The sequence below is a fragment of the Xylophilus sp. genome (assembly GCA_009914555.1).
In the GTDB taxonomy this organism is placed as follows: Bacteria; Pseudomonadota; Gammaproteobacteria; order Burkholderiales; family Burkholderiaceae_C; genus WNDY01.
This window is the reverse complement of record WNDY01000017.1, coordinates 1-57,146: the sequence shown is the minus strand read 5'-3', so window position 1 is coordinate 57,146 and position 57,146 is coordinate 1. Positions and strand designations below refer to the sequence as shown.

The 57,146-nt window shown below is 69.3% G+C and carries 46 protein-coding genes, 2 tRNA genes and 3 pseudogenes (1 of these 51 running past the window's edge); 27 read left to right on the top strand and 24 right to left on the bottom strand.

The annotated features are described in order from the left end of the window. Positions 1 to 449 carry the 3' portion of a C40 family peptidase gene (locus GAK38_RS10140; RefSeq protein WP_325343735.1) on the top strand. The gene continues 145 nt to the left of window position 1, outside the view, so 449 of the gene's 594 nt are visible here — the last part of the coding sequence; its start codon lies beyond the left edge, outside the window; it ends in the stop codon at positions 447 to 449. A gap of 84 nt (positions 450 to 533) precedes the next feature. Here GAK38_RS10140 and GAK38_RS10135 read toward each other — a convergent pair whose 3' ends face one another. After that, on the bottom strand, positions 534 to 1,106 hold the full coding sequence (locus tag GAK38_RS10135; protein ID WP_325343733.1) for a type 1 glutamine amidotransferase domain-containing protein: 573 nt from the start codon (positions 1,104 to 1,106) through the stop codon (positions 534 to 536). Positions 1,107 to 1,282: 176 nt separating this feature from the next. On the opposite strand from GAK38_RS10135, the gene GAK38_RS10130 reads away from it, so the two are divergent. Next, positions 1,283 to 3,826: a DEAD/DEAH box helicase gene (locus tag GAK38_RS10130; protein ID WP_325343730.1), complete on the top strand. Its 2,544-nt coding sequence runs from the start codon at positions 1,283 to 1,285 to the stop codon at positions 3,824 to 3,826. Between the two features lie 83 nt (positions 3,827 to 3,909). On the opposite strand, the pseudogene GAK38_RS10125 reads toward GAK38_RS10130, so the two are convergent. Continuing rightward, positions 3,910 to 4,974 (bottom strand): annotated as a pseudogene (locus GAK38_RS10125) (S66 family peptidase). 81 nt (positions 4,975 to 5,055) lie between these two features. Here GAK38_RS10125 and GAK38_RS10120 point away from each other — a divergent pair. Beyond that, entirely contained in the window at positions 5,056 to 5,550 is a 495-nt protein-coding gene (locus GAK38_RS10120) for an EVE domain-containing protein (RefSeq protein WP_325343728.1), read from the top strand. Between the two features lie 37 nt (positions 5,551 to 5,587). Further along, complete coding sequence (locus GAK38_RS10115) at positions 5,588 to 6,337, top strand: hypothetical protein (protein ID WP_443089188.1); 750 nt, start codon at positions 5,588 to 5,590, stop codon at positions 6,335 to 6,337. On the opposite strand, the pseudogene GAK38_RS10110 reads toward GAK38_RS10115, so the two are convergent. Beyond that, positions 6,310 to 7,249 (bottom strand): annotated as a pseudogene (locus GAK38_RS10110) (class I SAM-dependent methyltransferase). The gene GAK38_RS10115 and the pseudogene GAK38_RS10110 sit on opposite strands and share 28 nt — an antisense overlap. Positions 7,250 to 7,283: 34 nt before the next feature. Between GAK38_RS10110 and cutA the strand changes: the two are divergent. Further along, positions 7,284 to 7,601, top strand: coding sequence for a divalent-cation tolerance protein CutA (cutA, locus tag GAK38_RS10105; protein WP_325343726.1), 318 nt, complete (start codon positions 7,284 to 7,286; stop codon positions 7,599 to 7,601). Between the two features lie 56 nt (positions 7,602 to 7,657). Here cutA and lpdA read toward each other — a convergent pair whose 3' ends face one another. From lpdA to aceE, 4 genes are all read right to left on the bottom strand, one after another. Further along, the gene (lpdA, locus tag GAK38_RS10100) at positions 7,658 to 9,496 is read right to left on the bottom strand and encodes a dihydrolipoyl dehydrogenase (protein ID WP_325343724.1); all 1,839 of its coding nucleotides are present in this window, start codon (positions 9,494 to 9,496) and stop codon (positions 7,658 to 7,660) included. Further along, positions 9,493 to 10,083: an MFS transporter gene (locus GAK38_RS10095; protein WP_325343722.1), complete on the bottom strand. Its 591-nt coding sequence runs from the start codon at positions 10,081 to 10,083 to the stop codon at positions 9,493 to 9,495. The genes lpdA and GAK38_RS10095 overlap by 4 nt, the downstream gene beginning before the upstream one ends. Before the next feature lie 154 nt (positions 10,084 to 10,237). Next, on the bottom strand, positions 10,238 to 11,935 hold the full coding sequence (gene aceF, locus GAK38_RS10090; protein ID WP_325343720.1) for a dihydrolipoyllysine-residue acetyltransferase: 1,698 nt from the start codon (positions 11,933 to 11,935) through the stop codon (positions 10,238 to 10,240). 22 nt (positions 11,936 to 11,957) lie between these two features. Next, entirely contained in the window at positions 11,958 to 14,687 is a 2,730-nt protein-coding gene (aceE, locus tag GAK38_RS10085) for a pyruvate dehydrogenase (acetyl-transferring), homodimeric type (protein ID WP_325343718.1), read from the bottom strand. Between the two features lie 209 nt (positions 14,688 to 14,896). Here aceE and GAK38_RS10080 point away from each other — a divergent pair, with 209 nt between their 5' ends. The 7 genes from GAK38_RS10080 to GAK38_RS10050 all read left to right on the top strand — a co-directional run bounded on the left by GAK38_RS10080 (position 14,897) and on the right by GAK38_RS10050 (position 22,465). After that, positions 14,897 to 17,473 carry a PAS domain S-box protein gene (locus GAK38_RS10080; protein WP_325343716.1) on the top strand — a complete coding sequence of 859 codons (2,577 nt, stop codon included), beginning with the start codon at positions 14,897 to 14,899 and terminating at the stop codon, positions 17,471 to 17,473. Next, positions 17,470 to 18,096: a response regulator transcription factor gene (locus tag GAK38_RS10075; RefSeq protein ID WP_325343715.1), complete on the top strand. Its 627-nt coding sequence runs from the start codon at positions 17,470 to 17,472 to the stop codon at positions 18,094 to 18,096. Before GAK38_RS10080 ends, GAK38_RS10075 begins: the two co-directional genes overlap by 4 nt. 81 nt (positions 18,097 to 18,177) lie before the next feature. After that, a complete protein-coding gene (gene folD / locus GAK38_RS10070; protein ID WP_325343713.1) occupies positions 18,178 to 19,023 on the top strand; it encodes a bifunctional methylenetetrahydrofolate dehydrogenase/methenyltetrahydrofolate cyclohydrolase FolD in 846 nt (281 codons plus the stop codon). Between the two features lie 31 nt (positions 19,024 to 19,054). Then, positions 19,055 to 19,131 (top strand) — tRNA-Pro (locus GAK38_RS10065). 275 nt (positions 19,132 to 19,406) lie between these two features. Continuing rightward, complete coding sequence (locus GAK38_RS10060) at positions 19,407 to 20,033, top strand: DUF6806 family protein (protein WP_325343711.1); 627 nt, start codon at positions 19,407 to 19,409, stop codon at positions 20,031 to 20,033. Between the two features lie 288 nt (positions 20,034 to 20,321). After that, a complete protein-coding gene (locus GAK38_RS10055; protein ID WP_325343710.1) occupies positions 20,322 to 21,398 on the top strand; it encodes an AI-2E family transporter in 1,077 nt (358 codons plus the stop codon). After that, a complete protein-coding gene (locus GAK38_RS10050) occupies positions 21,398 to 22,465 on the top strand; it encodes a DUF72 domain-containing protein (protein ID WP_325343709.1) in 1,068 nt (355 codons plus the stop codon). The genes GAK38_RS10055 and GAK38_RS10050 overlap by 1 nt, the downstream gene beginning before the upstream one ends. Positions 22,466 to 22,594: 129 nt before the next feature. Here GAK38_RS10050 and GAK38_RS10045 read toward each other — a convergent pair whose 3' ends face one another. Next, positions 22,595 to 24,067, bottom strand: coding sequence for an MDR family MFS transporter (locus GAK38_RS10045; protein ID WP_325343707.1), 1,473 nt, complete (start codon positions 24,065 to 24,067; stop codon positions 22,595 to 22,597). Positions 24,068 to 24,186: 119 nt separating this feature from the next. Between GAK38_RS10045 and GAK38_RS10040 the strand changes: the two genes are divergently transcribed. After that, on the top strand, positions 24,187 to 24,708 hold the full coding sequence (locus GAK38_RS10040) for a PadR family transcriptional regulator (RefSeq protein WP_325343705.1): 522 nt from the start codon (positions 24,187 to 24,189) through the stop codon (positions 24,706 to 24,708). 81 nt (positions 24,709 to 24,789) lie between these two features. Further along, the gene (locus GAK38_RS10035; RefSeq protein WP_325343703.1) at positions 24,790 to 25,620 is read left to right on the top strand and encodes a siderophore-interacting protein; all 831 of its coding nucleotides are present in this window, start codon (positions 24,790 to 24,792) and stop codon (positions 25,618 to 25,620) included. Positions 25,621 to 25,687: 67 nt separating this feature from the next. Here the strand turns inward: GAK38_RS10035 and GAK38_RS10030 are convergent, their stop codons facing one another. Continuing rightward, a complete protein-coding gene (locus tag GAK38_RS10030) occupies positions 25,688 to 25,894 on the bottom strand; it encodes a hypothetical protein (protein ID WP_325343701.1) in 207 nt (68 codons plus the stop codon). Positions 25,895 to 26,059: 165 nt separating this feature from the next. Between GAK38_RS10030 and GAK38_RS10025 the strand changes: the two genes are divergently transcribed. After that, positions 26,060 to 28,090 (top strand): M3 family metallopeptidase, encoded by a 2,031-nt coding sequence (locus GAK38_RS10025; RefSeq protein ID WP_325343699.1) that lies wholly within the window; start codon positions 26,060 to 26,062, stop codon positions 28,088 to 28,090. A 17-nt stretch (positions 28,091 to 28,107) separates the two neighbouring features. Further along, positions 28,108 to 28,224 (top strand): annotated as a pseudogene (locus tag GAK38_RS23920) (hypothetical protein); the annotation flags it as partial. Between the two features lie 540 nt (positions 28,225 to 28,764). Here the strand turns inward: GAK38_RS23920 and dusA are convergent. From dusA to uvrB, 11 genes are all read right to left on the bottom strand, one after another. Then, complete coding sequence (gene dusA, locus GAK38_RS10020; RefSeq protein WP_325343759.1) at positions 28,765 to 29,802, bottom strand: tRNA dihydrouridine(20/20a) synthase DusA; 1,038 nt, start codon at positions 29,800 to 29,802, stop codon at positions 28,765 to 28,767. Positions 29,803 to 29,890: 88 nt separating this feature from the next. Continuing rightward, a tRNA-Val gene (locus GAK38_RS10015) sits at positions 29,891 to 29,965 on the bottom strand. A gap of 33 nt (positions 29,966 to 29,998) precedes the next feature. Continuing rightward, positions 29,999 to 30,715 (bottom strand): DNA polymerase III subunit epsilon, encoded by a 717-nt coding sequence (dnaQ, locus tag GAK38_RS10010; RefSeq protein WP_325343757.1) that lies wholly within the window; start codon positions 30,713 to 30,715, stop codon positions 29,999 to 30,001. Then, the gene (fdx, locus tag GAK38_RS10005) at positions 30,712 to 31,050 is read right to left on the bottom strand and encodes an ISC system 2Fe-2S type ferredoxin (RefSeq protein ID WP_325343697.1); all 339 of its coding nucleotides are present in this window, start codon (positions 31,048 to 31,050) and stop codon (positions 30,712 to 30,714) included. Before fdx ends, dnaQ begins: the two co-directional genes overlap by 4 nt. A 28-nt stretch (positions 31,051 to 31,078) precedes the next feature. After that, positions 31,079 to 32,941 (bottom strand): Fe-S protein assembly chaperone HscA, encoded by a 1,863-nt coding sequence (gene hscA, locus GAK38_RS10000; protein WP_325343695.1) that lies wholly within the window; start codon positions 32,939 to 32,941, stop codon positions 31,079 to 31,081. Between the two features lie 56 nt (positions 32,942 to 32,997). Continuing rightward, positions 32,998 to 33,516, bottom strand: coding sequence for a Fe-S protein assembly co-chaperone HscB (gene hscB / locus GAK38_RS09995; protein WP_325343693.1), 519 nt, complete (start codon positions 33,514 to 33,516; stop codon positions 32,998 to 33,000). Between the two features lie 99 nt (positions 33,517 to 33,615). Continuing rightward, positions 33,616 to 33,939 (bottom strand): iron-sulfur cluster assembly protein IscA, encoded by a 324-nt coding sequence (gene iscA, locus GAK38_RS09990; RefSeq protein ID WP_325343691.1) that lies wholly within the window; start codon positions 33,937 to 33,939, stop codon positions 33,616 to 33,618. 29 nt (positions 33,940 to 33,968) lie between these two features. Continuing rightward, positions 33,969 to 34,379: a Fe-S cluster assembly scaffold IscU gene (gene iscU, locus GAK38_RS09985; protein WP_325343689.1), complete on the bottom strand. Its 411-nt coding sequence runs from the start codon at positions 34,377 to 34,379 to the stop codon at positions 33,969 to 33,971. A gap of 35 nt (positions 34,380 to 34,414) precedes the next feature. After that, positions 34,415 to 35,635 (bottom strand): IscS subfamily cysteine desulfurase, encoded by a 1,221-nt coding sequence (locus GAK38_RS09980; RefSeq protein WP_325343687.1) that lies wholly within the window; start codon positions 35,633 to 35,635, stop codon positions 34,415 to 34,417. Between the two features lie 71 nt (positions 35,636 to 35,706). Next, positions 35,707 to 36,243: a Fe-S cluster assembly transcriptional regulator IscR gene (gene iscR / locus GAK38_RS09975; RefSeq protein WP_325343685.1), complete on the bottom strand. Its 537-nt coding sequence runs from the start codon at positions 36,241 to 36,243 to the stop codon at positions 35,707 to 35,709. A 218-nt stretch (positions 36,244 to 36,461) separates the two neighbouring features. Continuing rightward, positions 36,462 to 38,558: an excinuclease ABC subunit UvrB gene (gene uvrB / locus GAK38_RS09970; protein ID WP_325343684.1), complete on the bottom strand. Its 2,097-nt coding sequence runs from the start codon at positions 38,556 to 38,558 to the stop codon at positions 36,462 to 36,464. An 89-nt stretch (positions 38,559 to 38,647) separates the two neighbouring features. Between uvrB and GAK38_RS09965 the strand changes: the two genes are divergently transcribed. The 3 genes from GAK38_RS09965 to rsxB all read left to right on the top strand — a co-directional run bounded on the left by GAK38_RS09965 (position 38,648) and on the right by rsxB (position 41,978). After that, positions 38,648 to 39,847: an amino acid aminotransferase gene (locus GAK38_RS09965; RefSeq protein ID WP_325343681.1), complete on the top strand. Its 1,200-nt coding sequence runs from the start codon at positions 38,648 to 38,650 to the stop codon at positions 39,845 to 39,847. A 142-nt stretch (positions 39,848 to 39,989) separates the two neighbouring features. Continuing rightward, on the top strand, positions 39,990 to 41,309 hold the full coding sequence (locus GAK38_RS09960) for a polyhydroxyalkanoate depolymerase (RefSeq protein WP_325343680.1): 1,320 nt from the start codon (positions 39,990 to 39,992) through the stop codon (positions 41,307 to 41,309). Next, entirely contained in the window at positions 41,310 to 41,978 is a 669-nt protein-coding gene (rsxB, locus tag GAK38_RS09955) for an electron transport complex subunit RsxB (protein WP_325343679.1), read from the top strand. It begins immediately after the preceding gene. Positions 41,979 to 42,042: 64 nt separating this feature from the next. On the opposite strand, the gene GAK38_RS09950 is transcribed toward rsxB, so the two are convergent. Further along, positions 42,043 to 43,560: a methyl-accepting chemotaxis protein gene (locus tag GAK38_RS09950; protein WP_325343677.1), complete on the bottom strand. Its 1,518-nt coding sequence runs from the start codon at positions 43,558 to 43,560 to the stop codon at positions 42,043 to 42,045. A 149-nt stretch (positions 43,561 to 43,709) separates the two neighbouring features. On the opposite strand from GAK38_RS09950, the gene dapC reads away from it, so the two are divergent. The 8 genes from dapC (at position 43,710) to GAK38_RS09910 (ending at position 53,694) form a co-directional block, all read left to right on the top strand. Further along, a complete protein-coding gene (gene dapC / locus GAK38_RS09945) occupies positions 43,710 to 44,921 on the top strand; it encodes a succinyldiaminopimelate transaminase (RefSeq protein WP_325343675.1) in 1,212 nt (403 codons plus the stop codon). Between the two features lie 38 nt (positions 44,922 to 44,959). Further along, entirely contained in the window at positions 44,960 to 45,793 is an 834-nt protein-coding gene (gene dapD / locus GAK38_RS09940; protein WP_325343673.1) for a 2,3,4,5-tetrahydropyridine-2,6-dicarboxylate N-succinyltransferase, read from the top strand. A gap of 58 nt (positions 45,794 to 45,851) precedes the next feature. Beyond that, positions 45,852 to 47,015 carry a PilT/PilU family type 4a pilus ATPase gene (locus tag GAK38_RS09935; RefSeq protein ID WP_325343756.1) on the top strand — a complete coding sequence of 388 codons (1,164 nt, stop codon included), beginning with the start codon at positions 45,852 to 45,854 and terminating at the stop codon, positions 47,013 to 47,015. Between the two features lie 10 nt (positions 47,016 to 47,025). Beyond that, complete coding sequence (gene dapE, locus GAK38_RS09930; protein WP_325343671.1) at positions 47,026 to 48,195, top strand: succinyl-diaminopimelate desuccinylase; 1,170 nt, start codon at positions 47,026 to 47,028, stop codon at positions 48,193 to 48,195. After that, entirely contained in the window at positions 48,192 to 49,073 is an 882-nt protein-coding gene (gene prmB, locus GAK38_RS09925; RefSeq protein WP_325343670.1) for a 50S ribosomal protein L3 N(5)-glutamine methyltransferase, read from the top strand. Before dapE ends, prmB begins: the two co-directional genes overlap by 4 nt. Before the next feature lie 193 nt (positions 49,074 to 49,266). Then, complete coding sequence (locus tag GAK38_RS09920) at positions 49,267 to 50,391, top strand: AIR synthase related protein (protein WP_325343669.1); 1,125 nt, start codon at positions 49,267 to 49,269, stop codon at positions 50,389 to 50,391. A 70-nt stretch (positions 50,392 to 50,461) separates the two neighbouring features. After that, positions 50,462 to 51,721, top strand: a complete 1,260-nt coding sequence (locus GAK38_RS09915) for a cystathionine gamma-synthase family protein (RefSeq protein WP_325343668.1) — start codon at positions 50,462 to 50,464, stop codon at positions 51,719 to 51,721. Then, on the top strand, positions 51,718 to 53,694 hold the full coding sequence (locus GAK38_RS09910) for an ABC-F family ATP-binding cassette domain-containing protein (protein WP_325343666.1): 1,977 nt from the start codon (positions 51,718 to 51,720) through the stop codon (positions 53,692 to 53,694). Before GAK38_RS09915 ends, GAK38_RS09910 begins: the two co-directional genes overlap by 4 nt. Before the next feature lie 136 nt (positions 53,695 to 53,830). On the opposite strand, the gene GAK38_RS09905 is transcribed toward GAK38_RS09910, so the two are convergent. From GAK38_RS09905 to GAK38_RS09895, 3 genes are all read right to left on the bottom strand, one after another. Beyond that, complete coding sequence (locus GAK38_RS09905; protein ID WP_325343665.1) at positions 53,831 to 54,298, bottom strand: SixA phosphatase family protein; 468 nt, start codon at positions 54,296 to 54,298, stop codon at positions 53,831 to 53,833. Continuing rightward, positions 54,289 to 56,472 (bottom strand): polyphosphate kinase 1, encoded by a 2,184-nt coding sequence (gene ppk1, locus GAK38_RS09900; protein WP_325343663.1) that lies wholly within the window; start codon positions 56,470 to 56,472, stop codon positions 54,289 to 54,291. Before ppk1 ends, GAK38_RS09905 begins: the two co-directional genes overlap by 10 nt. A gap of 263 nt (positions 56,473 to 56,735) precedes the next feature. Continuing rightward, positions 56,736 to 57,146: IS3 family transposase (locus GAK38_RS09895; RefSeq protein ID WP_325343662.1), on the bottom strand; the 411-nt coding region annotated here is incomplete at its 5' end.

The window sequence follows — 57,146 nt, the reverse complement described above, 5'->3', positions numbered from 1 at the left end:
GCATCTTCCGGCGCATCGACACGGTGCGCCAATCCGTGAGCGACAAGGCGTCCGACCTTGTCGTCCATGCCATGGGCTTCCTGGGTGTGCCCTACCGCCGCGGCGGCAACACCGCCGACACCGGTTTCGATTGCAGCGGCTTCGTGCGCGCGATCTATGAGGAAACCGTCGGCAAGCTTCTGCCCCGGCGCGCCGCCGAGCAGGCCGCCTCCACCGACAAGATCGACCGCGCCGACCTGAAGCCGGGCGACCTGGTGTTCTTCAACACGATGCGCCGCGCGTTCAGCCACGTGGGCATCTACGTGGGCGACAACAAGTTCATCCACGCACCCAAGCCGGGCGCCGAGGTGCGGGTGGAAGACCTGCGCACCGCCTACTGGCAGCGCCGCTTCGACGGCGCGCGCCGCGTGCAGGCCGAGGACGTCGACCAGACCGCGTCCGTGCGCTGAAGCCTTCCCGCGCTTCCGCCATGCAAAAGCGCAGCACCCGCTGCGCTTTCGTGCTTCTTGTCGGAGCCGCGCAGCAGCCATGGCCTAGCCGGCGAATGCGGCGATGGCCGCGCGGTTGAAGGCAGGGATGTCATCGGGCTTGCGGCTGCTGGTCCAGTTGCGGTCGCTGACCACTTCCTGGTCGACCCAGTTCGCGCCGGCATTGCGCAGGTCGTCCTGAAGGCTGGGCCAGCTGGTCAGCGTCCGCCCCGCCACCAGACCGGCCGACACCAGCAGCCAGCCGCCGTGGCAGATTACCGCGATCGGCTTGCCGGCGCCGTCGATGGCTTTGGCAAAGGCCTGAGCCTTGGCATCGGTGCGCAGCGCATCGGCATTGACCACGCCGCCCGGCAGCAGCAGTGCGTCGAAATCGGCCGCCCGTACATCGTCCAGCGTCTGCGCTACGTCGAAGCGGTCGGCCTTGTCCACGTGGTTGAACCCCTGCACCTGGCCAGCCTTCGGAGCGACGATCACGGTGCGGGCGCCGGCTTCTTCCAGTGCCGCCTTCGGCCCTGTCAGTTCGACCTGTTCGAAGCCGTCGGTGACGAGAATGGCGACGGTCTTGCCATCGAGGCGCTGGGCCGTTTCCTGGAGCTGCTGCGGATCGGTCTGGGCCATGGGCTGAAAACTCGGTTCGGCGGGTGTGGATACGATGGGCGCAATGTGACCCAGCCTGCTTCCGGCGAATGTCTGCCTGTGTTTACGCCGCGCGTAGGACGGGATGCCATGATCAGATACACCCCCTTGTTCCACTTCAGAGTGCTTGATATATAACCGCTCTGACCCCATACCCCGTGGCTCATTCCGAACGACCCCCTGCTGTCTTCCAACCGCGGCTGCGCCTGCGTACGCTCGGCCGCGGCGACGGCCTGCTCGGCATGCGGCCGCATGGCGCGCTCGGGCCGCGCGGCGGCAGCGTCACGGTCGCCGAGGTCGACTGGACCTACCGGCTGGCGGACGGCTCCTTGCGGCAGATGCCGGCGCCGCAGTCGGTGCTCGGCGGCCGCACCGCGGCCGGCATGCCGCGCGACCGCCGGGCCGAAGCCGATGCCTCCGATGCGCTCCAGGCGACCGGCCTGCGCCCGCTGCCTGCAGACCGCCTGCAATGGCGCGCCCCCGGCCTGGCGCCCTCCCTCGGCCCGCTCTGGACCCTGCCGCAGGAATCGCAGTTCGGCGACTTCTGGGCCGAGCGGGTGCCGCTGCTGCAGGCGCAGGGCTGGTCCATCGTGGTCGAACCCGGCTTCGCCCACGAAAGCGCGCCGGTCGAACGCTGGCGCCTGCTGCTCGCGCCCGACGGCGGCGAGGCGGCCGGCCGCGAGGTCCTGGCCCTGGCGCCGCGCCAGCGGCCGGTGCAGAAGCTGCGCCTGCCCGAGCGCGAAGGCGCCTGGCTGCTGAGCCTGGGCGTGGAGATCGACGGCGAACTGCTCGACCTCGCACCGATGCTGGCCGACCTGCTGCAGCGCGAGCCGCGCTGGCTCGACGCTGCGCGGATCGCCGCCATCGACGACGCGTCCACCATCGGCCTGCGCGCGCCCGGCGGCCGGCACATCGAGGCGCCGGCCGCGCCGCTCAAGGCCATCGTCGGCGCCATGGTCGACCTGCTGATGGACCCGGCCCGCCGCCAGCGGCGCGAGGGCGAGCCGCTGCGGCTCGGCGGCTGGGAGGCCCGTCGGCTGGCCGCGCTGCGCGACGGGCTCGACCAGGCCCGGCGCGCGGCGGGCATGGGCCGGCAGGCCGGCTGGCTGCTGGAGGGCGACGCGGGCCTCGCACTGCTGAAGGACCGGCTCGCTACCGCCGGCGTTCCTCCGCCGGTCGAGGCGCCTGCCGGCCTGGCGGTGCCGCTGCGCGACTACCAGCGCGACGGTCTGGCCTGGCTGCAGTACCTGCGCGCCCAGGGCCTCGCGGGCATCCTGGCCGACGACATGGGCCTGGGCAAGACGGCGCAGGCGCTGGCCCACGTGCTGGCCGAGAAGGAGGCCGACCGGCTCGACCGCCCGGCGCTCGTCGTGGTGCCGACCTCGCTGGTCTTCAACTGGCAGGCCGAGGCCGCGCGCATGGCACCGGGGCTGCGGGTGCTGGCCTTCACCGGCGCGGAGCGCGCCGCGGCGCTGCCGGACATCACCCGGCACGACCTGGTGCTGACCACCTATGCCCTGGTCTGGCGCGACATCCGCCGGCTGACCGCGGCGCCCGGCTTCCACCTGCTGATCCTCGACGAGGCGCAGATGGCCAGGAACGCCGCCACGCAGGGCGCCCGCGCGCTGCGCCGCATCCCGGCACGGCACCGGCTGTGCCTGACCGGCACGCCGCTGGAGAACCATCTGGGCGAGCTCTGGGCGCAGTTCGACTTTCTGCTGCCGGGCTATCTCGGCGATGCCGCCACCTTCGCCCGGCGCTTCCGCAAGCCGATCGAGGAGAACGGCGAGACGCTGCGCGCGCAGCTGCTGGCCGACCGGGTGCGGCCCTTCATCCTGCGCCGCCGCCGTGAGGACGTGGTGCGCGAACTGCCCGGGCGCACCGAAGCCCTGCAGCGCCTGCCGCTCGACGGCGCCCAGCGCGAGCTCTACGAGGCGGTGCGCGCCGCGGCCGACCAGCAGGTGCGCCGGCTGCTGGCCCGGCAGGGGCTGAAGGAGGCGATCATCAGCGTGCTCGACGCCCTGCTCAAGCTGCGCCAGGTCTGCTGCGATCCGCGGTTGGTGCGCGGCGCGCCGCCGTCGGCCGCCGCTGCCGCGACCGTCGGAGGAAGTGCCAAGCTGCGCTGGCTGGCCGACCATGTGCCGACGATGGTCGAGGAAGGCCGCCGCCTGCTGGTCTTTTCGCAGTTCACCGGCCTGCTCGACCTGGTGGCCCGCCAGCTGCAGCGGCAGGGCCTGGACTTCCTGCTGCTGACCGGCGCCACTGCCACCGCCGCGCGCGGCGATGTCGTCCGGCGCTTCCAGGCCGGCGAGGCGCCGATCCTGCTGGCCAGCCTCAAGGCCGGCGGCACCGGCCTGAACCTGACCGCGGCCGACACCGTGGTCCACCTCGACCCGTGGTGGAACCCGGCCGTGCAGGAACAGGCCACGGCCCGCGCCCACCGCATCGGCCAGACGCGGCCGGTGACGGTCTACCGGCTGGTGATCGAAGGCAGCATCGAGGAGCGCATGCTCGAACTGCAGGCCCGCAAGGATGCGCTGGCCCGTGGCGTGCTGGGCGTGGACGCGGCCGGCGCGGCCAAGTTTACCGAGGCCGACCTCGACGCGCTGCTGGCTCCGCTGGCCGAGCCGCAGCGTAACCCCCGCGCGATTCCCGCCGACGACGATCCGCGCTGGGGCAGCACCGGGCGGCGGCGTGGGTGAGCCATCGCGCCATAACGGCTACCGCCGATGCGATCGCCATATTTGGCATGACTGTCCAGACAAGCTTCTGCTCCGCTCGTTACTCAACGAGTGGCACTGTCGATAATGTGCAGTTCAACATGGTCGCAATCGATTCGGGCTTCCACGCCATAAGGCAGAGTGAAGATCGGATCTGTATGTCCAAAATCCAGATTGGCAAGGACAGGAAGGTGTTCGAGGCCTCATTCATCCAGTACTCGCAATATTGCCGTGTCATACGCGGCATGTTGCGCGACCGACAGATGGTGACCTCCAGGGCGGCCGAACAAAATCCCGCTGAGAACCTGGAGAATCCCCTGCGCCGCAAAATTCCGAAGCCAACGGGCGACGACTGCAGGTGAAGGCGCTTCTTCAGAGGTCTCGTAGAACAGGATCGCTCCTCGCCAATAGTCCAGCGGAGGCCACCACGGCGTTGCCTTCAGCATCTCGAGAGAATCGGCGCAGCCGCCAATGAGATGACCTTGGTGGATGCCTTGCCCACGCAAGACCCTGGGGCCGGTCGTCGGCTGCAGGCAACGTCGGCGCAGTTGGTTCGCCGGGTCGCGCCACTCCAGCCTTTCTACTGTCCACCCTTCCTTGCTGGCCTCCACTCGACCCATAGGTCCGGAAGAAAATAATGCCCGGTGAATCGAGGACACCATATGGTCATGCAGGCCGCAATTTTCTGCAAAACCCGACATGACGGTCGGTCCATAGAAGGAGGTCAGACCGGCCTTCAGGCAACCGATACTGATGGCAGTGGTATCGGAGTATCCGAGAAATATCTTGGGATGATCGGCAATGATATTCAGGTCAATATGCAGGATCAGTCGTATGGCATCATCGCCGCCAATAGTCGCGATGATGCCCTTTATAGCCGGGTCGGCAAAAGCAGCCATCAGATCATTCGCCCGCGCAGCGGGATTACGGTCGAGCCACGCTGCATCATGCAGGGCATGAGGCATTTCAACAATATCAAGATCGAAACGATCCACCAGCTGTTGCCTGCCAGCAAGGTAACGTTGCGGAAAAATCGCGGGGCCGCCCCAGCACGGTGTGACGATTGCCACTTTGTCGCCCGGCTGAAGCAGCGGTGGCTTGACGGTAGGGTATTGCCAATAGCGGTTCATTGGCGCTGATTCTGCCATTGCGCATCTTGGGCCAATGTGCAGCAATCGGCAGGTGTCAACCCACGCATCCACAATCGCGCCATGACGACGAACCGCCCTGCCCGCCACTGGCTCATGAAGTCCGAGCCCGACGAATGCTCGATCGACGATGCGCTCGCCGCGCCCGGCGCCACCGTGCCCTGGACCGGCGTGCGCAACTACCAGGCGCGCAACTTCATGCGCGACGCAATGCAGGTGGGCGACGGCGTGCTGTTCTATCACTCCAGTTGTCCTGAACCCGGTATCGCCGGCATCGCCCGGATCGCCTCGGGTACCCGGCCGGACCCGACGCAGTTCGAGGCGGCCTCGCCCTACTTCGACGGCGCATCGAAGCCCGAGACGCCCCGCTGGCTGCTGCTCGACGTGCAGGCGCTGCGCAAGACGCGGCTGCTCGGCCTGCCGGAGCTGCGGGCCAATCCGGAACTGGCGGGGCTGCGGATTCTCCAGCGGGGCAACCGGCTGTCCATCACGCCGGTGGAGCCGGCCGAATGGGCGCGCATCCTGAACTTGCTGGGCGCAGCCGGCGACCTTCGCTGACAGTCCGCGCGCGCCCACCCGCCTAGGATCGCCGGCCATGCGATCCCTGCTCGACTTCAGCTCCTTCCATGCCCTGCTCACCACCCTGATCGGCATGCTGCTGGCCACGCTGCTGATGGTCGGCATCCGGCTCGTGTTCATGCAGACGCTGCAGCGCAGGCGCGAGTGCGAGAACCGGCAGATCAACGAGCGGCTCGAGACGCTGATCGCCGCCTACAAGACGCTGGGCGGCTCGTTCACCGGACAGTTGCTCGTGAGCCCGACCCATCTGCGCGACCTGCAGCCGGCGGCGCCCGCGGCGCTCGGGGACGGTGCGCCCGGACCGGCGGCGCTGTCCAGCAGCGAGCGCCAGCGCCGCGTGCGCGACGCGGTCGAGGCGGCGCTGTCGGACGTGATCCTGCTCGGCACCGAGGAGCAGGTGCAGCTCGCCGTGGCGGCGGCACAGGACCTGGTGGCGGGCCGCCCCATCGAGACCGCCGCGCTCGTCGCCTCGCTGCGCCAGTTCATCCGCGCCGCCTTGGATCTGGAACCGATTCCGGCCTACCTGGCCGTGCCGAGGCAGGGGCCGCTGCGCCCGGGCGGCACCGCCGGCGGCGGGAGCCGGCGGGCGGCCGAGGCGGGGGCGGAGGCCGGGGCGCAGGCGGCGACACGGGCGGCGGCGCCCTGGCCGGCATGGCTGCGGGCGGCGGCGCGCGCCGCGCGGTGTCCGAAGCGGCTGCGGCGGAAGACGCGGGCGACGGGGCCGTGCCGCGGTGAGCCTCAGGCGGGCAGCTCCGGCTCGCGGTAGACCGCGACCTTGAGCGCGCGCTCCGGCGCCGCGTCGGCGAAGGCCGGCGGGTTCGGCACCCGGCCGATGAACTCCCACCCCGGCGCGGCGGCCTGCACCTGTTCCTGCAGGAAGTCCATGCCCAGCTCCGGCGCGTTCAGGCAGACCAGCGCGTGGCCGCCCGGCACCAGCAGATCCGGCAGGCGGCGCAGCAGGCGGGCGTAGTCCTTGGCCGCGACGAAGCTGCCCTTCTGGTAGCTGGGCGGATCGACGATCACTAGGTCGTACGGCCCGCCGCGGCTGATCCTGCCCCACGACGTGAAGATGTCGTGCGCCAGGAAGCTCGCGCCGGCCGCGATGCAGTTGCGCTGGGGTTCTGCTGCCCCGTGGCGAGCGCGCCGTGGCTCATGTCGATGTTGACCACCGACTTCGCACCGGCCTGCAGGGCGACGACCGAGAACGCGCAGGTGTAGGCGAAGAGGTTCAGCACCCTGGCGCGCGGCCACGTGGCCAGGTGCCCGCGCACCCACTGCCGGCCGGCCGCCATGTCGAGGAACCGGCCGTGGTTCTGGCCGCGCAGCACGTGCACGCGGTAGCGCGCGCCGGCCTCGGTCACCACGTGCGGCTCGGGAACGGCGCCGGCCATCAGCCGCGTGTCGCTGCGGCCCTCGATGCGCAGCGACGCGTGGCGGTTCTGGAACACCCAGTTGAGCGGCTCGCCCGGGGCGATCTGCCGCCCGCGGACGTCGAGCGCGGCCTGCACGGCAGCCAACTGCGCGTCGGAGGCCGGCGCGAAGCTGGTCAGCACGAAGACCGGCGGATAGGCGTCGAGCGACCACTGCTCGCAACCCGCATGCAGGCCGCCGCGGCCGTGGAAGATGCGGCAGGCGTCAGAAGGTCCATCGCGGCGATGGCGTCGAGCAGGGCTTGCATGGAAAGGAGGGACAAGGCCGGCTATCGTAGGCGCATGGAACTCATCGCCGTCATCACCACCGTGGCCGACACGGCCCAGGCCGACGCCCTGGCCGGCGCGGCCGTCGAGCAGGGCCTCGCAGCCTGCGTGCAGGCCGAGACGGTCCGCAGCACCTACCGCTGGAAGGGCGAGACGGTGGCGGAGCCCGAGGTGCGCCTGCTGTTCAAGACCACGCGGACACGCTACGCCGCGCTGGAGGCCTGGCTGCGCGCGCGGCATCCGTACGAGCTGCCGGCGATCTTCGCGCTGCCGGTGGCCGAGGCATCGGCCGACTACGCCGACTGGGTCCGTACAGCCGTCGACGGAGTATGAGGCTGTAGCGCACACCAGCCGTGCGCCACAGGCCATCTACCGGAGGAGTATGTTCTTCAGCGCCGGGCCGGCGGCACGTCGGTGCAGCTGCCGTGGGCGATCTCGGCGGCCATGCCGATGCTCTCGCCGAGCGTCGGATGCGGGTGGATCGTCTTGCCGATGTCCACCGCGTCGGCGCCCATCTCGATGGCCAGCGCGATCTCGCCGATCATGTCGCCGGCGTGCGTGCCGACGATGCCGCCGCCAAGAATGCGGCCGTGGCCGTGCGCCTCGGGCGAATCGTCGAACAGCAGCTTGGTGTAGCCCTCGTCGCGGCCGTTGGCGATGGCGCGGCCCGAGGCCGTCCACGGGAACAGGCCCTTTTTGACCTTGATGCCCTGTGCCTTGGCCTGGTCCTCGGTGAGGCCCACCCAGGCCACTTCGGGATCGGTGTAGGCCACGCTCGGGATCACGCTGGCGTCGAACGCGGTTGCGGCCAGTTCCTTGTTGCCCAGCAGTTCGCCGGCAATGACTTCGGCCGCCACGTGCCCCTCGTGCACCGCCTTGTGGGCAAGCATGGGCTGGCCCACGATGTCGCCGATGGCGAAGATGTGGGGCACGTTGGTGCGCAGCTGGATGTCCACCGGGATGAAGCCGCGGTCGCTGACCGACACGCCGGCCGCTTCGGCGCCGATCTTCTTGCCGTTGGGGGTGCGGCCCACGGCCTGCAGCACGAGGTCGTAGACCTGCGGCTCGGGGGCCTTGCCGCCCTCCTCGGCCGATGCGAACGTGACCCTGATGCCCTCGGGCGTGGCCTCGGCGCCGACCGTCCTGGTCTTGAGCAGGATGTTGTCGAAGCGGTGGGCGTTGAGCTTCTGCCAGACCTTCACCAGGTCGCGGTCGGCGCCCTGCATCAGGCCGTCCTGCATCTCCACCACATCGAGCCGCGCGCCGAGCGTGCTGTAGACCGTGCCCATCTCCAGGCCGATGATGCCGCCGCCCAGGACCAGCAGGCGCTTGGGCACTTCCTTGAGCGCCAGGGCGCCGGTGGAGTCGACGATGCGCGGGTCGTCCGGCAGGAACGGCAGGTGCACGGCCTGGCTGCCGGCGGCGATGATGGCGCGCTGGAAGGCCACGGTCTGCTGGCTGCCCGTCTTCTCCTGGCCGGTCGAACCGGTCGTTTCCTCGACTTGGAGGTGGTTGGCGCCGACGAACCTTCCGGTGCCGCGGATCACCGTCACCTTGCGCATCTTGGCCATGGCCGCGAGCCCGCCGGTCAGCTTGCCGATGACCTTTTCCTTGTGGCCGCGCAGTTTGTCGACGTCGATCGACGGCGTGCCGAAGTCCACGCCGAGGTCGGCGAAATGCTTCGTCTCGTCGATGACGGCCGCCACGTGCAGCAGCGCCTTCGACGGGATGCAGCCCACGTTGAGGCAGACACCGCCGAGCGTGGCGTAGCGCTCGACGATGGCGACCTTGAGGCCCAGGTCGGCCGCGCGGAACGCCGCCGAATAGCCGCCGGGGCCGCCGCCGAGCACGACCACGTCGAACGTCTGGTCGGCCGTGCCGCTGAAGTCCTGGGCCCGGGATGCGGGAGCCGGCGCGGCCGCAGCGGCTGCCTTGCCCTCGCCCCGGCCTTCTCCCGCCGGGGCGGCAGAGGGAGAAGGTGCAGCGCCGGCATCGGCTTCGAGCGTCAGGATGACGGAGCCCTCGGCGACCTTGTCGCCGAGCTTCACCTTCAGCTCCTTGACCACGCCGGCGTGCGAGGACGGGATCTCCATCGACGCCTTGTCGGATTCGACGGTGATGAGCGACTGCTCGGCGCGCACGGTATCGCCCGGCGCCACGAGCAGTTCGATGACCGCCACATCGGCAAAGTCGCCGATGTCCGGAACCTTGATATCGATCAGGCTCATTGGGATGCTTTCAATTTGATCGTGTGGATGTTGACCGGCCCCGCGGTGTTGCGGTCGAACTCGCAGCCTGCGAGCACGCCGGCCTCGGCGACCTCGCGCGCGGTCTTGGCGCGCGGCCAGGCGCCGTGCATGGCACTCAGCGCGAAGCTGCGGCCCGAGCCGATGCCCCAGAATTCCTTGAACTCGAAGACCTCGCGGTAGCTGTAGAGGCCGAAGATGCCGTGCGCATTGGCGATCAGCACGCTGAACTGGCTCGATTCGTAGGGGTCGCTGTCCTCCTCCTTGGTCTGGAGGAAGAAGCGGTCCTTGAGCAGCGGGTGCAGGTGCGTGAACGTGTCGAAGATCTCGTCCTTGCCGCCCAGGCGCAGCTGCTCCCTGGCCACCGAGCCCAGCGCCTTGCGCAGCACCGGGAAGTGCGCGACGGTGCCGGCCGTGCCGATCCACGAGGGACCGTCATGGCCGTCGACCTTGAACAGCTTGGAGTTGTCCTCGTAGCGGTTGGTCAGCCGGGTGTCCCCGAAGGTCACCAGCGTGTCCGCGGCGATCGCGACCTGGCCGGCCTTGCGGACGACGACGACGGTGGTCATGCCGCTCCTCCCGGACCACAGGCATGACAAGCGGCATGCAACGCCTCTGCGGCCGAGGCCAGCAGACGCCGCGCAAGGGCCGCCCCGCCGCGCTGGCGCCGTCCCCCTTCGCACAGCAGAAGGGGGGAGCAGCGAAGCTGCTCGGGGGGGTGTCTCATAACAGGATGCGGCGGTAGTCGGCCAGAACCTGGCCCAGATAGGCGTTGAAGCGCGCGGCCGCGGCCCCGTCGATGACACGGTGGTCGTACGACAGCGACAGCGGCAGCAGCAGGCGCGGCACGAACTGCTTGCCGTCCCAGACCGGCTTCGTGGCGCTCTTCGACAGGCCGAGGATGGCCACCTCGGGCGCATTGATGATCGGCGTGAAGTGCGTGCCGCCGATGCCGCCCAGCGATGAAATCGAGATGCTGCCGCCCTGCATGTCGGCCGCGCCGAGCTTGCCATCGCGCGCCTTCTTCGCCAACTCGCCCATCTCCTGGCTGATCTGGAGGATGCCCTTCCTGTCGGCATCCTTCAGCACCGGGACGACCAGCCCGTTGGGCGTGTCGGCCGCGAAGCCGATGTGGAAGTACTGCTTGTAGACCAGCGCGTCGCCGTCGAGGCTGGCGTTGAACTCGGGGAACTTCTTCAGCGCCGCGACCACCGCCCTGATGACGAAGGCCAGCATCGTGACCTTGACGCCCGACTTCTCGTTCTCCTTGTTGGTGGAGACGCGGAAGGCTTCGAGCTCGGTGATGTCGGCCTCGTCGTTGTTGGTGACGTGCGGGATCTGCACCCAGTTGCGGTGCAGGTTGGCGCCGCTGATCTTCTTGATGCGCGACAGTTCCTTGCGCTCGACCGGGCCGAATTTGGCGAAGTCCACCTTCGGCCACGGCAGCAGGTCGAGCCCGCCGCCGCCGGACTTGGCGGCCGGCGCCTTGGCGGCCTGGGCCTTCGTCTGCGCGTCGCCGGCCAGCACGGCGCGGGTGAAGCTCTGCACGTCGGCCTGCGTGATGCGGCCCTTGGGGCCCGAGCCCTTGACCTCGGCCAGCGGCACGCCGAGTTCGCGGGCGAACTTGCGCACCGACGGCGACGCATGCGGCAGCGGCCCGGGCGTGTGGGTGGCAGCCGGGTCGTGTGCCGGCAGCGGCGTAGCCGCCGGAGTACTGGCGGGAGCATCCTTTTGTGGTGCTTGGCTTGCAGGCGCTGTGGCCCTATCCTCCTCGGGGGATGCGGCGGCAGGCGCCGGCGAAGGCGTAGCGGCCGCGCTGCCTTCGAGCACCGCGATCAGGGCGCCGATGTTGACCTTATCGCCGACCTGGACCTTGAGCTGCTTGAGCGTGCCGCCGGCCGACGACGGGATCTCCATCGATGCCTTGTCCGATTCGACGGTGATCAGTGACTGCTCGGCGGCGATGGTGTCGCCGGGCTTCACCAGCACCTCGATGACGGCGACGTCCTTAAAGTCGCCGATGTCGGGCACGCGCACCTCGACCGGGCCGGCCGCGGCGGCCGGCGCGGATGCAGGAGCGGCTGGTGCCGGTGCCGGTGCCGCGCCCTCACCCCGGCCCTCTCCTGCCGCAGCGGAAGCGGGGGCCGCCGCGGGAGCGGGAGCCGGAGCGGACGAGGCTCCGGCCTCGGCTTCGAGCGTCAGGATGACGGAGCCTTCGGAGACCTTGTCGCCGATTTTCACCTTCAGTTCCTTGACCACGCCGGCGGCGGACGACGGGATCTCCATCGACGCCTTGTCCGACTCGACCGTGATCAGCGACTGCTCGGCGCGCACCGTGTCGCCGGCCTTGACCAGCACCTCGATGACCGCGACCTCGTCGAAGTCGCCGATGTCGGGGACCTTGATTTCTACCAATGCCATTCGAATGTCTCCGCGCGCGGGCTCAGGCGTACAGGGGGTTGATCTTGTCGGCCTGGATGCCGTACTTCTGGATCGCCTCGGCGACCTTGGCCACCGGCAGCACGCCGTCCTCGGCCAGCGCCTTGAGCGCGGCAACGACGATGTAGTGGCGGTTGATCTCGAAGTGCTCGCGCAGCCTGGTGCGGAAGTCGCTGCGGCCGAAGCCGTCGGTGCCCAGCACCTTGTAGGTGCGGTCCTTGGGCACGAACGCGCGGATCTGGTCCACGTAGTTCTTGATGTAGTCGGTCGAGGCGACGACCGGGCCGGCATGCCTGCCGAGCTGCTGCGCGACGAACGGCACGCGCGGCGTCTCGGTCGGGTGCAGCAGGTTCCAGCGCTCAGCCTCCTGGCCGTCGCGGGCCAGTTCGTTGAAGCTCGGCGCGCTCCAGACGTTGGCCGATACGCCCCACTCTTCTTCCAGCAGTTTCCTGGCGGCGATGGACTCGCGCAGGATCGTGCCCGAGCCCAGCAGGTTGACGCGCGGCTTGTCGCCGGCGGCGCCCTCTTCGAGCAGGTAGAGGCCCTTGATGATCTCTTCCTCGGTGCCGGCCTTCAGGCCCGGCTGCGGGTAGTTCTCGTTGAGCAGGGTCAGGTAGAAGAACACGTTCTCCTGCCTCTCGACCATGCGCACCAGGCCGTGGTGCAGGATGACGGCGACTTCGTGGGCGAAGGTCGGGTCGTAGCTCACACAGTTCGGGATCGTGCCGGCCAGCACATGGCTGTGGCCGTCCTCGTGCTGCAGGCCCTCGCCGTTGAGCGTGGTACGTCCCGACGTGCCGCCGAGCAGGAAGCCGCGCGCCTGCATGTCGCCGGCGGCCCAGGCCAGGTCGCCGACGCGCTGGAAGCCGAACATCGAGTAGTACACGTAGAACGGGATCATGATCCGGTTATTCGTGCTGTAGCTCGTGGCCGCGGCGATCCAGCTGGCCATGCCGCCGGCCTCGTTGATGCCTTCCTGCAGGATCTGGCCGGCCTTGTCTTCCTTGTAGTACATGACCTGGTCCTTGTCGACCGGGGTGTACAGCTGGCCCTTGGGGTTGTAGATGCCGATCTGGCGGAACAGCCCTTCCATGCCGAAGGTGCGGGCCTCGTCGACCAGGATCGGCACGACGCGCGGGCCGATCTGCTTGTCGCGCAGCAGCTGCGTGAGAAAGCGCACGTAGGCCTGGGTGGTCGAGATCTCGCGGCCCTCGGCCGTCGGCTCGATCACGGCCTTGAAGGTCTCCAGCGGCGGGATCGCGAACGACTCGCTTGCCTTGGTGCGGCGGTGTGGCAGGTAGCCGCCGAGCGCCTTGCGGCGTTCGTGCAGGTACTTCATCTCCGGCAGGTCGTCGGAGGGCTTGAAGAACGGCACCTCGGCCAGCTTGTCGTCGGGGATCGGGATGCCGAAGCGGTCGCGGAAGTAGCGGATGTCCTCGTCCTGCAGCTTCTTGGTCTGGTGCGCGGTGTTCTTGCCTTCGCCGCTCTTGCCCATGCCGTAGCCCTTGACGGTCTTGACGAGCAGCACGGTCGGCTGGTTCCTGTGGTGGTGCGCGGCGTGGAACGCGGCGTAGACCTTCTGCGCATCGTGGCCGCCGCGGCGCAGCGCCCAGACCTCGTCGTCGCTCAGGTGCTCCACCAGCTTGGCGGTGCGCGGGTCGCGCTCGAAGAAGTTCTTGCGCACGAAGGCGCCGTCGTTGGCCTTGAAGGCCTGGTAGTCGCCGTCGAGCGTGTCCATCATCAGCTTGCGCAGCGCACCGTCCTTGTCCCTGGCGAGCAGCGGATCCCAGTTGCTGCCCCACAGCAGCTTGATGACGTTCCAGCCCGAGCCGCGGAACTCGCCTTCGAGCTCCTGCACGATCTTGCCGTTGCCGCGCACCGGGCCGTCCAGGCGCTGGAGGTTGCAGTTGACGACGAAGATCAGGTTGTCCAGCCCTTCGCGCGCGGCCAGGCCGATCGCGCCCAGGCTCTCCGGCTCGTCCATCTCGCCGTCGCCGAGGAAGGCCCAGACCTTGCGCTGGCTCGTGTCGGCGATGCCGCGGGCATGCAGGTACTTGAGGAAGCGCGCCTGGTAGATGGCCATCAGCGGGCCCAGGCCCATCGAGACGGTCGGGAACTGCCAGAACTCCGGCATCAGCTTCGGATGCGGATAGCTGGAGAGACCTTTGCCGTCCACCTCCTGGCGGAAGTTCAGCAGGTTCTCTTCGCTCAGGCGGCCTTCGAGGAAGGCGCGGGCGTAGATGCCGGGCGACGAGTGGCCCTGGATGTAGAGCAGGTCGCCGCCGTGCGTGCCGCCGTTGTCGGTATCGTCAGCATGCCAGAAATGGTTGAAGCCGGCCGCGAACATGTGGGCCAGCGAGGCGAAGGACGAGATGTGGCCGCCCAGGTCGCCGCCGTCCTCGGGGTGCAGGCGGTTGGCCTTGACCACCATGGCCATGGCGTTCCAGCGCATGTAGGCGCGCAGCCGGCCTTCGAGTTCGAGGTTGCCGGGGCTGCGGGCCTCCTGCGACGGCTCGATGGTGTTGACGTAGCCCGTCGTGGCCGAGAACGGCAGGTCGATGCTGTTCTGCCGCGCCGTCTCCAGCAGCTGCTCGATCAGGAAGTGCGCACGCTCCGCGCCTTCGGACTCGATCACCGCCGCCAGCGCATCCACCCATTCGCGGGTCTCCTGCTGGTCGATGTCTTGGGAATCGTTCGCGGCCGAGCCGGCCAGCTTGTCGGGAAGGGCTGACATGGGGGATGTCTCCTCAGGAATTAGGGCATTGTGCGCAGCGGCACGGGCTGTACTGCATCCGGAAGTTTCGCATATTTTCATGCCATTCCGAATGGTGCCTTTTCATCTTGTAATATGAAATATTGCTGCCAAGCAGCATGGACAAAGGCTTCTCCGGCAACCCAGGCATGGTCAGCAGGGCGCGTGGCACTTCTCCGTACACTCGTGCGATGCCTGCCTCCGAACCCGCGCCGCCCCCGTTCGCCGCGCCTTCCACCCGCTCCGGCTCCGCCACCGCCGCCTGGTGGCGCAGCTGGTGGCGCTCGCAGTCGCCGACCTGGCAGGACCGCTTCGCCCTGCTGGTGCCGCTGGCAGCGGTCCTGCTGTTCATGGCGGCGATCGTCTCGGCCTTCTGGTACCTGCGGCTGGAGGAGACCGACCGCGAGCAGGAGGCCGTCAAGCGCGACCTCGAATACGGCCAGCAGCGCCTGCGCCTGCGCCTGCTGGAGCGGCAGGAGCAGCTCATGCGCATCGCGCGCGACATCTCCAACCAGGAGCTGGACCGGGTCGGCTTCGTGAGCCGGGCCGAAGCGCTGATCTCGCAGTACCCCGAGCTGCAGGCCGTGAGCTGGATCGACGAGAGCGAGCGCATCGTCGCGAGCCACGCGGCGCCCACGGTACCGTCGAACCAGCTGCGGGTGTCCGGCGAGGCGCTGAAGCCCGGCGAGACCGAAAGCTTCTTCTCGCTGGCGCGCGACCTGTCGCAGCCCGTGTACTCGCAGCCTGCGGGCGGCCTGGACCCTGCGCCGCTGCTGCAGCTGCACGTGCCGCTCACCGGCGACGGCCGCTTCGCCGGCGTGGTGCTGGCCGAGTATTCGATCGACAGCCTGCTGCGCTACGGCATGCCGACCGAGGTGTTGTCGCGCTACGCAGTCACGTTCGTCGACGGCAGCCACGGCCTGCTGGCCGGCACGCCGCTGCCGGCGCGCGGGCCGGCCAGCCGGTGGCTTCCCTGGCGGCCGCGCACCATCGCCTACGAGACGCCGGTGTCGCCGGTCGGCAACGGCATGCTGGTGCGGGCGCAGGCCTACCGCACCTCTCCCGGCATCGTGGGCAGCGGGCTCTTCTGGCTGGTCGGCACGCTGAGCGCCCTGACCGCCTGGACGCTGATCGCCACCTGGGGCCACACCCGCCGCCGGCTGCGTGCGCAGGCGGCCCTGGTCGAGGAGACCAACTTCCGCCGCGCGATGGAGAACTCCATCCTCACCGGCATGCGGGCGCTCGACATGAGCGGCCGCATCACCTACGTGAACGCGGCCTTCAGCCAGATGACCGGATGGAGCGCGCAGGAGCTGGTCGGCCAGACCGCGCCCTTCTCGTTCTGGCCCGAATCCGACTACGAGACGCTCGACCAGCGCCTGCGCGACGAACTCGGCGGCAAGACCACGCAGGGCGGCTTCCAGGTGCGCATGAAGCGCAAGAACGGCTCGGTGTTCGACGCGCGCATGTACCTGTCGCCGCTGATCGACGCGCGCGGCCACCAGACCGGCTGGATGACCTCGGTCACCGACATCACCGAGCCCAACCGCATCCGCGCGCAGCTGTCGGCCTCCTACGAACGCTTCACCGTGGTGCTGGAGGCGCTCGACGCATCGGTGTCGGTCGCGCCGCTGGGCAGCACCGAGCTGCTGTTCGCCAACAAAATGTACCGCCAGTGGTTCACCGAGGGCGGCGCCAACGGCCATCTGCGGCTGGTGGCCCAGGCCGGCGTGCCCGACTCCAGCCCCGGCGCCGATGGCGACGACGAGGTCGACGGCTTCATGGGCCTGCCGACCGACACCCTGACCTCGGCGCAGACCGGCAATGCCGAGATCTTCGTGGAGGAACTCGGGAAGTGGCTCGAAGTGCGGTCGCGCTACTTCAACTGGGTGGACGGCCGCCTCGCGCAGATGGTGATCGCCACCGACATCACGCCGCGCCGGCACGCCGAGGAGCAGGCCGCCCAGCAGGCCGAGCGGGCGCAGTCGGTCAGCCGGCTCATCACCATGGGCGAGATGGCGTCGAGCGTGGCGCACGAGCTGAACCAGCCGCTGTCGGCCATCAGCAACTACTGCGGCGGCATGGCCTCGCGCATCAAGAGCGGCAACATCACCGAGGAGGCGCTGCTCGCGGCGCTCGACAAGACCGCGCACCAGGCCCAGCGTGCCGGCCAGATCATCCAGCGCATCCGCAGCTTCGTGAAGAAGAGCGAGCCCAACCGCACGCTGTCCGACGTGGCCGGCATCGTGGACGAGGCGGTCGAGCTCGCGCAGATCGAGCTGCGCCGCCGCAACGTGCGCCTCTCCCACTATGTCGCCGCCCGCCTGCCGGCCATCATGGCCGACCCGATCCTCATCGAGCAGGTGCTGGTCAACCTGCTGAAGAACGGCGCCGAATCCATCGACCAGGCCGAGCGCCCGCTGGCCCGGCGCAACGTCGAACTGCGCGTGGTGCCGCGCGTGCAGGAGGACGTCGCCGGCATCGAGTTCTCGGTCCAGGACTCCGGCCAGGGCCTCGCGCCCGAAGTGCTGGAGCGGCTCTACGAAGCCTTCTTCTCCACCAAGTCCGAAGGCATGGGCATCGGCCTGAATCTGTGCCGCAGCATCGTCGAGTCGCACCACGGCAGGATGCAGGCGCAGAACCTCTACAATGCCGCCGACGAGATAACGGGCTGCCGGTTCACCTTCTGGATACCGCTTGCCAAGCCCGGCGACGGCACCGCGAATCCCGCAGCGGCCGCCGCATCCAACAAGAGGACGAATGCATGAGCTTGATCCCGAAGAAGGGCACCATCTACGTTGTCGACGACGACGAAGCAGTCCGCGATTCGCTCCAATGGCTGCTGGAAGGCAAGGACTACCGGGTACGGTGCTTCGATTCGGCTGAAAGCTTTCTCGCCCGCTACGACCCGCGCGACGTGGCCTGCCTGCTGGTGGACATCCGCATGGGCGGCATCACCGGCCTCGAACTCCAGGACCGCCTGATCGAACGCAAGAGCCCGCTGCCCATCGTCTTCATCACCGGCCACGGCGACGTGCCGATGGCGGTCAACACGATGAAGAAGGGTGCGCTCGACTTCATCCAGAAGCCCTTCAAGGAGGAAGAGCTGCTGGCCCTGGTGGAGCGCATGCTCGACCGCGCGCGCGACGCCTTCGCCGAGCACCAGCAGGCCGCCAGCCGCGGCGCCCTGCTGGCCAAGCTGACCGGCCGCGAATCGCAGGTGCTCGAACGCATCGTCGCCGGCCGCCTCAACAAGCAGATCGCCGACGACCTCGGCATCAGCATCAAGACGGTGGAGGCCCACCGCGCCAACATCATGGAGAAGCTCGGCGCCAACACCGTGGCCGACCTGCTCAAGATCGCGCTGGGCCAGAACGCTCCCAAGGCCTGAGAATACGCCTCTGTCTTCTGCCGCCCGCCACAGGCTCGCCCGGCGGGCGTTTTCTTTTCCGCCATCCCGATCCCGACCCCCATGACCGCACAACTCATCGACGGCAACGCCCTCTCCCGCCAACTGCGCGCCGACGTGGCCCGGCGCGCGGCCGCGCTCAAGGCCCGCGGCGTGACGCCGGGCCTGGCCGTGGTGCTGGTGGGCGACAACCCGGCCAGCCAGGTCTACGTGCGCAACAAGGTCAGGGCCTGCGAGGACAGCGGCCTGCATTCGGTGCTGGAGAAGTACGATGCCGACCTGTCCGAGGCCGACCTGCTCGCGCGCGTGGAGGCGCTCAACGACGACCCGGCCATCCACGGCATCCTGGTACAGCTGCCGCTGCCCAGGCACATCGACGCGCAGAAGGTCATCGAGGCCATCTCGCCGGCCAAGGACGTGGACGGCTTCCACGTGGCCAGCGCAGGCGCCCTCGTCACCGGCACGCCCGGCTTCTGGCCCTGTACGCCCTACGGCTGCATCAGGATGCTCGAATCCATCGGCTACGACCTGCGCGGCAAGCATGCGGTCGTCATCGGCCGCAGCAACATCGTCGGCAAACCGATGGCCCTGATGCTGCTGCAGAAGAACGCGACGGTGACGGTCACCCACAGCGCCACGCCCGACCTTGCCCACTTCACCCGTGACGCCGACGTGGTCGTCGCTGCCGTGGGCAAGCGCAACGTGCTGACGGCCGACATGGTCAAGCCCGGCGCCGTAGTGATCGACGTGGGCATGAACCGCGACGACGAAGGCAAGCTCTGCGGCGACGTGGACTTCGAGGGCGTGAAGGAAGTGGCCGGCTGGATCACGCCCGTGCCCGGCGGCGTGGGTCCGATGACGATCACGATGCTGCTGGTCAATACGCTGGAGGCGGCGGAGCGGTCCTGAACCCTGTGCGCCGGGCTATAATCGCCGGCTTCGGAGCGTAGCGCAGTCTGGTAGCGCATCTGGTTTGGGACCAGAGGGTCGCGAGTTCGAATCCCGCCGCTCCGACCAGCAGTGAAAAGAAGGGGCCAGGCCGGGGCGGCCTGGCCCCTTCTTCTTTCCCAGCCGGCCAAGCTCGCATTGCGCGGCGGCCGCGATGACCCGGGGGGGCGCCGCCGCCCCTGCGCTAGAATCGGGCGGTCGGGGCTTGCAGGCGCATGGCTGCAAGCCCTTTGTTTTCCGGTACCGTGCCGGCTCCACGGACAGTTCCCGCCCTCCACGCGAGCGACTTGACGGCAGCCCCATGGGTTCTACGATCAGGCTGCGGCATCCTCAGCACAACGACCATGTCCAGTTACAACGCTCCCTTTGAAATCCATGTCCACGGCGATGTTCCGCTGCGCGCGGACGTGCGCTTCGAGCAGATCCAGGAGGCGCTGAAGCCGCTCTGGAAATACGCGGGAGCCCGCTCGCTGGCCGACGGCGCGGCCAGCGTGTACGAAGACGAGCCCGGCATCGAGTTCGACGCGCGCGAGCGCCTGCTGCGCATCTGCTGGACGGTGCATGGCGACGAGGACTTCCGCCAGTCGCTCGACGAGATGTGCATGAACCTCAACGACCTCGCCGAACAGGGCGCGGCGCTGGAAATCTCGTTTTACGACACCGAGTTCGACGAGGAGGAAGAGGACGACGGCACCGAGTCGCGCGACGACTTCGTGATGCTCTTCGTCGGCCCGAACCCCGCGGCCATCATGCAGGTGCAGCGCGACCTGCTGGTGCAGGACGTGGTGCAGATGATGGAGCGCCACTTCGACGGCTCCGAACTCGGCGGCGTGGTCGCCGAGATCGACAAGCTGTTCAGCCAGCGCTTCGACGCGCTGGTCAATTCGCTCGAAATCGGCAAGCCGCCGCGCGGCCCGGGCGGCGCCGGCAGCAGTGGCCACGGCGGACGCCGGCCGCGGCACCTGCACTGAATATACTCCCATCCCTGCCACCCGCTGGCGCGCCCTGCATGTGCGCTGGCGCCATATACCCCCCTTAAGCGGCCGGCGCCGCGATGCCCATGCGGCGCCGCAGCCGCTGGGCGTCAGCCTGACCACCCGGCCGCCCGGCCGCGCGCAGTTGCATGCCCAGCCGGGCCAAGCGCGCCGGGATGCGTGCGGCGCGTGGATGGCGGCGCGGTCCCACACGGCCGCCGCCGCCGTTCACGTACAGTCACGCATCGCCGGCCGGCCCGGCCGCGCCAACCATCCGCGGACGCCATGAACACGCCCGAACTGCAGCGCAAGTCCTTCCTTCTCCTTCTGGTCGGCGTGAGCATTGCCTTCCTGGCGATCCTGGCGCCGTTCTACGGCGCGGTGTTCTGGGGCATGGTGCTGGCCATCGTGTTCGCGCCGCTGCAGCGCCGGCTGCTCCAGCGCTTCGGCGAGCGGCGGGCCACGCTGGCGGCCCTGGTCACGCTGAGCGTGGTGCTGCTGATCGTGATCCTGCCCACGGCGCTGGTCGCCGTGTCGCTCACACAAGAGGCGATGGTGGTATACGAGAAACTCAAGTCCGGCCAGGTCAACGTCGGCATCTACTTCCAGCAGATCGTGGCCGCCCTGCCGGCCTGGGCCGTGTCGCTGCTGGACCGGCTGGGCCTGGGCGACGCCGGCGCGCTGCAGGCCAAGCTCTCCAGCGCGGCCGTGCAGGGCAGCCAGTACTTCGCCACGCAGGCGCTCAGCATCGGGCAGAACACCTTCCAGTTCATCGTCGACTTCGGCGTGATGCTCTACCTGCTGTTCTTCCTGCTGCGCGACGGTCCCTACCTGACCAACCGCATCCGCCGCGCCGTGCCGCTGGACGACGGCCACAAGCGCAGCCTGGGCAGCAAGTTCGCCACCGTGATCCGCGCCACGGTCAAGGGCAACATCGCCGTGGCCGTCGCGCAGGGCCTGCTGGGCGGCCTGGCGTTCTGGTTCCTCGGCATCCAGGGCGTGATGCTGTGGACGGTGCTGATGGCCTTCCTGTCGCTGCTGCCGGCCGTGGGCGCGGGCATCGTCTGGCTGCCGGTGGTCATCTACTTCCTGGCCACCGGCGCGACCTGGCAAGGGGTCGGCCTCATCGTCTATGGCGTCGTGGTGATCGGCCTGGTCGACAACATCCTGCGCCCCCTCCTGGTCGGCAAGGACACGCAGATGCCCGACTACGTCGTGCTGATCAGCACCCTGGGCGGCATGGCGCTCTTCGGGCTCAACGGCTTCGTGATCGGACCGGTGGTGGCCGCGCTCTTCATCGCCTGCTGGGACCTGTTCGCCGGCCCGACGCCGGCCGCGCCGCCTTCGGCCTCGGCGCGCTGATGCAGCAGCCCGGACTCTTTGCCGACGACGAACCGGCGCCCGGGCTTGGCGGCGGCCCGGTCGAACCCGCCGCCCCACCGGCGGCGCCGCGCCGCCGCGCGGCCCTCGCTGCCGTGGAGCCGCTGCCGCCCGATGCCGCGCTGGAGGCGCTGGCCGCCGCGCTGCCGCCCACGCTGCGGCTCGGCACCTCGTCGTGGTCCTACCCGGGCTGGGACGGCCTGGTCTGGAAGGGGCCGCACAGCGAATCGCTGCTCGCGCGCAAGGGCTTGGCCGCCTACGCCCGGCACCCGCTGCTGCGCACCGTCAGCCTGGACCGCGCCTTCTACCGCCCGCTCACCGCCACGCAGTACGCCGGCCTGGCAGCCCAGGTGCCGGAGGACTTCCGCTTCGTCGTCAAGGCGCCCAACCTCGTCACCGAGGCCACGGTGCGCGACGACAACGGCCGCCCCACGCGCGAGAACGCCGCCTTCCTCGACCCGGCGCTGGCCGTCTCCGAAGTCGCCCGGCCGCTGATCGAGGGGCTGGGCGCGCAGCTCGGCGTGCTGGTGTTCCAGCTCAGCCCGCTGCCTTTCGCCTGGCTCGGCGACCTGCCTCGCTTCCTCGACCGGCTGCATGCCCTGCTGCACGCCCTGCCGGACCTGCGCGAAGCCGCCCCCGGCGCCATCGTGGCGGTGGAAGTGCGCAACCCCGAACTGCTGCGCGAACCGGGCCTGCCCGACGTGCTGCGCGCCACCGGCGCCACCTACTGCCTGGGCCTGCATGCGCGGCTGCCGCCGATCGAGGAACAGCTCGGCCTGCTGCGCAGGCTCTGGCCCGGCCCGCTGGTCTGCCGCTGGAACCTGCACCGGCGCCACGGCCGGCAGGGCTACGCGAACGCCGAGAAGCTCTACGCGCCCTTCGACCGCATCCACGATCCGGACGACGCCACGCGCGACGTGCTGGCCCGCACGATCGCCGGCTTTGCCAGCAGGGGCCAGCCCGTCTTCGTCACCGTGAGCAACACCGCCGAGGGCTCGGCGCCGCTGTCGCTGCGCGCGCTGGCCGAAGCGGTGCGCGAGCACCGGTAGACGCCCGCGCCCCGGGCCAGCAGACGCCGCGCGAGGGCCGCCCCGCAGCGCTGGCGTCGTCCCCCTGCCCGCAGCGCGCAGCGCTGCGAGAGCGGGGGGAAGCGGCGCAGCCGCCCAGGGGGTGTCGTCTCATCCTCGCTCGACCACCTCGTCGGGCAGGCGCCGCACCGGCAGCTGCGCCAGCAGCATCACCAGGCCGCCGACCGCGAAGCTCGCGCCGATGGCCAGACGGTAGGCGTCCAGCACGCCGTGCTGCGCGGCCGGCGCCAGGCCTGCCAGCGCGCTCAGGCCGCCTTCGGACCAGGCCGCGGCGCTGGCGCCGAGCGTGCCGCCCGGCCAGCGCCACTGCAGCACGCCGCCCATCACCGCGCCCGACACCGCCACGCCGGCCACGCCGCCGAGCGAGCGCAGGAACGACATCGTGGCCGTGGCCGCGCCCAGCTGGCCGCGCGGCACGGCGTTCTGCACGATGACCGTGGCATTCGGCATGCCGACGCCCATGCCCAGGCCCAGCAAGACCAGCGCCGCGCCGAAGGCCGCGGCCGGCGCGCCCGCGAAGGCGCATACGGCCAGCAGCGCCAGGCCCGCGCCTTCCAGCGCAACGCCGATGCGCAGCGCCCGCTGGAAGCGGCCGGTGCGCGCCACCAGCCGCCCGCCGACCGCCGCGCTCACCACCATGCCCGCCACCTGCGGCAGCATCAACAGCCCGGCCTCGGCCGGCTGCCGGCCCAGCACCAGCTGCAGGTAGAGCGGCAGAAAGACCAGGGCGCCCATCATCGCGAACGCCATGGCGGCGGTCGCCAGCACGCCGGCGCGGAAGGCCGGCACGCCGAACAGCGACAGGTCCATCAGCGGCTCGGCCACGCGCCGCTCCACCGCCACGAAGGCCGCCAGCAGCACCAGCGCGCCGGCGGCCAGCCCCGCCATCCGCCACGACGCCCAGGCGATGCCGTGGCCGCCCAGCAGCCGCGCCGCCAGCCACAGCAGCGTGGCCGCGGCCAGCAGCGCGGCGCCGGCCGTGTCGATGCGCCGGCCGCTGCGCGCCGCCGCGCGCGGCGCGCGCCCGAGCGCCACCAGCAGCAGCGCGAGCGCGACGGCGCCGACCGGCAGGTTGACGTAGAACACCCAGCGCCAGGACAGCGCCTGCGTGAGCAGCCCGCCCAGCGCCGGGCCGACGACGCTGCACACGGCGAAGGCGCCGGTGAACAGGCCCTGCCAGCGCGCCCGCTCGCGCGGGCCGACCAGGTCGCCGATGGTGGTCTGCGACAGCGTCATCAGCCCGCCGGCGCCCAGCCCCTGCAGCGCGCGAAAGACGATCAGCTCCGGCATCGACCGCGCCAGCCCGCAGAGCGCCGATGCGGCCAGGAAGATGCCGATGCTGACCACGAACAGCGGCCGGCGGCCGTGGATGTCGGACAGCCGCCCATAGAGCGGCGTGCTCACCGTCGAGGCGACCATGAAGGCCGTCGCCACCCAGGGCAGGTGCGCCAGGCCGCCGAGATCGCTGGCCATGCGCGGCAGCGCCGCAGCCACGATATTCTGGTCGAGCGCGGACAGCACCATCGCCAGCATCAGGCCGGCGACGGCGATGCGCAGCACCACCGGCGATACCGGTCCAAGACCCTGGGCGGGTTGCGGAAAAGAAGTTGCGGTTTGCGCTGCCAATGCCTGCTTCATAATATATTTAGATATATCGTTTTTAGCACGGATCGAGCAACACGATGGCACCCCGGGATTTCTTCGACGATGCATCGGCCGCGCCGGCCGCCCGCCGGCGCGGCGGCGGCCGCGTCTTCGGCCACGGTGGCCTGCGGCTGGTGCTGCTGCACCTGCTGGCCGAGCGGCCGCGCCATGGCTATGAACTGATCAAGGGCATCGAGGAACGCCTCGGCGGCACCTACAGCCCGAGCCCCGGCGTGGTCTACCCCACGCTCACGCTGCTGGAGGAGACCGGCCTGGCGAGCGTGGAAGGCACCGACGGCGCGCGCAAGCGCTACGCCGCCACCGACACGGGCCGCGCCTTCCTGCAGAGCCACCAGGCCGAGGTCGACGCCGAACTCGCCCGCCTCGACGCCCACGCCGGCGGCCATGCCGAGCGCCCGCCGCAGGTGGTGCGTGCATTGCACAACCTGAAGTTCGCCGTCCACCTGCGGCTGGGCCGCGGCCCGCTCACCGCAGCGCAGGCCACGGCCTTCGCTGCGGTACTCGACGATGCCGCCCGGCGCATCGATGCGATCGAATGACAAGGACAGATAACCCCACGAGTAAACCCCGCCAGCGCGCTTGTCTTAAGTGCGGTGGCAACCTTCTCCCAGGAGTATCTTATGACCGAACCCGTCACCTTCGCCCCGGGCGACCGCACGCCGCAGCGCGTGCGCCATGAACTGCGCTTTCGCCGGCTGTCCGTACGCAGCGCCGAGCGCATCACGCCGTCGCTGGTGCGCGTCACGCTGCAGGGCGCCGAACTGGCCGGCTTCGCCAGCGCCGGCTTCGACGACCACGTGAAGCTGTTCTTCCCCGACCCGTCCACCGGCCGCCTCGTCGTGCCCAACGGCCCGCCGGGCAGCCCGGGCTGGAGCAGCGGCCCGCGGCCGATCGCGCGCGACTACACCCCGCGCCGCTACGACGCGGCCGCCGGCACGCTGGAGATCGACTTCGCCATCCACGAGGCAGGGCCGGCGACCGCCTGGGCGCTGCAGGCTGCGCCCGGCCAGGAGATCGGCCTGGGCGGCCCACGCGGCTCCTTCGTCGTGCCCACGGGTTTCGATGCCCACCTGCTGGTCGCCGACGACACCGGCCTGCCGGCCGTCGCGCGCCGCCTGGCCGAACTGCCGGCCGGCACCCGCGCCATCGTCATCGTCGAGGTCGACAGCGAAGCCGACCAGATCCCGCTGCCCTCGGCCGCGACCGTCGACCTGGGCTGGGTCTACCGCCTGGGCGCCCCGGCCGGGGAGCCGCAGCGTCTGCTGGCCGCGGTGCAGGCGCTGCAGTGGCCGCAGGGCGACGTCTACAGCTGGGTCGCCGCCGAGGCCACGGCGGCCCGCGCGCTGCGCGCCCACCTAGTCGGCGAGCGCGGCGCCAACCCACGCTGGGTTAAGGCCGCGGGCTACTGGCGCCGCGGCGAGGCCGGCGCACACGAGAAGATCGAAGATTGAGGGGTATGTGTGCAGCGCAGGCGTATCTCGCCCGCTGCAAGCCCATACCCCCTTACCGGGTAGCCCGTCAGCGCTGGCGGATCAGCCCTTCCTGCGCGACTGAGGCGACCAGCCGGCCGTCGCGGCCGTAGATGCAGCCGCGGCAGAAGCCGCACGCATTCTGCGCCGAGGGCGACTCGGCCACGTAGAGCAGCCCGTCGTCGAGCGGAAGTCGCGGTGGAACCACATCGCGCCGGCCCGGGGTCGCGCACGTCCAGCGGGCTCGCGCCAGCACGGCGCGGGCATCGGGCGGCAGCCGGTCGCGGGCCTTCCCGCGGCGACCGCGGAATGACCCCTCGCCGCCGCTTGACCGCTTCGATCGTCGCACGATGACCGCAGGGAAAACAAACCGAATACGCGTGCCGCTTGAACCCCGACGCTCTGCCGCAAAATGCACGGCATGAGCAATCCCCTCCTCGACTTCACCGACCTGCCGCTGTTCGACCGGATCCGGCCCGAGCACGTGGCGCCCGCCATCGACACTCTGCTTGCCGAGGCCGACCGGGCACTCGGCGAAGTCACCGCGCCGGATTACCCGGCGCAGTGGGAGGCGATCGCCCGCGTGCTCGACGTGGCGACCGAGCGCCTGGGCCGCGCCTGGGGTGCCGTGAACCACTTGAACGCCGTGGCCGACACGCCCGAACTGCGCGCCGCCTACAACGAGGCCCTGCCGCGCGTCACGGAGTTCTGGACCCGCCTGGGCGCCGACGAGCGCCTCTACGCCAAGTACAAGGCCATCGACCCGGCCGGGCTCAATGCCGAGCAGCGCCAAGCCCACCGCAACGCGGTGCGCAACTTCGTGCTGTCGGGTGCCGAGCTGACCGGCGACGCCCGGGAGCGCTTCGCCGCCATCCAGGAGCGCCAGGCCGAGCTGAGCCAGAAGTTCAGCGAAAACGCACTCGACGCGACCGATGCCTTCGCCTACTACGCCAGCGCCGACGAACTCGACGGCGTGCCCGAGGACGTGGTCCATGCCGCGCACGCCGCCGCGCAGGCCGAGGGCAAGGACGGCCACAAGCTCACGCTCAAGCTGCCGAGCTACCTGCCGGTGATGCAGTTCGGCCGCCACCGCCCGCTGCGCGAAACGCTCTACCGCGCCTACGTCACCCGTGCATCGGACCAGGCCGAGGGCGACCTCAAGCGCTTCGACAACAGCGCGCTGATCCGCGAGATCCTCGCGCTGCGCAAGGAAGAGGCCCAGCTGCTGGGCTATCCCAACTTCGGCGAGGTCTCGCTCGTGCCGAAGATGGCCGAGTCGCCGGCCGAGGTCGTCGGCTTCCTGCGCGACCTGGCGCGCCGCGCGCGACCGTTCGCCAAGAAGGACGTGGCCGACCTGCGCACCTTCGCTGCCGAGCACCTGGACCTGGACGACCCGCAGCCCTGGGACTGGCCCTTCATCGGCGAACGCCTGAAGGAAGCGCGCTATGCCTTCAGCGAACAGGAGGTCAAGCAGTACTTCACCGCGCCCAAGGTGCTCGCCGGCCTGTTCAAGATCGTCGAGACGCTTTTCGGCGTGGTCATCCGCCGCGATAGCGCTCCGGTCTGGCACCCGGCGGTCGAGTTCTACCGCATCGAACGCGGCGCGCAGCTGGTCGGCCAGTTCTACCTCGACCAGCCGGCGCGCCCGGGCAAGCGCGGCGGCGCCTGGATGGACGACGTGCGCGCCCGCTGGCTGCGGCCCGACACCGGTGCGCTGCAGACGCCGGTCGCGCACCTGGTCTGCAACTTCGCCAGCGGCGTCGGCGGCAAACCGCCGCTGCTCACCCATGACGACGTGACCACTCTCTTCCACGAGTTCGGCCATGGCCTGCACCACATGCTCACCCAGGTCAACGAGCACGATGTCTCGGGCATCAGCGGCGTGGAATGGGACGCGGTGGAACTGCCGAGCCAGTTCATGGAGAACTTCTGCTGGGAATGGGACGTGCTGCGCCACATGACGGCCCACGTCGACACCGGCGAGCCGCTGCCGCGCGCGCTCTACGACAAGATGATCGCCGCGAAGAACTACCAGGCCGGCCTGGGCACGCTGCGGCAGATCGAGTTCGCCCTGTTCGACATGCTGCTGCACACCGAGCACGATCCGGCGCAGGACTTCCTGCCGCTGCTCGACGCGGTGCGCGCCGAGGTCGCGGTGCTGCAGCCGCCGCCGTTCAGCCGCACGGCCCACACCTTCAGCCACATCTTCGCCGGCGGCTATGCGGCGGGCTACTACAGCTACAAGTGGGCCGAGGTGCTGTCGGCCGACGCCTATGCGGCCTTCGAGGAGACCGCACAGCCCGACGGCACGCCCGATCCCGAAACCGGCCGCCGCTACCGCGAGGCCATCCTCGAAGCCGGCGGCAGCCGCCCGGCGATCGAGTCGTTCAAGGCCTTCCGCGGCCGCGCACCCAGTCTCGATGCCTTGCTTCGCCACCAGGGCATGGCCTGACTGCAGAAAGCGAGCCCATGACCAGGACACGCTTCTTCCCACGAGCGATGGCGCCGGCTGCACTGGCACTGGCAGGGCTCGCGGCAACGGGCGCACCGGCGCAGCAGGTCTACCGCAGCGTCGGAGCGGACGGCAAGGTCACGTTCTCGGACCGGCCTCTCGCGGCCGGCACCGCGGCGGCGGCCACGCCGGCAGCCGCGGGCGCCGGCGGCACGGCGCTGCCCTATGAACTCCAGCAGACCGTCGCGCGCTATCCGGTCACGCTCTACTCGGCCGGCGACTGCGCGCCCTGCAGCACCGGCCGCAGCCTGCTGCAGGCCCGCGGTGTCCCCTTCACCGAGCGCACGGTCAATACGCCGGAAGACATCGCCGCGCTGCAGCGCATCCACAACGACACCAGCCTGCCGCTGCTGACCGTGGGAGCACAGCACCTGTCGGGCTTTTCGGATGCGGAGTGGAAGCAGTACCTCGATGCCGCCGGCTATCCGGCGCAATCGCAGTTGCCGCCGGGCTACCGGCCTTCCCAACCCGCGCCGCTGGTCGCCGTGCGCCGGCCATCCACTGCCGCGGTGCCCACAGGACAGGCCGGCGCCCCGCAACCGGCACCCGCCGCGCCCGCGCCGCGCCCGCGCCGCCCCCGGCCGGCACGCCCACGCCGAGCAATCCGGCAGGCATCAGCTTCTAGCCGCCTCAGGCAGCCGCCACGCGGCTTCGTCCAGTCCGCGCGCGACGGCCAGCACTTTTCGCGCAGGCTCGGTCTTGAGGCGGTGGTCGCTCCAGACCTGCCGCCACCGCCGCGCACCCGGCAACCCGTTGCGCAGGCCCAGCATGTGGCGTGCGATGGCGTACCAGGGGGTGCCATGGGCCACAGCCTCGCGCTCCATGTAGCCGACCATGGCCTCCTCGATCGATTCGCGCGTCACCGGCCGCTGCGTGTCGCCGAAGTACCGGGCGTCCCAGGACGCCAGCCACCAGGGGTTGTGGTACGCCTCCCGGCCGACCATCACCCCGTCCACTTTCTCCAATTGCTCGCCGACCTGCGCATCGGTCGTGATGCCGCCGTTGACGTGGAAGCCCAGCGACGGGAAATCCCGCTTGAGCTGCTGCACGACGCCATAGCGCAACGGGGGGATGTCACGGTTGTCCTTGGGCGACAGGCCCTTGAGCCAGGCGTTGCGTGCATGCACGATGAAGGTCTCGCAGCCCGCCTCGGCCACCGTACCGACGAAGTCGCGGACGAAGCCGTAGTCCTCCATCGCATCGATGCCGATGCGGTGCTTGACGGTCACCGGGATCGCGACCGCATCGCGCATCGCCTTCACGCCGTCGGCCACGAGGGCCGGCTCGGCCATCAGGCAGGCACCGAAGGCACCGCGCTGCACCCGCTCGCTCGGACAGCCGCAGTTCAGGTTGACCTCGTCGTAGCCCCAGCCGGCGCCCAGCCGCGCGCTCTGCGCCAGCGCGGCGGGCTCGCTGCCTCCGAGCTGCAGCGCAACCGGGTGCTCCTCAATGTTGAACCGCAGGTGTCGGACGACGTCGCCATGCAACAGCGCGCCGGTCGTGACCATCTCGGTATAGAGCACGGCTCGGCGGGACAGCAGCCGGTGCAGATAGCGGCAATGGCGGTCAGACCAGTCCAGCATCGGGGCCACCGACAGCGTCGGCCTGCGGCCGGTCAGGGCACCGGGCTTTCGATCCGTTTCAGCATCCATGGCGAACATGCCGCTCGCATAGTCGGCGACGGTATGCATCGGGAAAAGAAAAACTCCCGTAAACACTGGTTCTACGGGAGTCGGATATTGGTGGGTGATACATGGATCGAACATGTGACCCCTGCCGTGTGAAGGCAGTGCTCTACCGCTGAGCTAATCACCCTTGTGTAGCACTGTTGCGCTCAACAGCCCTCGATTATGGCACAGTTTTTTCGACATTCCGCCAGATCGTGCGGTTTGCGCTGGATTTATCGAGCTGCACCAGGATGGCCTCGTGCAGCGACAACTCCTGCTCATTGGCAGCCAGCACCGGCAGCACGAAGCTGCGCAGATCGATCTCCACCGATCCCGAATTGACGCCCGCTTCGGCCACTTCCTCGATCAGCAGAGCATCCTGACCACGCGTCAGGTTGATGTAGACGTCGGCCAGCAGTTCGGCGTCCAGCAGTGCGCCGTGCAGCGTGCGCCCGGAGTTGTCGACACCCAGCCGATCGCACAGCGCGTCCAGCGAATTGCGCTTGCCCGGAAACAGGTTCTTGGCCAGGGCCAGGGAATCCACCACGCTGCCGACGATGGTGCGCAGCGGGGGCTTGCCTGCGAGTTCGAACTCCTTGTCGAGGAAGCCGACGTCGAACGCCGCGTTGTGGATGATGAGTTCCGCTCCTTCCAGGTAGGCGATGAGTTCTTCGGCCACCTCGTGGAATCGCGGCTTGTCGCGCAGGAACTCGTTGCTAATGCCGTGGACCTTCAGCGCATCCTCGTGGCTGTCGCGGTCCGGGTTCAGGTAGAAGTGCTTGTTGTTGCCGGTCAGCTTGCGCGCGAGCAGTTCGACGCAGCCGATTTCGATCACGCGATCACCGTTCTCCGCCGACAGGCCGGTGGTTTCCGTATCGAGGACGATCTGGCGCATCAGTGGTTCTCCTTCGCGTGGTTGATCGAGTAGCGCGGAATCTCGATCGTCACGTCCTGCTGCGACAGGATCGCCTGGCAGGACAGGCGCGATTGCGGCTCCAGGCCCCACGCACGGTCGAGCAGGTCTTCTTCCGTTTCGTCGGGTTCGCCCAGAGATGCATAGCCTTCGCGCACGACGACGTGGCAGGTGGTGCAGGCGGCGCTCATGTCGCAGGCATGCTCGATGTTCACTCCGTTGTCGAGCAGTGCCTCGCAGATCGACGTGCCAGCCGGTGCCTGCACCTGGGCGCCCTGCGGGCAGTATTCGACGTGGGGCAGGATCTTGATGATGGGCATGGCGAAAAGATGCGTGTGCTCGTCGTTGTCAGAGGGAAGAAACATTGCGGCCTGCCAGCGCTTTCTGGATGCTCTGGTTCATGCGGCGGGCAGCGAACGCCTCGGTACCGCGCGCCAGCGCTTCGGTGGCAGCGGCGATGTCGCGTGCGGCGGCCTGGCCTCCCGCTGCCAGGGCCTCCAGTACGTCGGCCAGCGACGTGATGGCCGATCGTTCGGCGGGCTCCAGGAGCGCGCCGTCCGCATCGAGCGCGGCGCGGGTTGCCAGCAGCATGCGGTCGGCCTCCACGCGGGCTTCGGCCAGGGCGCGCGCCTGCATGTCCTGCTCGGCAGTGCTGAAGCTCTCGCGCAGCATGCGGGTGATCTCGTCGTCCGACAGGCCATAGGACGGCTTGACGTCGATGCTCGCCTCCACGCCGCTCGACTGCTCACGGGCCGACACGCTCAGGAGGCCGTCCGCATCCACGGTGAATGTCACGCGGATGCGCGCCGCGCCTGCCGGCATCGGAGGAATGCCGCGCAACTCGAAGCGCGCCAGGCTGCGGCAGTCCGCCACGAGGTCGCGCTCGCCCTGCACCACGTGCAGCGCGAGTGCCGTCTGTCCGTCCTTGTAGGTGGTGAAGTCCTGGGCCTTGGCCGCAGGAATGGTCTCGTTGCGCGAGATGATGCGCTCGACCAGGCCCCCCATCGTTTCGATGCCGAGCGACAGTGGGATCACGTCGAGCAGCAGGAGGTCGCCTTGCGCGTCATTGCCGGCCAGATGGTTGGCCTGGATCGCGGCGCCGAGCGCCACGACCTCGTCCGGATCGAGGTTGACCAGAGGCTCGCGGCCGAAGAAGGCCTGCACTGCCTCGCGGATCTGGGGCATGCGGGTGGACCCGCCGACCAGCACGACGCCAGCGATCTCTTCACGGGGCAGCCGGGCATCCCGCAGGGCACGCCGCACCGCAGCCAGAGTACGGTCGGTCAGCGGCCTGGTGATCGCGTCGAAGTCGGCGCGGGACACCGATACCTCAAGCCCCCCCCCCTCCAGCGCCGCGCGGAACGGGACCACGGGGGCGGACGTCAACGCTTCCTTCACGGCCCGGGCCGCGATCTGCAACCGGGCCTTGTCCACGGCACTGGCCGCAGCCAGGCCACTGCGCGCCAAGGCCCAGTCCGCGAGCAGGCGATCGTAGTCGTCCCCCCCCAGCGCGGAATCGCCACCCGTGGCCACCACTTCGAAAACGCCGCGCGTCAGGCGCAGGATGGAAATGTCGAACGTACCGCCGCCCAGGTCATAGACGGCATAGACGCCTTCGCTGGCATTGTCGAGCCCGTAGGCGATGGCCGCAGCCGTCGGCTCGTTGATCAGCCGCAGCACGTTGATGCCGGCCAGCTGTGCCGCATCCTTCGTGGCCTGCCGTTGCGCGTCGTCGAAATAGGCCGGTACGGTGATCACCGCGCCGAACAGATCGGCGTCGAACGTGTCTTCCGCACGGTGGCGCAAGGTCGCGAGGATGTCAGCGCTGACCTCGACCGGCGTCTTCTCGCCGCCCGCGGTATCGAATGCGACCAGGCCCGGCCGGTCGACCAGGCGGTAAGGCAGGCCGGCCCGGTCGGCGATATCGCCCCATGCACGGCCCATAAAGCGCTTGGCCGACACGATGGTGTTCTCTGCATCGTCCGCACGCGCTGCGCGCGCCTCATGGCCGATCTGCCGGCGGCCACCGTCGAGATACCGGACCACCGAAGGCAGCAGCACCCGTCCCTCGTCGTCCGGAAGGCACTCGGCCACCCCGTTGCGCACCGCTGCCACCAGCGAATGCGTGGTCCCCAGGTCGATTCCCACAGCGATGCGCCGCTGATGGGGATCGGGAGAAGCACCGGGCTCGGAGATTTGAAGAAGTGCCATGTCAGAAAGAAATACAGGTGCCGGCAGCCATCTGCCGCCAGCGAAGGGCGAAACCACTATTGTCCCAGTTGGTCGATCCGGTCTTCGACGTCGTCGCCGAAACGTGTGATGAACATGAGGGCTCTCACCTGCCGGGCCGCGGCTGCAAAGTCGCGCTGCTGGTCGATGAGGCGGCCGCATTCGGCCAGGGCCTCGCTGCGGCTGTGCCGGACCTCCTCGTGCAGCGCCTCCAGCGCGGCGGCACTGTCGGCTTCCTCGAGCGCTTCGCGCCATTCCATCTGCTTGAGCAGGAAGTGCGCAGGCATCGCCGTGTTGCTTTCAGCCTCGATCGGCGCGCCGTGCAATTCACAGAGATAAGCCGCACGCCGCAGCGGGTCCTTGAGCCGGCGGTAGGCCTCGTTGATGCGCACCGACCATTGCATGGCCACGCGCTGGGCCGTGCCCGGGCTCGCGGCAAAGCGGTCGGGATGGGCTTGGCGTTGCAGATCGCGCCAGCGCTGGTCCAGGACGGCACGGTCTTGCGCGAACGTCCGAGGCAGGTCAAACAGCGTGAAATCGTCGGATTGCAGGTTCATCGTGTGGCGCTGCGGCAGGCCGTCACAGGCCATTGCAGGAGGACAAAGGCCGCCAGCGCTTGCACGCGGCGGCCTTGCCAGGGAAAAAGGAAATACGGCCTAGACGCGAAAGCTCTCGCCACAACCGCAACGATCCCGCTCATTGGGATTGTTGAAACGGAAGCCTTCGTTGAGGCCTTCACGGACGAAGTCGAGTTGCGTGCCGTCGATGTAGGCAAGACTCTTGGGATCGATGATCACCTTGACGCCATGGTCCTCGAAGACCACGTCCTCGGGAGCTACTTCGTCCACATACTCCAGCTTGTAGGCTAGGCCGGAGCAGCCGGTGGTCTTGACGCCCAGCCGCACGCCCACGCCCTTGCCGCGCCGGGCAATGTAGCGGTTCACATGGCGTGCAGCCGCTTCGGTCAGGCTGATGAACATCGTCGCCTCCTCCGCTACCGTGCACGCACTCAGTGTGCCGCCGCCTCGGCGACGGCGGCGCCGTTCTTCTTGCGATAGTCGTCCACCGCGGCCTTGATGGCATCTTCCGCCAGGATGGAGCAGTGGATCTTGACCGGCGGCAACGCGAGTTCTTCCGCGATGATGCTGTTCTTGAGCGCAGCCGCTTCTTCCAGCGTCTTGCCCTTCACCCATTCGGTGACAAGCGAGGACGATGCGATGGCCGAGCCGCAGCCGTAGGTCTTGAAGCGCGCGTCTTCGATCACGCCGGTCTCGGGATTGACCTTGATCTGCAGTTTCATCACGTCGCCGCAGGCGGGCGCGCCGACCATGCCGGTGCCGACCGTGTCGTCGCCCTTGTCGAACGAGCCCACGTTGCGGGGGTTTTCGTAGTGGTCGATAACCTTGTCCGAATAAGCCATGACGTTTACCTCGTGTCTGAAAATCTGGTTGACGCTCAGTGGGCGGCCCACTGGATGGTGCTGAGGTCGATGCCTTCCTTGAACATGTCCCACAGCGGGCTCAGTTCGCGCAGCTTGGCTACGTTGTGGCGGATCGCCGTGACGGCGTAGTCGATCTCTTCCTCCGTGGTGAAGCGGCCGATGGTCATGCGCAGGCTGCTGTGGGCCAGTTCGTCGCTGCGGCCCAGGGCGCGCAGCACGTAGCTCGGCTCCAGGCTGGCAGACGTGCAGGCCGAGCCGGACGACACCGCAAGGCCCTTGATGCCCATGATCAGGGATTCGCCCTCGACATAGTTGAAGCTGATGTTGAGGTTCTGCGGCACGCGGTGCGTCAGATCGCCGTTGACGAACACCTGCTCGATGTCCTTCAGGCCGTCGAGCAGGCGCTTCTGCAAGGCGGCAGCGTGCGCGTTGTCCTTGCCCATTTCCTCGCGGGCAATGCGGAAGGCCTCGCCCATGCCAACAATCTGGTGCGTGGGCAGCGTGCCAGAGCGCATGCCGCGCTCATGGCCGCCGCCGTGCATCTGCGCTTCGATGCGCACGCGCGGCTTGCGGCGCACATAAAGGGCGCCGATGCCCTTGGGACCATAGGTCTTGTGGGAAGCCAGGCTCATCAGATCCACGGGCAGCGTCTTCAGGTCGATCTCGACCTTGCCGGTGGCCTGGGCGGCGTCGACATGGAAGATGATGCCCTTTTCACGGCACAGCGCCCCGATGGCCGGAATGTCCTGGATCACGCCGATCTCGTTGTTCACGAACATCACGCTGACAAGAATCGTGTCCGGGCGGATGGCAGCCTTGAGCACGTCGAAGTCGAGCAGGCCGTTCTCCTTGACGTCGAGGTAGGTTACCTCGAAACCCTGGCGCTCCAGTTCACGCATGGTGTCGAGCACGGCCTTGTGCTCGGTCTTCACCGTGATGAGGTGCTTGCCCTTGCCCTTGTAGAAATGCGCCGCGCCCTTCAAGGCCAGATTGTTGGACTCGGTGGCACCGCTGGTCCAGACGATCTCGCGCGGGTCGGCGCCCACCAGTGCGGCCACTTGGCCGCGGGCCTTCTCGACGGCCTCTTCCGCCTCCCAGCCCCAGGCATGGCTGCGTGACGCCGGGTTGCCGAAATGCTCGCGCAACCAGGGAATCATCGCGTCGACCACACGGGGATCGACCGGCGTGGTTGCGCCATAGTCCAGATAGATGGGGAAATGGGGAGTCATGTCCATGGTGGGTCTGCCGATTTGTTCTTGCGGGAAACTGTGCCTCCTGCCGGCGGGCGGCCGACGCCCGACGGGTGTCAGGATTTCGCGAAAGCGTTGCCGAGCGCGAAGACGGAGTTCGGCGCGTTGACGCGGATCGGCTTGACGACCGGCGTCGTCGAGATCGCGCGGCGCACGGCCGGCTTGTCCTCGATGCGCACACCCTTGGCGATCTGCTCGTCCACCAGTTTCTGCAACGTGACGGAATCGAGGAACTCGACCATGCGCTGGTTCAACGCAGCCCAGAGTTCGTGCGTCATGCAGCGGCCCGCCTCGCCCAGGCAGTTCTCCTTGCCGCCGCACTGGGTGGCGTCGATCGGCTCGTCCACCGAGACGATGATGTCGGCGACGGTGATATCGGCTGCCTTGCGGCCCAGCGTATAGCCGCCGCCCGGGCCGCGGGTGGATTCGACGAGTTCGTGACGGCGCAGCTTACCGAACAGCTGCTCGAGATAGGACAGCGAGATCTGCTGGCGCTGGCTGATCGCAGCCAGGGTCACGGGACCGTTGTTCTGGCGCAGGGCCAGGTCGATCATGGCAGTGACCGCAAAACGGCCTTTCGTTGTGAGACGCATCGCAAGCTCCTTGTGGATTGGCTTGAGTGGTGAAACGCTTCGCGCAAGCCGAGGGCTTTGCCAAAGCACCGTCTCCGCCCTGCTGACCCGGCATGGCGCCGGGCTCCTTCATCGTTCTGGGCTTTGTTGTTCTTGAGTGTTTGCCTCAAGTATACCACTATTCCCCAGCTCGTTGCTCGGGTAACAAAACCGAACAGTCACTATTTCATCTGACGGGTTCAAGCGGCGATGCTGTCCGAGCCTCCGGCGCCGAAGGCCCGCTCCTTGAGCCTCGTCAGCTGGTCGCGCAGCCGCGCCGCCTGCTCGAACTCCAGGTTGCGTGCGTGTTCCAGCATCTGTTTTTCCAGCCGCTTGATTTCGCGCGCCACATCCTTCTCGCTCATCTCCTCGGCGCCTTGGCCCGCCCGCACCGCAGGCGCGACGCGGGCGTCGCCCTGCCCGGCCTTGTCGCTGTAGACCCCGTCGATCAGTTCCCGCACCTGCTTGACGATGCTGCGCGGCGTGATACCGAGCGCTTCGTTGTGGGCGATCTGCTTGGCCCGGCGGCGCTCGGTCTCGTCGATCGCCCTGCGCATCGAATCGGTGACCTTGTCGGCATAGAGGATCGCGCGACCATGGAGGTTCCGCGCCGCCCGGCCGATGGTCTGGATCAGGCTGCGCTCGGCCCTCAGGAAGCCTTCCTTGTCGGCATCGAGGATGGCCACGAGACTGACCTCGGGAATGTCCAGCCCTTCGCGCAGCAGGTTGATGCCGACCAGCACGTCGAAAGTACCCAGCCGCAGGTCGCGCAGTATTTCGACGCGCTCGACCGTGTCGATGTCGCTGTGCATGTAGCGCACCTTGACGCCGTTGTCGGCCAGGTAGTCGGTCAGTTGCTCGGCCATGCGCTTGGTCAGCGTGGTGATCAGCACGCGCTCGTTCTTCTCGACGCGGATGCGGATCTCCTGGAGCACGTCGTCCACTTGGTGGGTGGCCGGGCGCACCTCGACCTCCGGATCGACCAGCCCGGTCGGCCGCACGACCTGCTCGACCACTTGGCCGGCGTGCTCTTGCTCATAGGCGGCGGGCGTGGCCGAGACGAAGATGACCTGCCGCATGCGCGCCTCGAACTCCTCGAAGCGCAGCGGCCGGTTGTCCAGCGCGGACGGCAGCCGGAAGCCGTATTCGACCAGCGTGGTCTTGCGGGCCCGGTCGCCGTTGTACATGCCGCCGAGCTGGCCGATCATCACGTGGCTCTCGTCGAGGAACATGATCGCGTCCTTGGGCAGGTAGTCGGTCAAGGTCGGCGGCGGCGAGCCGGGCGCCGCGCCCGACAGGTGCCGGGTGTAGTTCTCGATGCCCTTGCAGTGGCCGACCTCGCTGAGCATCTCCAGATCGAAGCGGGTGCGCTGCTCCAGCCGCTGGGCCTCCACCAGCTTGCCTTCCTTCACGAACTGGTCCAGCCGGTCCTTCAGCTCCAGCTTGATCGAGTCCACGGCCGACAGCACCTTCTCGCGCGGCGTCACATAGTGGCTCGACGGATAGACGGTGAAGCGCGGCACCTTTTGCCGGATCCGGCCGGTGAGCGGGTCGAACAGCTGTAGCGATTCGACCTCGTCGTCGAACAGCTCCACCCGCAGGGCCAGCTCCGAATGCTCGGCCGGGAAGATGTCGATGGTATCGCCGCGGACCCGGAACGAACCGCGCACGAAGTCGGCCTCGTTGCGCGTGTACTGCATGCGGATCAACTGCGAGATGACGTCGCGCTGGCGCGCCCGATCGCCGACGCGAGTGATGAAACGCATCTGGGTGTAGTCCTCGGGCGCGCCGATGCCGTAGATCGCGCTCACCGTGGCCACGATCACCGTGTCGCGCCGCTCCAGCACGCTCTTGGTGGCCGAGAGGCGCATCTGCTCGATGTGCTCATTGATCGCCGAGTCCTTCTCGATGAACAGGTCGCGCTGCGGGACGTAGGCTTCAGGCTGGTAGTAGTCGTAGTAGCTCACGAAGTACTCGACCGCGTTTTTCGGGAAGAACTCGCGGAACTCGCTGTAGAGCTGCGCGGCCAGCGTCTTGTTCGGAGCGAAAACGATGGCCGGCCGCCCCAGCCGGGCGATCACATTGGCCATGGTGTAGGTCTTGCCCGAGCCGGTCACGCCCAGCAGGGTCTGGAACACCTCGCCGTCGTTGACACCTTCCACGAGCTGCTCGATGGCCGCAGGCTGATCTCCGGCCGGCGGGTACGGCTGGAACAGTTCGAAGGGCGATCCCGGAAAGGTCACGAACCGGCCTTCGGCAGCTGGCGGTGCGGACGGTACTTCTTGGAGTGCGGGCATGGGGCTGTGGATAAAATTCGGGCGAAGCGGTCAAGGGTAATGCAGTGGCCGCCGACTCGCCAATCGCTACCACAGAGGACTTTCTTCCCATGTCGTCTCTTTTCTCCGCCGTCGAACAGGCTCCCCGCGACCCCATCCTGGGTCTCAACGAGCAGTTCGGTGCCGACACCCACCCGGCCAAGGTCAATCTCGGCGTCGGCGTCTACTACGACGACAATGGCAAGCTTCCTCTGCTCAAGTGTGTCCAGGCGGCCGAAAAGCAACTGGCCGAGACACCGAAGCCGCGCGGCTACCTGCCGATCGACGGCATCGCGGCCTATGACAACGCCGTCAAGAGCCTGGTCTTCGGCGCCGACAGCGAGCCCGTCCGATCCGGCCGCGTGGCCACGATCCAGGCCCTGGGCGGCACCGGCGGCCTGAAGGTCGGCGCCGACTTCCTCAAGCACCTGAACCCGAACGCCAAGGTCCTGATCTCCGACCCGAGCTGGGAAAACCACCGCGCGCTGTTCACCAACGCCGGTTTCGACGTCGGCACCTATCCCTACTACGATGCCGAAAAGCGCGGTGTGAACTTCGAAGGCTTCGTCAGCGCGCTGAACGACGCCGCGCCCGGCACCATCGTCGTGCTGCACGCCTGCTGCCACAACCCGACCGGCTACGACATCACGTCCGCGCAGTGGGACCAGGTCATCGCCGCCGTCAAGGCGCGCGGCCTGGTGCCCTTCCTCGACATGGCCTACCAGGGCTTCGGCTACGGCATCGCCGAGGATGGCGCCGTGATCGGCAAGTTCGTCGCCGCCGGCCTGACCTTCCTGGTCTCGACCTCGTTCTCCAAGAGCTTCAGCCTCTACGGCGAGCGCGTCGGCGCCCTGTCGGTGCTGGCCCAGGACAAGGAGGAAGCGGCCCGCGTGCTGAGCCAGCTCAAGATCCAGATCCGCACCAACTACAGCAATCCGCCGACGCACGGCGCCGCCGTCGTCGCCACCGTGCTGAACGACCCGGCCCTGCGCGCCCTGTGGGAGAAGGAGCTGGCCGAGATGCGCGAGCGCATCAAGGCCATGCGCCACAAGCTGGCCGACGGCCTGAAGGCCGCGGGTGTGCAGCAGGACGTGAGCTACATCACCACCCAGATCGGCATGTTCAGCTACTCGGGTCTGAGCAAGGACCAGATGGTGCGCCTGCGCACCGAGTTCGGCGTCTACGGCGTGGATACCGGCCGCCTCTGCGTGGCCGCGCTCAACAGCCACAACATCGACCACGTCTGCGCATCGATCGCCAAGGTGCTCTGATCTGGGCGTCCGGCCGGGGCCGTCCGCCGGTTCCGGCCGATGGCTGCGCGGTTTCGCCTACGTTGGCAAGCGGGCTTTTCCGCTCCCGCCGGGGTCATGCGTCGCTGTTATATTGCAGTGCAGCAATTTCATATGCCAGACCATGCTCTACCAGCTCTATGAAACGCAGCGCTCCCTGATGGAGCCTTTCGCCGACTTCGCGCAGGCCGCCTCCAAGTTCTACGGCAACCCGCAGTCCCCCTTCAGCCACACGCCGTTCGTCCAGCGCGTGTCCGCGGGCTACGACCTGCTGTACCGCCTCGGCAAGGACTACGAGAAGCCGGTCTTCGGCATCGACGCGGTGGACGTGGACGGCGTGGAGGTCGCCATCCAGGAACGCATCGAAGCCGACAAGCCGTTCTGCGAACTGCGCCGCTTCAAGCGCTTCAGCGACGACGGCGACACGCTCGACAAGCTCAAGGAGCAGCCCGCCGTGCTGGTCGTGGCCCCGCTGTCGGGCCACTACGCCACGCTGCTGCGCGACACGGTTCGCACGCTGCTGCGGGACCACAAGGTCTACATCACCGACTGGAAGAACGCCCGGCTGGTACCGCTGGCCGACGGCCCCTTCCATCTCGACGACTATGTGAACTACGTCGAGGAATTCATCCGCCACATCCAGCAGGCCTACGGCGAAGTGCACGTGGTCAGCGTCTGCCAGCCCACGGTGCCGGTGCTCGCGGCCGTCTCCCTCATGGCGTCGCGCGGCGAGCCCGTACCCCGGTCGCTGGTGATGATGGGTGGCCCGATCGACGCGCGGAAGTCGCCCACGGCCGTCAACAACCTGGCGATGAACAAGAGCTACGAGTGGTTCGAGAACAACGTGATCTACCGCGTCCCCGACAACTACCCGGGCGCGGGCCGGCGGGTCTATCCCGGCTTCCTCCAGCACACCGGCTTCGTGGCCATGAACCCCGACCGGCATGCCAAGAGCCACTACGACTACTTCAAGGACCTGATCAAGGGCGACGACACCAGCGCCGAGGCCCACCGCAAGTTCTACGACGAGTACAACGCGGTGCTCGACATGGACGCGGACTACTACCTCGAGACCATCCGCACCGTCTTCCAGGACTTCCTGCTGGTCAACGGCACCTGGGAGGTGCGCAGCCCCGAGGGCGTGGCCGAACGGGTCAGGCCGCAGGACATCAAGGACGCCGCCCTGCTGACGATCGAGGGCGAGCTCGACGACATCTCGGGTGCCGGCCAGACGGCCGCGGCCCATGATCTGTGCACCGGCATCGCCGCGGATGAGCACGAGCACTACGAGGTCAAGGGCGCGGGCCACTACGGCATCTTCAGCGGCCGCCGCTGGCGTGAACTCGTCTATCCCAAGGTGCGCGACTTCATCCGCGCGCACCACAGCGCCACCCCGGCCCGCCCGCCCGAGCGGGCCCGCAAGGCGCGCGCCCTGGCCGCCTGAATGCCGCCCACGGCCGCCGACCCGACCCTGCTCGCGCTCCGGATCGACACCGCGCTGCCGCAGACGCAGTGCACCCGCTGCGGCTATCCCGACTGCGCCGGCTATGCGCAGGCCGTGGCTGCGGGCGAAGCGGGCATCAACCAGTGCCCGCCGGGCGGCGAGGAAGGCATCCGGCGGCTGGCGGCGATCACCGGCCGGCCGCCGGCGCCGCTGAGCGCCGAACACGGCATCGAAGGCCCGCGCACCGTGGCCTGGATCGACGAGGACTGGTGCATCGGCTGCACCCTCTGCCTCAAAGCCTGCCCCACCGATGCCATCGCGGGTGCCAACAAGCGCATGCACACGGTCATCGAGCAATGGTGCACCGGCTGCGAGCGGTGCATCCCGGTCTGCCCGGTGGACTGTATCCACCTCGACAACGCCAGCGGCGAACGCACCGGCTGGGCCGCATGGTCCGCTGCCGATGCCGCCTGGGCGCGGGAGCGCTACGGTCTGCACGCCGAGCGGCAGCGGCGCGAGGAGCGCGAGAACGCCCAACGGCTGCAGTCCCAGGCACAGGCGAAGCTGGCCGACATCGCGGCCCATTCCAGTCTGACCGATCCGGCCGTGCTGGACCGCAAGCGCAGCCTGATCGAAGCCGCGCTGGCCCGGGCTAAGGCCCGGCGCTGAGCCAATACTTCCCCTCGCAACCATCCACAGTGCGCAATTTTAAAGCGCTGTAGCAATATACCCCCTAGGCCACCAGCCGCTTGTAGACGCCACAGCCCAGGTAGAGGTCATCGCCGAGCTGCTGCACGAACGACATCTTGGCCTGCACCGCCCCGGTCGCCGGGTTCTGGATGTCGTACTCCACCCATCCCGGCCCCTGCGCCGCCTGCCCGACGATGGCCCGCAGCAGCCCGTCGCCGTCCACACCCGGCAGGTCCTGGACCCGGGTGCCGACCTTGGCCGGATTGCCGCCGAAGGCCCGGTACACCCCCGCGCCGTCGAGCACGAACACATACATGTCGCGGTCGTGGAAAGGCTGGGCCGGGTCGCTCAGGCGCTGGAGGAAGGCCGGGCGCGGCAGCCGCGCACCGAGCGCCGCCGCGGCCTGCACCAGGGCCGCCGCCTCGCCGGCCGTGCCCTGCTGCAAGCGGAATGCGGCGACCGCCTGTGCGAGCGTGGAGGCGCGCCGCTCCAGCGCGGCCGCCTGCGCCGCCGCCTGCTCCACCATCTGCGCGTTGTGCTGGGTGATCTGGTCGAGCTGGCGCACGGCCTGCGCGATCTCGCCCAGGCTGTTGCTCTGCCCGGCGCTGAAGGCGGACAGCTCCGACATGCGGGCCGCGACGTCGCGGATGCCGCCGGTGATGCCGCCGATGGCTTCGCCCGCCGCGCGGATCAGGCCGGCGCTCGCCTCGACCTGGCCGGTGGAGGCGCCTATCAGCTCGCGGATCTCGCGCGCCGACGCGGCCGAGCGCTGGGCCAGCGTGCGCACCTCGGTCGCGACCACGGCGAAGCCGCGGCCCTGCCCGCCGGCCCGCGCCGCCTCCACTGCGGCGTTGAGCGCCAGGATGTTGGTCTGGAAGGCGATGCCGTCGATCACGCCGATGATCTCGCCCATGCGCCGCGCGCCGGCCTGGATCTCCTGCACCGAGGCGACCGCCCGCGCCATCGCGTCGCCGCCGGCGGCCGCCGCATCGCGCACGGCGGCGGCGCGGCCGTCGGCGCTGCGGGCGGTCGCTGCGTTCTGCGCGACAGTGCCCGAGAGTTCGCCCACGCTGGCCGAGGTCTGCTCCAGGCTGGCCGCCTGCTGTTCGGTGCGGTCCGACAGGTCGCGGTTGCCGGCTGCCAGGCTCTGGCCGGCCTGGGCCACCAGGGCGGCATTGCTGCGGATGTCGGCCACCATCGACGACAGCGTGCGCACCACACGGGCCAGCAGGCCAAGCATCTCGGCAAGTTCGTCCCGCCCGGAGCGCGGCGGCTCCGCGTCCTGCCGCAGGTCGCCGTCACCCAGGCGCTGGAGTGCCCGCCGGGCCGATGCGATGTCGCCGTGCAATCCCGCAGGCAGCGCGGCCGCCGCCAGCAGGACGAGCAATGCGCTGGCCGCCAGCGCGGCGAGCGCCCAGCCGGCCGCCGCGCCGCTGGCCACGATCGCGGCTGCCGCGCCGTGCCCGAGCACCACGAGGCCGGCCGGCAGCAAGAACTTGCCGCCCAGGCGCATGCGGCGCATCAGCGCCACGCCGGGCGCCAACGGGTTGAGCGATGCCATTCGATGTTTCCTCCGCCGCGCCAATGCGGCCGTGGGGGATTCTTGGTGCGGCGTCTGCCGCGAAGCTGACATTGCGCCTCCAGGCGCCCTGGGTGTTACCCGCACGTGCAGCCAGGGGAGGCTGCGCCCTTGGCCGATAATCGCCGCCCATGAATCCCCTGCTCTCCGCCCTGCAGCCGTATCCGTTCGAGCGGCTGCGCCAGCTCTTCCAGGGCGTCGCGCCCAACCCGGCGCTGCGCCCCATCAGCCTGGGCATCGGCGAGCCGCGGCATCCGACGCCGCAGTTCATCAAGGACGCGCTCACCGCCAGCCTCACCGGCCTGGCGGTCTACCCGGCCACCGCCGGCGACCCGAAGCTGCGCGAATCGTTCGCCGGCTGGCTGCGGCGCCGCTATGCCGTCGCCGTGGATGCGGCCACGCAGGTGCTGCCGGTCAACGGTTCGCGCGAGGCGCTGTTCGCCTTCGCCCAGACGCTGGTCGACGCCCGCACGCCGGCCGACAAACCGGTGGTCGTCTGCCCCAATCCGTTCTACCAGATCTACGAAGGCGCGGCCCTGCTCTCGGGCGCCGAGCCCTACTACGCGCCGAGCGACCCGGCCCGCAACTTCGCGGTGGACTGGGACAGCGTGCCCAAAGCCGTATGGGCGCGCACCCAGCTGATCTTCGTCTGCTCGCCCGGCAACCCGACCGGCGCGGTGATGCCGGCGGACGAATGGAAGAAGCTGTTCGCGCTGTCGGACCGCTACGGCTTCGTGATCGCCTCCGACGAGTGCTACAGCGAGATCTACTTCCGCGACGAGCCGCCGCTCGGCGGCCTGGAGGCCGCCGCCAAGCTCGGCCGCGCCGACTTCCGCAACCTCGTGGCCTTCACCAGCCTGTCCAAGCGCAGCAACGTGCCGGGCCTGCGCAGCGGCTTCGTCGCCGGCGACGCGGCGCTGCTCAAGGCCTTCCTGCTGTTCCGCACCTACCACGGCAGCGCGATGAGCCCGGTCGTGCAGGCCGCCAGCATCGCCGCCTGGGGCGACGAGGCGCACGTCGAGGCAAACCGCGCGCTCTACCGCGCCAAGTTCGCCGCCGTCACGCCGCTGCTGGCCGGGGTGCTGGACGTGGCCCTGCCCGATGCCGGCTTCTACCTCTGGGCCGGCATCCCGCCGGAGCTGGGCCTGGACGACCCGGCCTTCGCCCGCGAACTGCTCGCTCACTACAATGTGACGGTGCTGCCCGGCAGCTACCTCGCCCGCGGCGCAGCCGGCGCCAACCCCGGCGCCGGCCGGGTGCGCATGGCCCTGGTGGTCGACACCGGGGAATGCCTCGAAGCCGCGCAGCGCATCGTCGATTTCGTGCGCTCGCGCCGGGTCTGACGCCCGCTTCCTCCCCTTTCCATCCAGAGAACAAGACCATGACCCAGCAACTCCAGACCCTGCTCGACAACGCGTGGGAGGATCGCGCCAACATCTCCGCCGCCTCCGCCCCGCGCGAAGTGGCCGATGCCGTCGAGCACGCGCTCGCCGAACTCGATGCCGGCCGCCTGCGCGTGGCCACGCGCGAAGGCGTGGGCCGGTGGACGGTGCACCAGTGGATCAAGAAGGCGGTGCTGCTGTCCTTCCGTCTGACGGACAACGCCGTCATCCGCTCGGGCGACCTGGCCTTCTACGACAAGGTGCCGACCAAGTTCAACGACCTCACGCCCGAAGAACTCAAGGCCAGCGGCGTGCGCGTGGTGCCGCCGGCCGTGGCCCGCCGCGGCAGCTTCATCGCCCGGGGCGCGATCCTGATGCCCAGCTACGTGAACATCGGCGCCTACGTGGACGAAGGCACCATGGTCGACACCTGGGCCACCGTCGGCTCCTGCGCGCAGGTCGGCAAGAACGTGCACCTGTCGGGCGGCGTGGGCCTGGGCGGCGTGCTGGAGCCGCTGCAGGCCAACCCGACCGTCATCGAGGACAACTGCTTCATCGGCGCACGCTCCGAAGTCGTCGAAGGCGTGATCGTCGAGGAGAACTCGGTGCTGGGCATGGGCGTGTACATCGGCCAGAGCACGCCGATCTGGAACCGCGAGACCGGCGAATTCCACTACGGCCGCGTGCCCTCGGGCAGCGTGGTCATCAGCGGCAACCTGCCGAAGAAGGCGGCCGACGGCACGCCGTACAGCACCTACGCCGCCATCATCGTCAAGAAGGTGGACGCAAAGACCCGCTCCACCACCAGCCTGAACGACCTTCTCCGCGACTGACAACGCAATGCGGCCAGGGACGCACGACCGCCCCGCTGCCGCGCGCAAGGGCACGGCCATGGGCACGATGGAAAAGATCCTGCGCCTGATGCAGGAAAAGCGCGCATCCGACGTCTACCTGTCGGCCCATGCGCCAGCGCTCATCAAGATCAATGGCGTAAGCGTGCCGATCAACGGGCAGGTGCTGCCGCCCGATACGCCGCGCAACCTGCTGGCCGAGGTGCTGACCCCGGCGCAGATCGAGGAGCTCGAAGAAACCGGCGAACTCAACATCGGCCTGGCCATGCCCGGCGTCGGCCGCTTCCGCGTGAGCGGCATGCGCCAGCGCGGCAGCCTGGCGGTGGTGATCCGCTTCATCATGCTGGACATCCCGCCGCTGGATTCGCTGCACCTGCCGCCCGTCCTGTCGGACCTGATCATGGAAAAGCGCGGCCTGGTGCTGATGGTCGGGGCCACCGGCTCGGGCAAGAGCACCACGCTCGCTGCCATGATCGAAAGCCGCAACCAGCGCGCCTCGGGCCACATCCTCACGATCGAGGACCCGATCGAGTTTCTGTTCAAGAACCGCAAATCCATCATCAACCAGCGCGAGGTCGGCACCGATACCGCCTCGCTGCAGGTGGCGCTGCGCAATGCCCTGCGGCAGGCGCCCGACGTGATCCTGATCGGCGAGATCCGCGACCGCGAGACCATGTCCGCGGCCATCGCCTACGCACAGTCGGGCCACCTGTGCCTGGCCACGCTGCATGCCAACAACGCCTACCACGCGCTCAACCGCGTGCTGAGCTTCTACCCGGCCGAGGTGCGCCCCACGCTGCTGGGCGACCTGGCCTCGGCCCTCAAGGCCGTCGTGTCGCAGCGCCTGCTGCGCTCCTGCCGGGGCGCGCGGATGCCGGCCGTGGAGGTGCTGCTCAACACCAAGCTGGTGTCCGACATGATCGCCCGGGGCGACTTCCCCGGCGTGCAGGACGCGCTGGAGAAATCCATGGCCGAGGGCTCGCGGACCTTTGAGGAAGACATCGCCCGGCTCATCACCGAGGGCGTGGTCGAACGCCAGGAAGGCCTGGCCCACGCCGATTCGCCCACCAACCTCATCTGGCGGCTGCAGAACGACTTCGGCATGGCCGCCAAGGCGGCCGAGGAACGCGCCCGCGCCGCCGCCGAACCCGACGACGATGAACCCTCGTTCACCGAGATCGTCCTCGACGTGAAGCATCCCTGACCCCCCACCGATGTCGCGCACCCTCCAGCTCGCCGAACAACTCATCGCCCGCCCGTCGGTCACGCCCGACGACGCCGGCTGCATCGCCCTGCTCTCCGCGCGCCTGGCGCCGCTCGGCTTCGCCTGCGAAACCATCGCCAGCGGCCCGGCCGGCCAGCAGGTCACCAACCTCTGGGCGCGCCGCCCCGGCAGCGCCGGCGCCGCATCGCGCACGCTGGTCTTCGCCGGCCACACCGACGTGGTGCCGACTGGCCCGCTGGACCAGTGGACGAGCGACCCGTTCACGCCCACGCACCGCGAAGGCCGGCTTTACGGCCGCGGCGCGAGCGACATGAAGACCTCGCTGGCCGCCTTCGTCGTCGCCACCGAGGAATTCATCGCCGAGCGGCCCGACCCGGCCCTCTCCATCGCCCTGCTGCTGACCAGCGACGAGGAAGGGCCGGCCACCGACGGCACGGTCGTGGTCTGCCGCGCGCTGGCCGAGCGCGGCGAGAAGCTTGACTGGTGCATCGTCGGCGAGCCGACCTCGGTCGACCGCACCGGCGACATGATCAAGAACGGCCGCCGCGGCACGCTGAGCGGCAAGCTCACCGTCAAGGGCGTCCAGGGCCACATTGCGTACCCCCAGCTGGCCCGCAACCCGATCCACCAGGCCCTGCCGGCGCTGGCCGAACTCGCGGCCACCGAATGGGACCGCGGCAACGCCTTCTTCCCGCCGACGAGCTGGCAGGTCAGCAACTTCCATGCGGGCACCGGCGCGACCAACGTGATCCCGGGCACGGCCGTGGTGGACTTCAACTTCCGCTTCTGCACCGAATCGACCGCCGGCGGCCTGAAAGCCCGGGTGCATGCGGTGCTCGACCGCCATGGCCTCGATTACGACCTCGCCTGGACGCTCGGCGGCCTGCCCTTCCTCACCACGCCGGGCGACCTGGTCGATGCCATCGGCGCGGCCATCACGGCCGAGACCGGCCTGGTGCCGGAGCTGTCGACCAGCGGCGGCACCAGCGACGGCCGCTTCATCGCGCAGATCTGCCCGCAGGTCGTCGAGTTCGGTCCGCCGAACGCGACCATTCACAAGATCGACGAGCACATCGCCGTGGCCGACATCGAGCCGCTGAAGAACGTCTACCGCCGCACGCTCGAGAACCTCGACGCCGCCGCCAGGGCGGGCGTGTGACGACGGTGTTCCAGCTCGTCGAGGCCGCCGCCGCCCGCCTCGACGCCGCCGGCGTGGCCTTCGGCCACGGCACGGCCACCGCGTTCGACGAGGCGGCCTGGCTGGTGCTCTGGCGCCTGGGCCTGCCCCTCGACGACCTCGACGGCGCGGCCGGCCGCGCCGTCACGGCCGAGGACGCAGCCCGCGTGGCCGCGCTGATCGAAGAGCGCATCGCCACCCGCAGGCCCGCCGCCTACCTCACGCAGGAGGCCTGGCTGCAGGGCGTGCCCTTCTACGTGGACGAGCGCGCCATCGTGCCGCGCAGCTTCATCGCCGAACTGCTGGCCGACGGCACGATCGACCCGTGGCTCGGCGAACACACGCGCCGCGTGCTGGACCTGTGCACCGGCAACGGCAGCCTCGCGGTGCTGGCCGCGATGGCCTGGCCCGAGGTGGAGGTGGACGGCGCCGACATCTCCGGCGACGCCCTGGCCGTGGCCCGCATCAACGTGGACCGCCACGGCCTGCAGGACCGCGTGCGGCTGCACCGCAGCGACGGCCTGGCGGCGCTGCCCGGCCCGTACGACCTGATCCTCTGCAACCCGCCCTACGTCAACGCGCGGAGCATGGCCGCGCTGCCGGCCGAGTACCGTGCCGAGCCCGCGCTGGCGCTGGCCGGCGGCGAGGACGGCATGGACTTCGTCCGCCGGCTGCTGCGCGACGCGCCGTCACGCATGCGCGAGCACGCGGTGCTGGTGCTGGAGATCGGCAACGAGCGCGCACACTTCGAGGCCGCCTTCCCGGCGCTGCCGGTGTTCTGGCTCGACACGAGTTCGGGCGACGACCAGGTGCTGCTGGCCACGCGCGAGGCGCTCCAGCTCGCGGCCGCGGCGCCGTAGATACCCCTCGCAGGATGCCTCTCTGGCGGGCGTCCTTCGCGCGGCAGATAGGATGACCCCGGGGAGTATATGGACATAACCTGTTTCGCCATGGCCCCGGGCTCCTTTTCGCCGGCCGGCGCCGCACCGCCGCCAGGCCGCTTGACCGCTCGGGGATAATCACGGGTTTCCCCTCCCGCCCGCCTCTGCCGCCATGAGTTCCCCCACGCCCGCGCCGAACGCCCCGCTGACCTACGACCAGGCCGGCGTCGACTACGACCTGATCGACCCGCTGAAGATCGCCGCCCAGCGCGCCGCGGCCGCCACCGGCGCGCACCTCGGCGGCCATGGCTTCGCCGAGGTGCCGGGCTCGCGCGGCGAATCGGCCTACGTGGTCGACGTGGGCCCGCTCTACCTGGCGTCGATCGTCGAATGCCTGGGCACCAAGACGCTCGTGGCCGACGAGATGGCCCGGCTCACCGGCCGCAGCTACTACGGAGCCATCGCCCAGGACACGATCGCCATGGCGGTCAACGACCTGATCACCGTCGGCGCCACGCCGCTCGTGGTGCAGGCCTACTGGGCCGCCGGCGGCTCCGACTGGTTCAACGACGCGCAGCGTTCGCAGGCCCTCGTCGAGGGCTGGAAGGCGGCCTGCGACGTCTGCCGCGTCTCCTGGGGCGGCGGCGAGACGCCGGCGCTGGCCGGCATCGTGGCCGACGGCCGCGTGGACCTGGCCGCGTCCTGCACCGGCATCGTGAGCCCGAAATCGCGCCTGTCGCTCGGCGATCGGCTCGACGTCGGCGACGCCATCGTCTTCCTCGCGGCCAGCGGCATCCATGCCAACGGCCTGTCGCTGGCGCGCAAGCTGGCCGAGCGCATGCCGCAGGGCTACCTCACGGACATCGGCAACGGCCAGACCTATGGCGAGGCGCTGCTCGCGCCCACCGCGCTCTACTCGCCGGTGACCGAGGCGCTGGCCGCCGAAGGCATCGTTCCGCACTACAGCGCCAACGTGACCGGCCACGGCTGGCGCAAGCTCATGCGCCACACCAAGGCGCTGACCTACCGCATCGCCGCGGTGCCGCCGAAGACCGCCGTCCTCGACTTCATCCAGCGCGAATGCCGGCTCGACGACCGCGAGGCCTACGGCACGCTCAACATGGGCGCCGGCTTCGCGCTCTACGTCGCGGCCAGCGACGCCGGGCGCACCGTCGAGATCGCCCGCGCCCAGGGCGTCGAGGCCTGGGTCGCCGGGCGGGTCGAAGCCGGCCCGAAGCGCGTCGTGATCGAGCCGCTGAACGTGGAATTCGCCGGCGACGAGCTGCAGTTGCGCTGAGCCGCTTGCGCCCCACCGACCCCCGGGGGCCGCGCGGCCCCTTCCCTTTTTCCGACCGATCGGAGTTGCCATGACCACCGAACAGCTCAGCACCCGCATCCTGCACGCCGACCGGCGCGGCAGCGTGGAGCACGGCGCCATCCACAAGCCTTCGCACAACGCCGCCGCGTTCGGCTACGCCACCGCGCGCGAACTGGCCGACGTGTTCCAGGGCAGCCAGAGCGGCTTCGTCTACGGCCGCCAGGGCAACCCGACCACCGCCGCGCTCGAAGCCAAGCTCAACCTCATGGAAGACGCCGTCGGCACGGTGACCTTCGCCACCGGCATGGCCGCCATCAGCGCGCTCAGCGTAGCGCTGCTGCGCCAGGGCGATCACATCGTCGCGAGCCGCTACCTGTTCGGCAACACCGCGAGCTGGCTGCAGACGCTCACGCAGCTCGGCGTGACGGTCAGCCTGGTCGATGCCACCGACGCGGCCGCCGTGACCGAGGCGCTGCAGCCGCAGACCCGCTTCGTCTTCGCCGAGACCATCGCCAACCCCGGCACCCAGGTGGCCGACCTGGCTGGCATCGGCAGGCTCTGCGCCGAACGCGGGATCCTCTTCGTGCTCGACAACACCATGACCACGCCGGCGCTGCTGCGCGGCCGCGACGTGGGCGCCGGGCTGGTCGTGCATTCGCTGTCCAAGTCCATCAGCGGCCACGGCAACGCGCTGGGCGGCAGCGTGAGCGACACCGGCCTCTACGACTGGACGGGCTATCCCAACATCCTCTCCAGCTACCAGGGCGGCCCGGCACGGGGCTGGGGCCTGCTGCAGATCAAGAAGAAGGGCCTGCGCGACACCGGCGGCACGCTCAGCGCCGACCAGGCCCACCGCATCGCCATCGGGGCCGAGACACTGGACCTGCGCGTGGAGCGCGCCAGCGGCAATGCGCTGGCGCTCGCGCGCTGGCTCGAAGCCCGGCCCGGCGTGCGCCGCGTGCAGTACCCCGGACTGGAAAGCCACCCGCAGCACGAGCGCGCCGCGGCGCTGTTCGGCGGCCGCCACTACGGCAGCCTGCTGAGCTTCGAGCTGCAGGCCGGCGTCGATCCGTTCGCGCTGCTCGACGCGCTGCGCATCGTCATCAAGTCCAGCCACCTGGGCGACAACCGCACGCTGGCACTGCCCGCAGCCCACACCATCTTCTTCGAGATGGGGCCGGAGAACCGCCAGTCCATGGACATCCCGGACGGGCTGGTGCGCGTGTCCGTCGGCATCGAGGCCGAGGCCGACCTGATCGCCGACTTCGCCCAGGCCTTCGCCCGCACGGCGGCGGCGCAGCCGCGATGATCACGCTGCGCGACGTCGTCCTGCGCCGCGGCGCGAAGGTGCTGCTCGACGGCGCCTCGGCCACCATCAACCCCGGCGAGAAGGTCGGCCTCGTGGGCCGCAACGGTGCCGGCAAGTCCACCCTGTTCGCGCTGCTGACCGGCCTGCTGCACGAGGACGGCGGCGAGTTCTCGATCCCGCGCCAGTGGCGCATGGCCCAGGTCGCGCAGAACATGCCCGAGACCAGCGAGTCGGCCACCGCCTTCGTGCTCGCGGGCGACACCCGGCTGGTCGAGATCAACGCCCGGCTGGCCGCGGCCGAGGCGGCCGACGACGGCATGGAGATCGCCCAGGCCCATGCCGACCTGGCCGACGCCGGCGCGCACGATGCGGTGCCGCGCGCCCAGGCGCTGATCCTGGGCCTGGGCTTCCAGGTCGCCGAGCTGGAGCGGCCGGTCGACAGCTTCTCCGGCGGCTGGCGCATGCGCCTGCAATTGGCGCGCGCGCTGATGTGCCCCAGCGACCTGCTGCTGCTCGACGAACCCACGAACCACCTGGACCTCGATGCCCTGGTCTGGCTCGAAGCCTGGCTGCAGAAGTACCCCGGCACCATCGTCGTCATCAGCCACGACCGCGAATTCCTCGACGCGGTGACCGGCGTCACCCTGCACATCGAGCAGGCCAAGCTCACGCGCTATGGCGGCAACTACAGCAGGTTCGAGGAGATGCGCGCGCTGCAGATGGAGCAGCAGCAGGCGGCCTACGCCCGGCAGCAGGACAAGATCGCCCACCTGCAGAAGTTCATCGACCGCTTCAAGGCCCAGGCCACCAAGGCCCGGCAGGCGCAGAGCCGGGTCAAGGCGATCGAGCGCATGGAGAAGGTCGCGCCGCTGCTGGCCGAGGCCGAATTCAGCTTCTCGTTCAAGGACCCGGGCCACATTCCCAACCCGATGCTGTCGGTGACCGACGCCAGCTTCGGCTACCCGCCGGAGCATGAAGGCGGCGCGCCGACCGTCATCCTGCGCGGCGTGGGCCGCTCGGTGCTGGCCGGCCAGCGCATCGGCATCCTCGGCGCCAACGGCCATGGCAAGTCCACCTTCGTGAAGACGATCGCGCACGACCTGCAGCTCGTCTCGGGCACCATCACCGAGGGCAAGGGCCTGGCGATCGGCTACTTCGCACAGCAGGAGCTCGACGTGCTGCACGAAGGCGACAACCCGCTGGAGCACATGGTGCGGCTGGCGCGCGAACTCGGCGCCGACGCCCGGGAATCCACGCGCGAGCAAGACCTGCGCAGCTTCCTCGGCAGCTTCAACTTCAGCGGCGACATGGTCAAGCAGCCGGTGGGCACCATGAGCGGCGGCGAGAAGGCACGCCTCGTGCTCGCAATGATGGTCTGGCAGCGGCCCAACCTGCTGGTGCTCGACGAACCCACGAACCACCTGGACCTGGCCACGCGCGAGGCCCTGGCCATGGCGCTCAACGGATTCGAGGGCGCGCTCATGCTGGTCAGCCACGACCGGGCGCTGCTGCGCACCGTCTGCGACGAATTCTGGATGGTCGGCCGCGGCAAGGTCCAACCGTTCGACGGCGACCTCGACGACTACCAGCGCTACCTGCTCGAAGAGTCGAAGCGCCTGCGCGAAGCCGCCCGCTCCGCGGCAGCCGCTGCCGTGCCGCAACCGCCCCAGGCGCCGGCGGCCCCGGCGGCGACCGACAGCCGCGGACAGCGCAAACTCGACGCCCAGGTCCGCCAGCAGCTGGCGGCCAGGACCCGCCCGCTGCAGCGCGAGGTCGAGACCATCGACAGGCGCCTGGCCGTGCTGGGCACCGAACGCGCCGAGATCGAACGCCGCCTCGCCCAGCCGCTGCCGCCGGACGAGATCGCCGACGCCGGCCGCCGCCTCAAGGCCGTGGGCGACGAGGTCGAGCGGCTGGAGGAACGCTGGCTCGAACTGTCGGGCGAGATCGAGGCGCTGACGCAGGCGGCGTAGACGTACCACGATCGAACCGTCCAAGGCCCTGCAGGAGCCAGAACTGGCCGGCGAGATCGCCGACGTCGAGGGAGAGCCGCCACGGATCGGCCGCATAGCTGACCATGGAATCCCGCAGGGTCAGCGACGGATCGGGCTACAAGAATTCCGGCGACTGCACCGCCACGACGACCGTCTGCGTCTGCTCCAGCCGCTGGCGCTGGCGCTGGCGCAGCCACCAGACACCGCCCTTGCGCACCGGGCATTCACCACCGGCGATGCCCAGCAGCTGCGCGATCGCCTGGCCCAGCAGCGGCTGGTGGCCGACGACCAGCACCGTGCCGCGCGGCCTGGGCCACTGCACCAGTTCCAGCAGGTCGGACACGTTGCCGTCCGGCGCCAGTTCGGCCCGCAGCTTGAACTTGCGCCCCAGCGCGGCCACGGTCTGCTCGGTGCGCCGGGCCGGGCTGGCCAGCACGCGCGCCCCCTCGGGCAGCTGGCGGTCGAGCCAGGCGGCCATGCGGGCGGCCTGCTTCTCCCCGCGCGGCGTCAGCGCGCGCTCCAGGTCCTCCTGGCCGTCCTGGAGTTCTTCGGCTTCGGCATGGCGCCAGAGGATCAGGTCCATTGCACTCCATCCTTGCCGCTCTTCTTGCCGCTGGCCGGCCGGCTGTAGCGCGCCATCAGCGCATCCTGCGCGCCGGTGCCGGTGCGCGGATTGCCGGCATGCACGTAGGTGCCGTCGGCCCGCAGCTCCCAGGCGTCGCGGTCGTCGTACAGGCTCGCGACCAGGCATTCGTCGATGATGCGCTGGCGCAGCACCGGGTCGCTGACCGGCCAGGCGAGTTCGACGCGGCGCAGCATGTTGCGGTTCATCCAGTCGGCGCTGGAGAGATAGAGCTCCTCCTCGTCGCCGCTGCCGAAGTAGAAGACGCGCGAATGTTCGAGGAAGCGGCCGATCAGCGAGCGCACGCGGACGTTCTCGGTCGCGCCCGGCACCTGGGCCGGCAGGATGCAGGCGCCGCGCACGATCAGGTCGATGCGCGCGCCGCGCCGGCCGGCGGCCACCAGCGCGCGGGCCAGCGGCTCGTCGGTCAGCGCGTTCATCTTGAGCACGATGCGCCCGGGCACGCCCTGCGCCGCCGCCGCGCCGATCGCCTCGACGCGCTCCAGCAGCCGCCTGTGCAGATGGAACGGCGCGACCCACAGGCGCTTGAGGCGCGGCAGCTTGTTCTGGCTGGCCAGGTGGCTGAACACCGTGTCCATCTCGGCCGTGGTGTCGGCGTCGGCGGTGAGGTAGCTGATGTCGGTGTAGAGCCGCGCGGTGCGCGGGTTGTAGTTGCCGGTGGACAGGTGGCCATAGCGGCGCAGGCGGTCGCCCTCGCGGCGGGTCACCAGCAGCATCTTGGCATGGGTCTTCAAGCCGACGACGCCGTAGACCACCTGGGCGCCGGCCTTCTCCAGCGCTTCGGCCCAGTTGATGTTGGCCTCTTCATCGAAGCGGGCCTTGAGTTCGACCACGGCCATCACCTCCTTGCCGCGGTGCACCGCCTCGCGCAGGAGGTTGATGAGCTCGGGGTCGGAGCCGGTGCGGTAGATGGTCTGCTTGATGGCCAGGACCTGCGGGTCGGCCACCGCCTCGCGCAGGAAGGCGAGCACGCCGTCGAAGCTCTCGTAGGGCTGATGGATCAGCACGTCGCGCTCGCGCAGCTGGTCGAGGATGGGGATGCCGTCGCGCATGCGGCGCGGCCAGGCCGGCGTCCACGGGGCGAACAGCAGCGCCGGGTCGTTCACCAGGTCCACCAGCTGGACCAGCCGCACCAGGTTGACCGGTCCCTGCACCCGGTAGACCGCGGCCTCGGGCAGCGCGAAGTGGTGCTGCAGGTAGCCGCGCAGCAGGTCGGAGCACCAGGAGGAGACCTCCAGCCGCACCGCCTGGCCGAAGTTGCGCTGGCGCAGGCCCTGGCGCAGGGCGGTGCGCAGGTTGCGCACGTCCTCCTCGTCCACGGCCAGGTCGGAGTGGCGGGTCACGCGGAACTGCGAGAACTCCACCACGTCGCGGCCCGGGAACAGATCCTCCAGGTGCGCCCGCATCACGCTGGAGAGGCTGACGAAGCCGCGCACGCCGGCCGGCACCACGCTGTCGGGCAGGCGGATCAGGCGCGGCAGCACCCGCGGCACCCGCACGATGGCGATCTCGTTGTCGCGGCCGAAGGCGTCGGCGCCGACCAGGCGCACGATGAAGTTCAGCGTCTTGTTGGCCACCTGCGGAAACGGGTGCGCCGGGTCGAGCCCGACCGGCAGCAGCAGCGGCCGGACCTCGCGCTCGAAATAGTCGCGCACCCAGCGTCGCTGGGCCGCGTCGCGCTCGTGGTGCGAGATGATGCGGATGCCCTGCGCCGCGAAGGCCGGCATCAGCGTGTCGTTGTAGAGCGCGTACTGGCGGGCGACGATGCCGTGGGCCTTGGCCGACAGCGCCTCGAACGAGGCCGCGGTGTAGGCCCCCTTGTCGTCCTGCGCCAGCGCGGCCGTCAGGTGCGGCGCGAAGCGGACTTCGAAGAACTCGTCGAGGTTGGACGAGACGATGCACAGGTAGCGCAGGCGTTCGAGCAGCGGCACGTCATCGCGCACCGCCCAGTCGAACACGCGCTCGTTGAAGGCCAGGATGCTGTGGTCGCGGTCCAGCAGGCGCAGGGCCGGCGCCTCTTCCACGACGGCCTCCGTCACGAGGGCCGGCAGCACGGGCGCCGTCGCTGGCACGTCGGCCGGCGCCGCAGTCGCTGCCTCCCTGGAGGCGGCCATCGGGGACTGCGGAGCATCGGACCAGCTGGGCATCTTGTTCTGGTGAATGACAGGCCCGCAAGTATCTGTCGGGTCGATGTCACTTTCATGACAGCCCATGTGACAGCAACCGTTCTGTCATATGGCGGAGAAAGCGGGTTTCAGCCCGGCGCGCCCGAGGGCGTGCCGCGCACCACGCCCCGGCCGGCGGCGCCGGTGCCGGGCTTCGCCGGCACCAGGTACGACAGGAACTGTGATCTTGCCCCTGATTTACGGACACCTATCTAAGCGACATTGGCCAGCTCGTACTGCTCTGGGCTGAGGTAGCCCAGGGTCGAGTGCAGCCGGATCCGATTGTAGTCAACCTCAATGTAGTCAAACACATGAGCCTTGGCCTGCTCCCGTGTGGCGAGGTGTTCACCATGGATGGCCTCGACCTTCAGACTGTGGTTCCAACTCTCCATTGCTGCGTTGTCGTAGCAGTTGCCTCTGGCACTCATGCTGGCGATCAAAGCGTATTGCTCCAACAGGGCGCGGTGCTCGCGCGAGCAGTATTGGCTACCACGGCCAGTATGCACGATCACTCCCCGAGGCCGATTGCGAGCAAACAGCGCCATGCGCAGCGCGTCGCAAACCAGCGTAGCCGTCATGCGCTCAGACATCGACCAGCCCACAACCTTACGCGAATACAGGTC

Excerpts from the sequence above, each read along its gene's own strand:
- GAK38_RS10135 (WP_325343733.1), bottom strand. The coding sequence starts at position 1,106 with ATGGCCCAGACCGATCCGCAGCAGCTCCAGGAAACGGCCCAGCGCCTC.
- GAK38_RS10120 (WP_325343728.1), top strand. The coding sequence starts at position 5,056 with ATGACGACGAACCGCCCTGCCCGCCACTGGCTCATGAAGTCCGAGCCC.
- GAK38_RS10115 (WP_443089188.1), top strand. The coding sequence starts at position 5,588 with ATGCGATCCCTGCTCGACTTCAGCTCCTTCCATGCCCTGCTCACCACC.
- cutA (WP_325343726.1), top strand. The coding sequence starts at position 7,284 with ATGGAACTCATCGCCGTCATCACCACCGTGGCCGACACGGCCCAGGCC.
- lpdA (WP_325343724.1), bottom strand. The coding sequence starts at position 9,496 with ATGAGCCTGATCGATATCAAGGTTCCGGACATCGGCGACTTTGCCGAT.
- GAK38_RS10095 (WP_325343722.1), bottom strand. The coding sequence starts at position 10,083 with ATGACCACCGTCGTCGTCGTCCGCAAGGCCGGCCAGGTCGCGATCGCC.
- aceF (WP_325343720.1), bottom strand. The coding sequence starts at position 11,935 with ATGGCATTGGTAGAAATCAAGGTCCCCGACATCGGCGACTTCGACGAG.
- aceE (WP_325343718.1), bottom strand. The coding sequence starts at position 14,687 with ATGTCAGCCCTTCCCGACAAGCTGGCCGGCTCGGCCGCGAACGATTCC.
- GAK38_RS10080 (WP_325343716.1), top strand. The coding sequence starts at position 14,897 with ATGCCTGCCTCCGAACCCGCGCCGCCCCCGTTCGCCGCGCCTTCCACC.
- GAK38_RS10075 (WP_325343715.1), top strand. The coding sequence starts at position 17,470 with ATGAGCTTGATCCCGAAGAAGGGCACCATCTACGTTGTCGACGACGAC.
- folD (WP_325343713.1), top strand. The coding sequence starts at position 18,178 with ATGACCGCACAACTCATCGACGGCAACGCCCTCTCCCGCCAACTGCGC.
- GAK38_RS10060 (WP_325343711.1), top strand. The coding sequence starts at position 19,407 with ATGTCCAGTTACAACGCTCCCTTTGAAATCCATGTCCACGGCGATGTT.
- GAK38_RS10055 (WP_325343710.1), top strand. The coding sequence starts at position 20,322 with ATGAACACGCCCGAACTGCAGCGCAAGTCCTTCCTTCTCCTTCTGGTC.
- GAK38_RS10050 (WP_325343709.1), top strand. The coding sequence starts at position 21,398 with ATGCAGCAGCCCGGACTCTTTGCCGACGACGAACCGGCGCCCGGGCTT.
- GAK38_RS10040 (WP_325343705.1), top strand. The coding sequence starts at position 24,187 with ATGGCACCCCGGGATTTCTTCGACGATGCATCGGCCGCGCCGGCCGCC.
- GAK38_RS10035 (WP_325343703.1), top strand. The coding sequence starts at position 24,790 with ATGACCGAACCCGTCACCTTCGCCCCGGGCGACCGCACGCCGCAGCGC.
- GAK38_RS10025 (WP_325343699.1), top strand. The coding sequence starts at position 26,060 with ATGAGCAATCCCCTCCTCGACTTCACCGACCTGCCGCTGTTCGACCGG.
- dusA (WP_325343759.1), bottom strand. The coding sequence starts at position 29,802 with ATGGATGCTGAAACGGATCGAAAGCCCGGTGCCCTGACCGGCCGCAGG.
- fdx (WP_325343697.1), bottom strand. The coding sequence starts at position 31,050 with ATGCCCATCATCAAGATCCTGCCCCACGTCGAATACTGCCCGCAGGGC.
- hscA (WP_325343695.1), bottom strand. The coding sequence starts at position 32,941 with ATGGCACTTCTTCAAATCTCCGAGCCCGGTGCTTCTCCCGATCCCCAT.
- hscB (WP_325343693.1), bottom strand. The coding sequence starts at position 33,516 with ATGAACCTGCAATCCGACGATTTCACGCTGTTTGACCTGCCTCGGACG.
- iscA (WP_325343691.1), bottom strand. The coding sequence starts at position 33,939 with ATGTTCATCAGCCTGACCGAAGCGGCTGCACGCCATGTGAACCGCTAC.
- iscU (WP_325343689.1), bottom strand. The coding sequence starts at position 34,379 with ATGGCTTATTCGGACAAGGTTATCGACCACTACGAAAACCCCCGCAAC.
- GAK38_RS09980 (WP_325343687.1), bottom strand. The coding sequence starts at position 35,635 with ATGGACATGACTCCCCATTTCCCCATCTATCTGGACTATGGCGCAACC.
- iscR (WP_325343685.1), bottom strand. The coding sequence starts at position 36,243 with ATGCGTCTCACAACGAAAGGCCGTTTTGCGGTCACTGCCATGATCGAC.
- uvrB (WP_325343684.1), bottom strand. The coding sequence starts at position 38,558 with ATGCCCGCACTCCAAGAAGTACCGTCCGCACCGCCAGCTGCCGAAGGC.
- GAK38_RS09965 (WP_325343681.1), top strand. The coding sequence starts at position 38,648 with ATGTCGTCTCTTTTCTCCGCCGTCGAACAGGCTCCCCGCGACCCCATC.
- GAK38_RS09960 (WP_325343680.1), top strand. The coding sequence starts at position 39,990 with ATGCTCTACCAGCTCTATGAAACGCAGCGCTCCCTGATGGAGCCTTTC.
- rsxB (WP_325343679.1), top strand. The coding sequence starts at position 41,310 with ATGCCGCCCACGGCCGCCGACCCGACCCTGCTCGCGCTCCGGATCGAC.
- GAK38_RS09950 (WP_325343677.1), bottom strand. The coding sequence starts at position 43,560 with ATGGCATCGCTCAACCCGTTGGCGCCCGGCGTGGCGCTGATGCGCCGC.
- dapC (WP_325343675.1), top strand. The coding sequence starts at position 43,710 with ATGAATCCCCTGCTCTCCGCCCTGCAGCCGTATCCGTTCGAGCGGCTG.
- dapD (WP_325343673.1), top strand. The coding sequence starts at position 44,960 with ATGACCCAGCAACTCCAGACCCTGCTCGACAACGCGTGGGAGGATCGC.
- GAK38_RS09935 (WP_325343756.1), top strand. The coding sequence starts at position 45,852 with ATGGGCACGATGGAAAAGATCCTGCGCCTGATGCAGGAAAAGCGCGCA.
- dapE (WP_325343671.1), top strand. The coding sequence starts at position 47,026 with ATGTCGCGCACCCTCCAGCTCGCCGAACAACTCATCGCCCGCCCGTCG.
- GAK38_RS09920 (WP_325343669.1), top strand. The coding sequence starts at position 49,267 with ATGAGTTCCCCCACGCCCGCGCCGAACGCCCCGCTGACCTACGACCAG.
- GAK38_RS09915 (WP_325343668.1), top strand. The coding sequence starts at position 50,462 with ATGACCACCGAACAGCTCAGCACCCGCATCCTGCACGCCGACCGGCGC.
- GAK38_RS09910 (WP_325343666.1), top strand. The coding sequence starts at position 51,718 with ATGATCACGCTGCGCGACGTCGTCCTGCGCCGCGGCGCGAAGGTGCTG.
- GAK38_RS09905 (WP_325343665.1), bottom strand. The coding sequence starts at position 54,298 with ATGGACCTGATCCTCTGGCGCCATGCCGAAGCCGAAGAACTCCAGGAC.
- ppk1 (WP_325343663.1), bottom strand. The coding sequence starts at position 56,472 with ATGGCCGCCTCCAGGGAGGCAGCGACTGCGGCGCCGGCCGACGTGCCA.